General features: G+C 73.8%; 61 protein-coding genes and 3 tRNA genes (1 of these 64 running past the window's edge). 33 read left to right on the top strand and 31 right to left on the bottom strand.

Features of this window, described 5'->3' with window-relative positions:
- The 4 genes from ACI793_RS11780 to ACI793_RS11765 form a co-directional block, all read left to right on the top strand.
- Nucleotides 1-965, top strand: the end of a protein-coding gene (locus ACI793_RS11780; protein ID WP_456606657.1) for a UPF0182 family membrane protein. It extends 1,999 nt beyond the left edge of the window; the window shows 965 of its 2,964 coding nt (coding positions 2,000-2,964); the start codon falls outside the window, past its left edge; it ends in the stop codon at nt 963-965.
- A 73-nt stretch (nt 966-1,038) separates the two neighbouring features.
- Nucleotides 1,039-1,112, top strand: a tRNA-Met gene (locus tag ACI793_RS11775).
- A gap of 147 nt (nt 1,113-1,259) precedes the next feature.
- A complete protein-coding gene (locus ACI793_RS11770) occupies nt 1,260-2,024 on the top strand; it encodes a phytanoyl-CoA dioxygenase family protein (protein WP_456606554.1) in 765 nt (254 codons plus the stop codon).
- Between the two features lie 42 nt (nt 2,025-2,066).
- Nucleotides 2,067-2,948 carry an alpha/beta fold hydrolase gene (locus ACI793_RS11765; protein WP_456606553.1) on the top strand — a complete coding sequence of 294 codons (882 nt, stop codon included), beginning with the start codon at nt 2,067-2,069 and terminating at the stop codon, nt 2,946-2,948.
- Between the two features lie 21 nt (nt 2,949-2,969).
- Here ACI793_RS11765 and ACI793_RS11760 read toward each other — a convergent pair whose 3' ends face one another.
- Nucleotides 2,970-3,434, bottom strand: a complete 465-nt coding sequence (locus tag ACI793_RS11760) for a hypothetical protein (protein WP_456606552.1) — start codon at nt 3,432-3,434, stop codon at nt 2,970-2,972.
- Between the two features lie 153 nt (nt 3,435-3,587).
- Here ACI793_RS11760 and ACI793_RS11755 point away from each other — a divergent pair.
- The 6 genes from ACI793_RS11755 (at nt 3,588) to ACI793_RS11730 (ending at nt 8,194) form a co-directional block, all read left to right on the top strand.
- Nucleotides 3,588-3,664, top strand: a tRNA-Met gene (locus ACI793_RS11755).
- A gap of 212 nt (nt 3,665-3,876) precedes the next feature.
- On the top strand, nt 3,877-5,922 hold the full coding sequence (locus tag ACI793_RS11750) for a DEAD/DEAH box helicase (RefSeq protein ID WP_456606551.1): 2,046 nt from the start codon (nt 3,877-3,879) through the stop codon (nt 5,920-5,922).
- A gap of 127 nt (nt 5,923-6,049) precedes the next feature.
- A complete protein-coding gene (locus ACI793_RS11745; RefSeq protein WP_456606550.1) occupies nt 6,050-7,339 on the top strand; it encodes a cytochrome P450 in 1,290 nt (429 codons plus the stop codon).
- The gene (locus tag ACI793_RS11740) at nt 7,339-7,533 is read left to right on the top strand and encodes a ferredoxin (protein WP_456606549.1); all 195 of its coding nucleotides are present in this window, start codon (nt 7,339-7,341) and stop codon (nt 7,531-7,533) included. Before ACI793_RS11745 ends, ACI793_RS11740 begins: the two co-directional genes overlap by 1 nt.
- Before the next feature lie 33 nt (nt 7,534-7,566).
- A complete protein-coding gene (locus ACI793_RS11735) occupies nt 7,567-7,857 on the top strand; it encodes a GNAT family N-acetyltransferase (protein WP_456606548.1) in 291 nt (96 codons plus the stop codon).
- 28 nt (nt 7,858-7,885) lie between these two features.
- Complete coding sequence (locus ACI793_RS11730) at nt 7,886-8,194, top strand: antibiotic biosynthesis monooxygenase family protein (RefSeq protein ID WP_456606547.1); 309 nt, start codon at nt 7,886-7,888, stop codon at nt 8,192-8,194.
- A 1-nt stretch (nt 8,195) separates the two neighbouring features.
- Here ACI793_RS11730 and ACI793_RS11725 read toward each other — a convergent pair whose 3' ends face one another.
- Nucleotides 8,196-8,465, bottom strand: coding sequence for a helix-turn-helix domain-containing protein (locus ACI793_RS11725; protein WP_456606546.1), 270 nt, complete (start codon nt 8,463-8,465; stop codon nt 8,196-8,198).
- A gap of 53 nt (nt 8,466-8,518) precedes the next feature.
- Here ACI793_RS11725 and map point away from each other — a divergent pair, with 53 nt between their 5' ends.
- On the top strand, nt 8,519-9,289 hold the full coding sequence (map, locus tag ACI793_RS11720) for a type I methionyl aminopeptidase (protein ID WP_456606545.1): 771 nt from the start codon (nt 8,519-8,521) through the stop codon (nt 9,287-9,289).
- Here the strand turns inward: map and ACI793_RS11715 are convergent.
- From ACI793_RS11715 to ACI793_RS11705, 3 genes are read right to left on the bottom strand one after another with little or no spacing between them, the layout of a single operon-like run.
- On the bottom strand, nt 9,273-9,833 hold the full coding sequence (locus ACI793_RS11715; RefSeq protein ID WP_456606544.1) for a GNAT family N-acetyltransferase: 561 nt from the start codon (nt 9,831-9,833) through the stop codon (nt 9,273-9,275). The genes map and ACI793_RS11715 overlap by 17 nt on opposite strands.
- Before the next feature lie 54 nt (nt 9,834-9,887).
- Nucleotides 9,888-11,024 (bottom strand): cystathionine gamma-synthase, encoded by a 1,137-nt coding sequence (locus ACI793_RS11710; RefSeq protein ID WP_456606543.1) that lies wholly within the window; start codon nt 11,022-11,024, stop codon nt 9,888-9,890.
- Nucleotides 11,021-12,415: a cystathionine beta-synthase gene (locus ACI793_RS11705; RefSeq protein WP_456606542.1), complete on the bottom strand. Its 1,395-nt coding sequence runs from the start codon at nt 12,413-12,415 to the stop codon at nt 11,021-11,023. Before ACI793_RS11705 ends, ACI793_RS11710 begins: the two co-directional genes overlap by 4 nt.
- A gap of 93 nt (nt 12,416-12,508) precedes the next feature.
- Between ACI793_RS11705 and ACI793_RS11700 the strand changes: the two genes are divergently transcribed.
- Genes ACI793_RS11700 through ACI793_RS11690 form a run of 3 tightly spaced genes read left to right on the top strand, consistent with a single transcriptional unit; the run spans nt 12,509 to nt 15,719 of the window.
- Complete coding sequence (locus ACI793_RS11700; RefSeq protein WP_456606541.1) at nt 12,509-13,528, top strand: aldo/keto reductase; 1,020 nt, start codon at nt 12,509-12,511, stop codon at nt 13,526-13,528.
- On the top strand, nt 13,525-14,328 hold the full coding sequence (locus ACI793_RS11695) for an alpha/beta fold hydrolase (protein WP_456606540.1): 804 nt from the start codon (nt 13,525-13,527) through the stop codon (nt 14,326-14,328). The genes ACI793_RS11700 and ACI793_RS11695 overlap by 4 nt, the downstream gene beginning before the upstream one ends.
- A complete protein-coding gene (locus tag ACI793_RS11690) occupies nt 14,325-15,719 on the top strand; it encodes an FGGY family carbohydrate kinase (RefSeq protein WP_456606539.1) in 1,395 nt (464 codons plus the stop codon). Before ACI793_RS11695 ends, ACI793_RS11690 begins: the two co-directional genes overlap by 4 nt.
- A 23-nt stretch (nt 15,720-15,742) precedes the next feature.
- On the opposite strand, the gene hisN is transcribed toward ACI793_RS11690, so the two are convergent.
- Nucleotides 15,743-16,513, bottom strand: a complete 771-nt coding sequence (gene hisN / locus ACI793_RS11685; RefSeq protein ID WP_456606538.1) for a histidinol-phosphatase — start codon at nt 16,511-16,513, stop codon at nt 15,743-15,745.
- Between the two features lie 109 nt (nt 16,514-16,622).
- Between hisN and ACI793_RS11680 the strand changes: the two genes are divergently transcribed.
- Entirely contained in the window at nt 16,623-17,159 is a 537-nt protein-coding gene (locus tag ACI793_RS11680; RefSeq protein WP_456606537.1) for a DUF2087 domain-containing protein, read from the top strand.
- Between the two features lie 100 nt (nt 17,160-17,259).
- Nucleotides 17,260-18,009: a hypothetical protein gene (locus ACI793_RS11675; protein WP_456606536.1), complete on the top strand. Its 750-nt coding sequence runs from the start codon at nt 17,260-17,262 to the stop codon at nt 18,007-18,009.
- On the opposite strand, the gene rsgA is transcribed toward ACI793_RS11675, so the two are convergent.
- From rsgA to ACI793_RS11660, 3 genes are read right to left on the bottom strand one after another with little or no spacing between them, the layout of a single operon-like run.
- A complete protein-coding gene (gene rsgA, locus ACI793_RS11670) occupies nt 18,003-18,992 on the bottom strand; it encodes a ribosome small subunit-dependent GTPase A (RefSeq protein ID WP_456606535.1) in 990 nt (329 codons plus the stop codon). The genes ACI793_RS11675 and rsgA overlap by 7 nt on opposite strands.
- Before the next feature lie 26 nt (nt 18,993-19,018).
- The gene (aroA, locus tag ACI793_RS11665) at nt 19,019-20,299 is read right to left on the bottom strand and encodes a 3-phosphoshikimate 1-carboxyvinyltransferase (RefSeq protein WP_456606534.1); all 1,281 of its coding nucleotides are present in this window, start codon (nt 20,297-20,299) and stop codon (nt 19,019-19,021) included.
- 42 nt (nt 20,300-20,341) lie between these two features.
- On the bottom strand, nt 20,342-21,793 hold the full coding sequence (locus ACI793_RS11660; protein ID WP_456606533.1) for an NAD-dependent succinate-semialdehyde dehydrogenase: 1,452 nt from the start codon (nt 21,791-21,793) through the stop codon (nt 20,342-20,344).
- A gap of 133 nt (nt 21,794-21,926) precedes the next feature.
- Between ACI793_RS11660 and ACI793_RS11655 the strand changes: the two genes are divergently transcribed.
- Nucleotides 21,927-22,673, top strand: coding sequence for an SOS response-associated peptidase (locus tag ACI793_RS11655; RefSeq protein WP_456606532.1), 747 nt, complete (start codon nt 21,927-21,929; stop codon nt 22,671-22,673).
- A gap of 1 nt (nt 22,674) precedes the next feature.
- Nucleotides 22,675-24,219: a fused MFS/spermidine synthase gene (locus ACI793_RS11650; protein ID WP_456606531.1), complete on the top strand. Its 1,545-nt coding sequence runs from the start codon at nt 22,675-22,677 to the stop codon at nt 24,217-24,219.
- Between the two features lie 9 nt (nt 24,220-24,228).
- Here the strand turns inward: ACI793_RS11650 and ybaK are convergent, their stop codons facing one another.
- Nucleotides 24,229-24,699: a Cys-tRNA(Pro) deacylase gene (gene ybaK / locus ACI793_RS11645; RefSeq protein WP_456606530.1), complete on the bottom strand. Its 471-nt coding sequence runs from the start codon at nt 24,697-24,699 to the stop codon at nt 24,229-24,231.
- Between the two features lie 193 nt (nt 24,700-24,892).
- Here ybaK and ACI793_RS11640 point away from each other — a divergent pair, with 193 nt between their 5' ends.
- Nucleotides 24,893-25,585 (top strand): sigma-70 family RNA polymerase sigma factor, encoded by a 693-nt coding sequence (locus ACI793_RS11640; RefSeq protein ID WP_456606529.1) that lies wholly within the window; start codon nt 24,893-24,895, stop codon nt 25,583-25,585.
- Nucleotides 25,585-25,914: a mycothiol system anti-sigma-R factor gene (gene rsrA / locus ACI793_RS11635; protein ID WP_456606528.1), complete on the top strand. Its 330-nt coding sequence runs from the start codon at nt 25,585-25,587 to the stop codon at nt 25,912-25,914. Before ACI793_RS11640 ends, rsrA begins: the two co-directional genes overlap by 1 nt.
- Nucleotides 25,915-25,998: 84 nt before the next feature.
- Here rsrA and ACI793_RS11630 read toward each other — a convergent pair whose 3' ends face one another.
- On the bottom strand, nt 25,999-26,073 hold the full coding sequence (locus ACI793_RS11630; RefSeq protein WP_014742531.1) for a 50S ribosomal protein bL37: 75 nt from the start codon (nt 26,071-26,073) through the stop codon (nt 25,999-26,001).
- A 168-nt stretch (nt 26,074-26,241) separates the two neighbouring features.
- On the opposite strand from ACI793_RS11630, the gene ACI793_RS11625 reads away from it, so the two are divergent.
- Nucleotides 26,242-27,297: a biotin carboxylase N-terminal domain-containing protein gene (locus ACI793_RS11625; protein WP_456606527.1), complete on the top strand. Its 1,056-nt coding sequence runs from the start codon at nt 26,242-26,244 to the stop codon at nt 27,295-27,297.
- Between the two features lie 69 nt (nt 27,298-27,366).
- Nucleotides 27,367-27,588, top strand: a complete 222-nt coding sequence (locus ACI793_RS11620; RefSeq protein WP_456606526.1) for a biotin/lipoyl-binding carrier protein — start codon at nt 27,367-27,369, stop codon at nt 27,586-27,588.
- Between the two features lie 19 nt (nt 27,589-27,607).
- Here the strand turns inward: ACI793_RS11620 and ACI793_RS11615 are convergent, their stop codons facing one another.
- Nucleotides 27,608-28,114 (bottom strand): GNAT family N-acetyltransferase, encoded by a 507-nt coding sequence (locus tag ACI793_RS11615; protein ID WP_456606525.1) that lies wholly within the window; start codon nt 28,112-28,114, stop codon nt 27,608-27,610.
- 44 nt (nt 28,115-28,158) lie between these two features.
- On the opposite strand from ACI793_RS11615, the gene ACI793_RS11610 reads away from it, so the two are divergent.
- Nucleotides 28,159-29,640: a sensor histidine kinase gene (locus tag ACI793_RS11610; RefSeq protein ID WP_456606524.1), complete on the top strand. Its 1,482-nt coding sequence runs from the start codon at nt 28,159-28,161 to the stop codon at nt 29,638-29,640.
- Between the two features lie 99 nt (nt 29,641-29,739).
- On the opposite strand, the gene ACI793_RS11605 is transcribed toward ACI793_RS11610, so the two are convergent.
- On the bottom strand, nt 29,740-29,991 hold the full coding sequence (locus tag ACI793_RS11605) for a WhiB family transcriptional regulator (RefSeq protein ID WP_091980873.1): 252 nt from the start codon (nt 29,989-29,991) through the stop codon (nt 29,740-29,742).
- A gap of 301 nt (nt 29,992-30,292) precedes the next feature.
- Nucleotides 30,293-31,315: a diacylglycerol/lipid kinase family protein gene (locus tag ACI793_RS11600; RefSeq protein ID WP_456606523.1), complete on the bottom strand. Its 1,023-nt coding sequence runs from the start codon at nt 31,313-31,315 to the stop codon at nt 30,293-30,295.
- 92 nt (nt 31,316-31,407) lie between these two features.
- On the opposite strand from ACI793_RS11600, the gene ACI793_RS11595 reads away from it, so the two are divergent.
- Nucleotides 31,408-31,872: a hypothetical protein gene (locus ACI793_RS11595; RefSeq protein WP_456606522.1), complete on the top strand. Its 465-nt coding sequence runs from the start codon at nt 31,408-31,410 to the stop codon at nt 31,870-31,872.
- Between the two features lie 6 nt (nt 31,873-31,878).
- Here ACI793_RS11595 and ACI793_RS11590 read toward each other — a convergent pair whose 3' ends face one another.
- From ACI793_RS11590 to sodN, 6 genes are all read right to left on the bottom strand, one after another.
- Nucleotides 31,879-32,661, bottom strand: coding sequence for an HAD-IIA family hydrolase (locus ACI793_RS11590; RefSeq protein ID WP_456606521.1), 783 nt, complete (start codon nt 32,659-32,661; stop codon nt 31,879-31,881).
- A gap of 39 nt (nt 32,662-32,700) precedes the next feature.
- A complete protein-coding gene (locus ACI793_RS11585; RefSeq protein ID WP_456606520.1) occupies nt 32,701-33,186 on the bottom strand; it encodes an N-acetyltransferase family protein in 486 nt (161 codons plus the stop codon).
- Nucleotides 33,187-33,259: 73 nt separating this feature from the next.
- Complete coding sequence (gene pssA / locus ACI793_RS11580; protein WP_456606519.1) at nt 33,260-34,057, bottom strand: CDP-diacylglycerol--serine O-phosphatidyltransferase; 798 nt, start codon at nt 34,055-34,057, stop codon at nt 33,260-33,262.
- Between the two features lie 8 nt (nt 34,058-34,065).
- A complete protein-coding gene (locus tag ACI793_RS11575; RefSeq protein ID WP_456606518.1) occupies nt 34,066-34,743 on the bottom strand; it encodes a phosphatidylserine decarboxylase in 678 nt (225 codons plus the stop codon).
- A 31-nt stretch (nt 34,744-34,774) separates the two neighbouring features.
- Complete coding sequence (locus ACI793_RS11570) at nt 34,775-36,040, bottom strand: PP2C family protein-serine/threonine phosphatase (RefSeq protein WP_456606517.1); 1,266 nt, start codon at nt 36,038-36,040, stop codon at nt 34,775-34,777.
- 105 nt (nt 36,041-36,145) lie between these two features.
- Entirely contained in the window at nt 36,146-36,547 is a 402-nt protein-coding gene (gene sodN, locus ACI793_RS11565) for a superoxide dismutase, Ni (RefSeq protein WP_456606516.1), read from the bottom strand.
- A 50-nt stretch (nt 36,548-36,597) separates the two neighbouring features.
- On the opposite strand from sodN, the gene ACI793_RS11560 reads away from it, so the two are divergent.
- A complete protein-coding gene (locus tag ACI793_RS11560; RefSeq protein WP_456606515.1) occupies nt 36,598-36,969 on the top strand; it encodes a S26 family signal peptidase in 372 nt (123 codons plus the stop codon).
- Between the two features lies 1 nt (nt 36,970).
- Here ACI793_RS11560 and ACI793_RS11555 read toward each other — a convergent pair whose 3' ends face one another.
- Nucleotides 36,971-37,573, bottom strand: a complete 603-nt coding sequence (locus ACI793_RS11555; RefSeq protein ID WP_456606514.1) for a dTDP-4-dehydrorhamnose 3,5-epimerase family protein — start codon at nt 37,571-37,573, stop codon at nt 36,971-36,973.
- A gap of 53 nt (nt 37,574-37,626) precedes the next feature.
- On the opposite strand from ACI793_RS11555, the gene ACI793_RS11550 reads away from it, so the two are divergent.
- Entirely contained in the window at nt 37,627-38,823 is a 1,197-nt protein-coding gene (locus ACI793_RS11550) for an NAD(P)-dependent malic enzyme (protein ID WP_456606513.1), read from the top strand.
- Nucleotides 38,824-38,859: 36 nt separating this feature from the next.
- On the opposite strand, the gene ACI793_RS11545 is transcribed toward ACI793_RS11550, so the two are convergent.
- From ACI793_RS11545 to ACI793_RS11520, 6 genes are all read right to left on the bottom strand, one after another.
- A complete protein-coding gene (locus ACI793_RS11545; RefSeq protein ID WP_456606512.1) occupies nt 38,860-39,051 on the bottom strand; it encodes a hypothetical protein in 192 nt (63 codons plus the stop codon).
- 24 nt (nt 39,052-39,075) lie between these two features.
- Nucleotides 39,076-39,789: a metal-dependent hydrolase gene (locus ACI793_RS11540; protein WP_456606511.1), complete on the bottom strand. Its 714-nt coding sequence runs from the start codon at nt 39,787-39,789 to the stop codon at nt 39,076-39,078.
- 49 nt (nt 39,790-39,838) lie between these two features.
- Nucleotides 39,839-40,024 carry a DUF6104 family protein gene (locus tag ACI793_RS11535; RefSeq protein WP_456606510.1) on the bottom strand — a complete coding sequence of 62 codons (186 nt, stop codon included), beginning with the start codon at nt 40,022-40,024 and terminating at the stop codon, nt 39,839-39,841.
- Nucleotides 40,025-40,090: 66 nt separating this feature from the next.
- Nucleotides 40,091-43,801: a multifunctional oxoglutarate decarboxylase/oxoglutarate dehydrogenase thiamine pyrophosphate-binding subunit/dihydrolipoyllysine-residue succinyltransferase subunit gene (locus ACI793_RS11530; RefSeq protein WP_456606509.1), complete on the bottom strand. Its 3,711-nt coding sequence runs from the start codon at nt 43,799-43,801 to the stop codon at nt 40,091-40,093.
- A 168-nt stretch (nt 43,802-43,969) separates the two neighbouring features.
- A complete protein-coding gene (locus ACI793_RS11525; RefSeq protein ID WP_456606508.1) occupies nt 43,970-44,734 on the bottom strand; it encodes an ABC transporter permease in 765 nt (254 codons plus the stop codon).
- Nucleotides 44,731-45,633, bottom strand: coding sequence for an ATP-binding cassette domain-containing protein (locus tag ACI793_RS11520; RefSeq protein ID WP_456606656.1), 903 nt, complete (start codon nt 45,631-45,633; stop codon nt 44,731-44,733). Before ACI793_RS11520 ends, ACI793_RS11525 begins: the two co-directional genes overlap by 4 nt.
- 306 nt (nt 45,634-45,939) lie before the next feature.
- Between ACI793_RS11520 and ACI793_RS11515 the strand changes: the two genes are divergently transcribed.
- Genes ACI793_RS11515 through ACI793_RS11500 form a run of 4 tightly spaced genes read left to right on the top strand, consistent with a single transcriptional unit; the run spans nt 45,940 to nt 49,945 of the window.
- A complete protein-coding gene (locus ACI793_RS11515; RefSeq protein WP_456606507.1) occupies nt 45,940-46,410 on the top strand; it encodes a universal stress protein in 471 nt (156 codons plus the stop codon).
- A 12-nt stretch (nt 46,411-46,422) separates the two neighbouring features.
- Nucleotides 46,423-47,481, top strand: coding sequence for an adenylate/guanylate cyclase domain-containing protein (locus ACI793_RS11510; RefSeq protein WP_456606506.1), 1,059 nt, complete (start codon nt 46,423-46,425; stop codon nt 47,479-47,481).
- A 34-nt stretch (nt 47,482-47,515) separates the two neighbouring features.
- A complete protein-coding gene (locus ACI793_RS11505) occupies nt 47,516-49,153 on the top strand; it encodes an ABC-F family ATP-binding cassette domain-containing protein (protein ID WP_456606505.1) in 1,638 nt (545 codons plus the stop codon).
- A gap of 21 nt (nt 49,154-49,174) precedes the next feature.
- On the top strand, nt 49,175-49,945 hold the full coding sequence (locus ACI793_RS11500) for an SDR family NAD(P)-dependent oxidoreductase (protein WP_456606504.1): 771 nt from the start codon (nt 49,175-49,177) through the stop codon (nt 49,943-49,945).
- A 55-nt stretch (nt 49,946-50,000) separates the two neighbouring features.
- Here the strand turns inward: ACI793_RS11500 and ACI793_RS11495 are convergent, their stop codons facing one another.
- Nucleotides 50,001-50,891 carry an alpha/beta fold hydrolase gene (locus ACI793_RS11495; RefSeq protein WP_456606503.1) on the bottom strand — a complete coding sequence of 297 codons (891 nt, stop codon included), beginning with the start codon at nt 50,889-50,891 and terminating at the stop codon, nt 50,001-50,003.
- Nucleotides 50,892-51,015: 124 nt separating this feature from the next.
- Between ACI793_RS11495 and ACI793_RS11490 the strand changes: the two genes are divergently transcribed.
- A complete protein-coding gene (locus ACI793_RS11490; RefSeq protein ID WP_456606502.1) occupies nt 51,016-51,423 on the top strand; it encodes a RidA family protein in 408 nt (135 codons plus the stop codon).
- A gap of 37 nt (nt 51,424-51,460) precedes the next feature.
- On the opposite strand, the gene ACI793_RS11485 is transcribed toward ACI793_RS11490, so the two are convergent.
- The 3 genes from ACI793_RS11485 to ACI793_RS11475 all read right to left on the bottom strand — a co-directional run bounded on the left by ACI793_RS11485 (nt 51,461) and on the right by ACI793_RS11475 (nt 53,079).
- Nucleotides 51,461-51,532: transfer RNA gene (locus tag ACI793_RS11485), tRNA-Arg, on the bottom strand.
- Between the two features lie 55 nt (nt 51,533-51,587).
- Entirely contained in the window at nt 51,588-52,205 is a 618-nt protein-coding gene (locus tag ACI793_RS11480) for a DUF305 domain-containing protein (protein WP_456606501.1), read from the bottom strand.
- Between the two features lie 70 nt (nt 52,206-52,275).
- On the bottom strand, nt 52,276-53,079 hold the full coding sequence (locus ACI793_RS11475; protein WP_456606500.1) for a DUF3105 domain-containing protein: 804 nt from the start codon (nt 53,077-53,079) through the stop codon (nt 52,276-52,278).
- Between the two features lie 122 nt (nt 53,080-53,201).
- Between ACI793_RS11475 and argS the strand changes: the two genes are divergently transcribed.
- Both argS and ACI793_RS11465 read left to right on the top strand, forming a co-directional pair.
- Entirely contained in the window at nt 53,202-54,863 is a 1,662-nt protein-coding gene (gene argS / locus ACI793_RS11470; RefSeq protein ID WP_456606499.1) for an arginine--tRNA ligase, read from the top strand.
- On the top strand, nt 54,860-55,463 hold a 604-nt coding region (locus tag ACI793_RS11465; protein ID WP_456606498.1), incomplete at its 3' end, for a diaminopimelate decarboxylase family protein. The genes argS and ACI793_RS11465, both read left to right, overlap by 4 nt.

The following is a 55,463-nucleotide window of genomic DNA, read 5'->3' as shown; positions in this document are numbered from 1 at the left end:
AGACCTACATGAAGGCCTTCCCCGGGGTGGTGCAGCCGCAGAGCGAGGCGTCCGAGGAGTTGGTCAGCCACGTCCGGTACCCCGAGGACCTGTTCAAGGTCCAGCGAGACATCCTCACCCGGTACCACGTGGACGAGCCGATCACCTTCTACGAGGGCAGTGACCGGTGGCAGATCCCCGAGGACCCGACGCAGGACACCCAGCAGAACCAGCCGCCGTACTACATCCTCGCCCAGCGGCCGGGTGATCCCGAGGCCAGCTTCCAGCTGACCAGCGCGCTGAACGCGTTCGAGCGGGACAACCTCTCGGCGTTCGTCTCGGCATCCAGCGCACCGGAGACCTACGGGGACGTCCAGGTGCTGCAGCTGCCCGGCAACACACCGTTCCGGGGTCCGGGCCAGGTGCAGAACTCGTTCACCACGAACAACCAGGTCCGCCCGGACCTGACCCTGTTCGAGAGCGACAACTCGAACGCGGTGTTCGGCAACCTGCTGACCCTGCCCATCGGAGACGCCGGCCTGCTGTACGTCGAGCCCCTCTACGTGGAGGGCGCCGGCGACAGCGGCTTCCCGCTGCTGCAGCGGGTGCTGGTCAACTTCGGTGACCGGATCGGCTACGCGAACACCCTGGCCGAGGCCCTGGACCAGGTCTTCGGTCCGGGTGCCGGCGTGGTCGCCTCCGACGCCGATGCCGTGCCGGACGACGTGACGGAGGACGAGGACGTTCCCGGGGAGGAGACGCCGGCGGATCCGTCGCCGGTCCCGCTCCCGGAGGACGACGAGGGCGGCGAGGCGGCCACCCCGGACACGGAGCAGGCCGTGGACGACATCAACGCGGCGCTGGACCGGCTGCGCCAGGCCCAGCAGGGCGGTTCCTTCGCAGAGCAGGGGCAGGCACTGGAGGACCTCGACGCCGCGGTCCGCGCCTACCAGTCGGCGCAGGCCGAGGGTTCGGGCGGCGGCTGATGCACGGGGGAGGGGAGGCTCTGCGACCGTGCGGAGCCACCCCTCCCGGTGGCTGGTAGGGTTGGGCCACCGACGCGGGGTGGAGCAGCTCGGTAGCTCGCTGGGCTCATAACCCAGAGGTCGCAGGTTCGAATCCTGCCCCCGCTACTCGCACACGCAGGGCCCGGTCACCACGGTGACCGGGCCCTGCGTCGTTCCCGGTCTCGACCTCGTCCCCGCTTCGTGGTTCGCTTCGTTCCGCTTCCGGCTCGTCCGGACGACGTCCACCTGCACCGGACCACCCGGGGAGTCGCAATGGCGCTGACACGCGAGGCCACCGTCGAAGAAGCCGTCGAGGCCGTGGATCGCGACGGGTACGTGCTGATCGAGGGGCTGATGGACCCCGAGTGGGTGTCGGCCGCCAGGGCCGACCTCCAGCGGGTGCTGGCGGAGACGGGCACCGGGCGCAACTCCTTCGAGGGCTTCTCCACCCAGCGGGTCTACGCGCTGTTCGCGAAGACCCGCTTCTTCGACGGACCCGGTACCCATCCGCTCGTCCTCGGGGTCCTGGACCACGTGCTCGGCCACTACCAGTTCAGTGCGCCGGTCGGCATCCAGATCGGCCCGGGCGAGGTTGCGCAGGTCCTGCACCGCGACGACGACGTCTACCCGCTGCCCCGCACCGGCACGGACGTCGTCGTCAACACCATGTGGCCCCTCGACGACTTCACCGTCGAGAACGGCGCGACGCGGTTCGTGCCGGGGAGCCACCGGTGGGAGCCCGGCCGCACCGCCACGGAGGAGGAGACGAGGGCTGCGGTCATGCCCGCCGGGTCGGTCCTGATCTACGTCGGGAACCTCATCCACGGTGGGGGTGCGAACACGACGGACAGGCCGCGGCTCGGCGTCATCCTCGAGTACGCCGCCTCCTGGCTCCGGCCGCAGGAGAACCACGTCCTGGCCGTGCCGCAGGAGATCGTGCGAGAGCTGCCGGAACGGCTCCAGGAGCTGCTCGGCTACAACATCCACCCGCCGTTCCTGGGGTACGTCGACGGGCGGCACCCCCGGCGGTCGCTCTAGACGACCTCGCACCGGCGGGTGCCGGTGACCTAGGTTGGCGTCGTGGCCACCCCCGGAACGGAGATCCAGGTGCAGGCCGGCGGCCTGACGTTCGGCTGCCTGACGGCGGGCCCCGAGGACGGGCCCCTGGCGCTGTGCCTGCACGGGTTCCCCGACACCGCGCACACCTACCGGCACCTGCTGCCCGAGCTGGCCGCCGCCGGCTTCCGGGCGGTGGCCCCGTTCTCCCGGGGGTACGCGCCGACCGGCGTCCCCGACGACGGCAGGTACCAGACCGGTGCCCTGGCCCGGGACGCGAACGCGCTGCACGAGGCCCTGGGCGGTGACGACCGCGCCGTGGTGATCGGCCACGACTGGGGTGCGCAGGCGACGTACGGCGCCGCGGTCGGCGCTCCCGAGCGCTGGCGCAGGGTCGTGGCCATGGCCGTCCCGGTCGGCCCCGCGCTGGCCGGCTCGTTCTTCACCTACGACCAGATCAAGCGGTCCTTCTACATGTACTTCTTCCAGAACCCGCTGGCCGACGTCCTGGTCGCGGCCGACGACCTCGCGTTCGTCGCGCGGCTGTGGGCGGACTGGTCACCCGGGTACGACGCCACCGAGGACCTGGCCTTCGTCCGCACCTCGCTCGGGACGCCGGAGAACCTCGCCGCGGCACTCGGCTACTACCGGGCGCTGTTCGACCCGGCCCGCCAGTCGCCCGAGCTCGCCGCCGAGCAGCAGGCGGTCAGCGGTGTCCCGCCGCAGCCGACCCTCTACCTGCACGGCGCCCAGGACGGCTGCATGGGCGTCGACGTCACCGGGACGGTGCGCGGCGTCCTCGCCCCCGGGTCGGACGTCGGCGTCGTCCAGGACGCCGGACACTTCCTGCACCTCGAGCAGCCCGCCGAGGTGAACCGCCGGATCGTCGACTTCCTGACGCGGTGAGCGGCGTTCGGCGGACCGCCGTCAGACGGGGCTGAGCTCGTCGCTGTGTCGTCGCCTGTTCGGGAACGTCTGCGGTGCGGCCGCCCGGACGGCCGGTTCGGGGCGGAAGGCCGGCGCGAGCCGGTCGTGGACGGCCGGCGGCGTCCGCGCGTGCTCCGGCTTCTGCGGCCGGGAGCGTGCTCCGGCGAGCAGCGCGTGCGGGCGGGTGGCGTCGTCGTCGTCCGCCCCGCCGGGCAGCGCGCGGGCCGGGGCGGCGGGGAAGGTCTCGCAGCGAGGGGGGCGGGCCGGGTCGGGGAGCCGGAGCTCGGCGAGGTCCTTCCAGGTGGAGTGGCGCAGACCGTCGACGACGCAGCGGACGCGGGCCAGCACCCGCCCCTCCTGGGTGGTCCACCCCAGCAGCTCGCCGGAGTACCAGATGCCGCGGTGGTGGATCTCCACGGGCTGCGGGTCGCCGACGAAGAGGCTCACCCCCGAGTTCCCGCTCACGAGGCGGACTGTAGGTGCGGGCTCCGGCCGGGTCGGGAAGGCGCGCGTGCGCCCTGCGGGCTGCGTGACGGGCCAGTCCCACCACTCACTCCGGTGCCTGCCGCAACCCCCGGCGGGGCGGGTTCCGACGCCGTGTAGAGTGGCATCTACCGACGCGGGGTGGAGCAGCTCGGTAGCTCGCTGGGCTCATAACCCAGAGGTCACAGGTTCGAATCCTGTCCCCGCTACCACGTTGGAACGGCCCTCACAGTCGCACTGTGAGGGCCGTTTCCGCATACGCCGGTGTCGGCACCGCCCCGGCGCAGCGCGCGCCCTGCGCACTCGCGGATGCGAGCGCGCCCGGCAGTCTCGAGGAGGAGCAGTGGCTCGACGAGGCCAGCCCCAGACGGGGGCTCGCCGCACCGCACCGCGGAACCAGCGGCGTGCCCGCGGTCCGGAGGACGTGATCTCCGTGCTCGCCCGCGCCGTGCGCGAGGTCGAGGCCGCGGTGCAGCGGGGTGCGGTGACCGCTTCGGTCCGCACGAAGTTCCAGGCCGTCGCCCTGGTGGCGCGGGACGAGCGGGCGCGGGTCCGGGCCGACGAGGAGAGCGGGCCGGCCCACAAGGCCGAACAGCTCAAGCGCCTCGACGGCATCGCCACCATCCTGGCCAAGACCGCGGTGCGCGACTCCGGGCTCCTCGCGCTCCTCGGCGAGGACGCCGTCGTCTCGGGATCGGCCAAGGCGCTCCGGCTGGACATGCTGCGGGCCGCCGGCGTCGAGCCCGCCGTGGAGGAGGCGCCGCCCGAGGAGACCGAGCCGGCCCCGGTCGCTCCCGAGCGCCGCGTCGTCCCCCAGTCGGTGGTCTCCCGGCAGCTGGCCAACCCCTTCCTCGCCCCCGACTTCGAGGCGGCCCGGCAGAACACCCCCCGGCCGCGCCGGCTGGCCGGGTGGGAGCTCCTGGCCCCGCTGCTCAACTCCTTCGAGCGCGCCGGCGGCGGGGCCCCGGCGTGCATGGACCTGCCCTTCCCGACCTCCCGGTTCACGCCGATGGGCTCGGACCTGATGCCGCACCAGGGTCAGCTGGTCGCCGCGGCGGCGGCCGGCCACCGCACGTTCCTGCTCGCCGACGAGCCCGGACTGGGCAAGACGGCCCAGTCCCTGCTCGCCGCCGAGGCGGCCGACGCCTATCCGCTGCTGGTCGTGGTGCCCAACGTGGTGAAGACCAACTGGGCGCGGGAGGCCGGCCGCTGGACGCCGCACCGCAAGGCCACCGTCGTCCAGGGCAACGGCGAGACCGTCGACGGGTTCGCCGACATCGTCGTCGTCAACTACGAGGTGCTCGACCGCCACGTGGGCTGGCTGGGCGAGTTCGGGTTCCGCGGCATGGTCGTCGACGAGGCGCACTTCATCAAGAACAAGACCTCGCAGCGCTCGCAGCACGTGCTGGAGCTCTCCGAGCGCATCCGCGTCCGGTCCCCGCGCCCGCTGCTCATGGCGTTGACCGGCACCCCGCTGATCAACGACATCGACGACTTCCGGGCGATCTGGCAGTTCCTGGGCTGGATCGACGAGGAGAAGCCGCTGGGCGAGCTGATGGAGTGCCTGGAGGACGCCGGTCTGACCCCGGCCGACCCGGGCTTCTACCCCGCGGCCCGGCAGTGCGTGATCGACATGGGCATCGTCCGCCGCCGCAAGGTCGACGTCGCGGCCGACATCCCCGCCCGCCGCATCGCCGACCTCCCCGTCGAGCTCGACGACAAGGCCGGCAGCTCGATCCGCAAGGCCGAGCGCGAGCTCGCCCGCCGACTGGTCAAGCGCTACGAGAGCGCGCTGGCGGCCCGGGAGTCGGCCACCGAGGTCGAGGGCATCGACACCGATCTGGTGCGCAAGGTGGCCGGCTGGGAGCTCAAGGACACCAGCACGAAGACCACCGGCGAGAACGTGTTCGGCATGATGCGGCGCATCGGCCAGGCGAAGGCCTCGCTGGCTGCCGACTACGCGGCCCAGCTCGCCCGCAGCGCCGGCAAGGTCGTGTTCTTCGCCAAGCACGTCGACGTCATGGACGTGGCCGAGGAGTCCTTCGAGCGGCAGGGCATCTCGTACGCGTCGATCCGGGGCGACCAGACCCCGGCCGCGCGGCAGCGCAACATCGACGCCTTCGTCAACGACCCGGACGTCGCGGTCGCGGTGTGCTCGCTGACGGCGGCCGGCGTGGGGCTCAACCTGCAGGTCGCCTCCAACATCGTGCTCGCCGAGCTGAGCTGGACCGACGCGGAGCAGACGCAGGCCATCGACCGGAGTCACCGCATCGGGCAGACCGAGCCGGTGACCGCCTGGCGCATCATCGCCGCGCAGACGATCGACGCCCGGATCGCCGAACTCATCGACAGCAAGGCGGGCCTGGCCGCCCGGGCGCTGGACGGCTCGGACGAGGTGTTCTCCTCCACCGACGTGCAGCTCGAGGCGCTGGTCGCGCTGCTCACGGCCGCGCTCAGCGAGGCGTCGTAGCGACCCGTCGAGGTCGGCGGACCGAAGAGCGCCGACCGGAGATGGGCCCGAGTGTTGTGCGTCACCCCTCCGCTCTCTACCGTCAGCGCTGACCGTTTTGTCTGCGACAGTGAGGCGCCCCGTGTCCGTGAACACTCCTGCCGGCCCCGTCGACTCCCCGGAGTTGGACATCGACGCGATCGACCTCTCCGACCGCGACTTCTGGGCGGAACCGCCGGCGGTGCGGCACGCGGTCTTCGACAAGCTGCGGGCCGAGCGGCCCTTCGCGCACTTCGCCGAGCCGGTGATGGAGGGCATGGAGCCGGGCCCCGGCTACGTGGCCGTGACCCGGCTCGCCGACCTGGACGCCATCAGCTCGCAGCCGGCCGTCTTCTGCTCGGGCAAGGGTGCGGTGTCCATCCAGGACCTTCCGGCCGATCTGAGCGAGTTCTACGGCTCGATGATCAGCATGGACGATCCGCGGCACGCCCGGATCCGGCGGATCGTGGCCAAGACCTTCACGCCGCGGATGCTCGAGCAGGTCATCGACTCCGTGGTCGGCATCGTCGACCAGGTGCTGGTCGAGGCCCGGGCCAAGGCCGAGGCGGGGGACGGCACCATCGACGTCGTCGCCGACATCGCGGCACCCATCCCGCTGCGGATCATCTGCGACATGATGGGCGTCCCCGAGGAGGACCGCCTCCTCGTCCTGAACGCCTCGAACACCATCCTCTCCGGTGGTGACCCCGAGCTGACCGACGAGGAGGACCCGCTCACCGCACTCCTCGAGGCCGGGATGTCGATGGCCGCGCTCATGGAGCGCCTGGCCGCCGAGCGGGTTGCCCATCCCACCGACGACCTGACGACGGCGCTGGTGAACAGCGAGGTCGAGGGCGAGAAGCTCACCCACCAGGAGATCGCCTCGTTCTTCATCCTGCTGCTGGTGGCCGGCAACGAGACGACCCGCACCGCGATCGCGCAGGGCCTGTTCGCGCTGTCGGAGAACCCCGACCAGCGGGAGCGCTGGATGGCCGACCCGTCGCTGGACAAGACCGCCGTCGAGGAGATCGTCCGGTACGTCAGCCCGGTCACCTGGATGCGGCGCACCGCGACCCAGGACGGCGAGGTGAACGGCCACCGGTTCCAGGAGGGCGACAAGTTCCTGCTCTTCTACGCCGCGGCCAACCGCGACCCGGAGGCGTTCGAGGACCCGCACCGGTTCGACATCTCCCGCAACCCGAACAACCACGTCGGCTTCGGCGGGCACGGGCCGCACTTCTGCCTCGGGGCGCACCTGGCCCGCCGGGAGCTCGCCGTGACGTTCCGCCGGCTGTTCGAGATCTGCCCCGACCTGGAGATCACCGGGGAGCCGGCCCGGCTGCGCTCCTCGTTCGTGAACGGCCTCAAGCGGCTGCCGGCCCGGCTCGGTGGTGCGTGATGAGCCGGGTGCAGGTCGACCGGGAGCGCTGCGTCACGTCGGGCGTGTGCGAGTCGCTGGCCCCGGAGGTCTTCGAGATCGACGACGACGGCGTCCTGCAGGTGCGCCGGCCCGAGCCGGACGACGACCAGCTGGACGACGTCCGGGACGCCGTCCAGCAATGTCCCGCGCGGGCCCTCGCGCTGGAGGGATGATCGAAGCGGCCGCTCGCGGGTAGGGCCGTTCCCATGGAACCCACGGTCACGAACGCCCCGGACGCCAGCCGCTACGAGATCCGCGACGGCGACCGGCTGCTCGGTCACGCCGACTACCAGCGGGACGGCGACACATTCGTGTTCACGCACACGGAGGTCGACCCGGACGCCGGGCAGTCCGGTCTCGGCAGCACCCTCGTCCGCGCCGCCCTGGACGACGTGCGCGCCCAGGGCGGGTCCGTCGTCCCGGAGTGCTCCTTCGTGCGCGGCTGGATCGGCAAGCACGACGACTACGCCGACCTGGTCGCGGGCCAGGGGAGCTGAGCCTGCCCGTGGCCGTACGGTCGGCGGTGTGATCCTCGAGCACGCGCTGCTGACCGTCCGGCCGGGCGAGCAGGAGGCCTTCGAGTCGGCCTTCAGGGAGGCGCGGCGGCTGATCGCCGCCGCGCCCGGCTTCCGAGGGCTGCGGCTGTCCCGGTGCCTGGAGCGCGACACCGGCTACCTGCTCCTCGTCGAGTGGGACCGGCTGGAGGACCACACCGACGGGTTCCGCGGCTCGCCGGCCTACCAGGAGTGGAAGGCGCTGCTGCACGGCTTCTACGACCCGTTCCCGGTCGTCGAGCACTTCGCGACCGTGCTGACGGCGGACCCGCCGGCCTGACTCAGGCGGTCAGCGCGGCCCGGTCCGGGGAGTCGCCGAGCTGCTCGACCAGGCCGTCGAGGGGCAGGCCGAGCGCATGGGCCAGCGCGGCCACGGTGAAGAAGGTGGGGGTCGGCACCCGTCCGGACTCGATCTTGCGGAGCACCTCGAGGCTCACCCCGGAGGCCGCCGACACCTCGGCGGCAGCCCGATCGCCACGGGCCTGCCGGAGCAGTGCGCCGAGCCGGCGGCCGCGCTCGCGCTCCTCGGGTGTCAGGGGCGGCCGGACCATGGGCGTGATAGTAATACCGGCCTAGCGTCACCGGAAGCACCGAGGAGAGACCCGTGATCGAGCTGCGCACCCCCGGCGAGCTGGATGCCATGCGTGCGGCCGGCGCCGTGGTCGCCGACATGCACGCCGCCGTCCGTGCGCTGGCCGCACCCGGCGTGCGGCTGACCCAGCTGGACGCCGTCGCCCGTGACGTCCTGTCCGACGCGGGGGCGACCTCGCCTTTCCTCGGGTACGCGCCGCTGTCGACCACCCCGCCCTTCCCGGGCGTGCTGTGCCTGTCGGTCAACGACGTCGCCCTGCACGGCATCCCGACGCCGGAGGTCCTCGACGACGGCGACCTGCTCAGCGTGGACGCCGGCGCCGTGCTCGACGGCTGGGTGGGCGACGCGGCGATGACCTACCCCATCGGCACGCCCCGGCCGGAGGACCTCGAGCTCGTCGCCACCACCGAGCGGGCGCTGGCCGCGGGCATCGCGGCGGCCGTCGTCGGCAACCGGATCGGCGACATCTCCGCCGCCATCGGCGCCGTCGGCCGGGCCGGTGGCTGCGGCATCAACACCGACCAGGGCGGGCACGGGGTCGGGCGCAGCATGCACGAGCCGCCGTCGGTGCCCAATGAGGGCCGCGCCGGACGCGGCGTGAAGCTGCGGGCCGGGCTGGTCATCGCCATCGAGCCGTGGTTCCTCGCCGGGGGAAGCGACGACTACACGGTGGACGCCGATGGCTGGACGCTGCGCAGCGCCGACGGCAGCCGCGCCGCCCACGTCGAGCACACCGTCGCCGTCACCGACGACGGACCCCGCATCCTCACCCTTCCCCGCTGAGCTCCTTCACCATCTCGAGCTCCGGCCCGTTGACGGCCGTGATCTGCACGCCGGTGGCCCGGAAACCGGCCTTCTCGTAGGCCCGGCGGGCCCGCGGGTTCTCCGTGTGCACGAACAGGCGGGCGCGGGGGAGACCCCGCTCGCGCAGCCAGCCGGTGGCCGCCCCGAGCAGCTCGCCCAGCAGACCCCGGCCGCGGTGCTCGGGGGCGAGATAGACGGCCGCGACGTAGCCGGCGGGCTCCTCGATGCGGCGCCCCCCGGCGTCGGTGTCGCCGGCCCGCTCGACCAGCGCGACGACGCTGCCCACCCAGCTGCCGTCCTGGTCGACGGCGACGAACAGTCGTGCCGCCGCGGCAGGCCCGGCGTCGACCGAGGACCCCCGGGTCTGGTCCCGCCAGAACTCGTCGGACCGGGCCGCGGCTTCGGCGTGGGACGTGAGGAACGCGACCGACGCGACGTCATCGGCCAGCGCCGCCAGGCGCAGAGTCCTGGCCTCGCGCCATTCGTGCGCCCGCACGGGCCGGATCGCGTACCGCGTCGTCACGACCCGGATCGTGCCAGCCCGGCGCAGGTGGACGCGCCCGCTTTCTGCCCGGCGTCAGCCGAGCGCCTGCTCCAGGTCGGCCAGGAGGTCGTCGGCGTCCTCGATGCCGACCGACAGCCGGACCAGGTCGCTCGGCACCTCCAGCGGTGAGCCGGCGGCGCTGGCGTGGGTCATCCGGCCCGGGTGCTCGATCAGCGACTCCACGCCCCCCAGCGACTCCGCCAGGGTGAACAGCTCCGTCCGCTCGCACACCCGCAGGGCCGCGTCCTCGCCGTCCCGGAGCCGGAAGGAGACCATCCCGCCGAAGCCGGACATCTGCGACGCGGCGATCTCGTGGCCCGGGTGGTCGGGCAGGCCCGGGTAGAGCACCGCCGACACGTCGCTCCGGGCGGCGAGGAACTCCGCGACCCGGGCGGCGTTGGCGCAGTGCCGGTCCATCCGGACCCCGAGGGTCTTCAGGCTGCGCAGCACCATCCACGAGTCGAACGGGCCCGCGACCGCGCCCATCGCGTTGTGGTTGTAGGCCAGCCGCTCGCCGAGCGCGGTGTCCCGGACCACCAGCGCGCCGCCCACGACGTCGGAGTGACCGCCCAGGTACTTGGTCGTGGAGTGCACGACGACGTCGGCGCCCAGGGTGAGCGGCCGCTGCAGGTAGGGCGAGGCGAAGGTGTTGTCGACGACGAGCAGCGCGCCGGCCTCGTGCGCGATCGCCGCCGTCGCCTCGATGTCGGTGATGTTCAGCAGCGGGTTGCTGGGCGTCTCGCACCAGACCACGCGGGTGGTGGGCCGGATCGCGGCACGGAGCGCGTCGGCGTCGTCCAGGTCGACCGGGGTGTGCTCCAGTCCCCACTCCGACAGCACGCGGGAGATCAGCCGGAAGGTGCCGCCGTAGGCGTCCCCGCCCAGGACGACGTGGTCACCCGACCGGCCGACGGTGCGCAGCAGGGTGTCCTCGGCGGCCAGCCCCGAGGCGAACGCCAGCGCCGTCGTGCCCTCCTCCAGGGCGGCCAGCGCCGCGTGCAGGGTGTCGCGCGTCGGGTTGCCGCTGCGGCTGTACTCGTAGCCGCCGCGCAGCCCCCCGACGCCGTCCTGCTTGTAGGTCGTCGTCAGGTGCAGCGGGGGGATGACCGCGCCGGTCGCCGGGTCGGGGTCCTGGCCCGCGTGGATGGCGCGGGTGTTGAAGCCGGTCATGAGCCGACCGTAGGCGTGAGCCCCGCGAGATGTCCCAGCACGTCCTGGCGGGTGACCACGCCGGCCGGCTTGCCGTCGACGTGCACCAGCAGGGCGTCCGCACCACCGAGCTGGGCGACCGCCGCGCTCACCGCCTCGCCCGATCCCACGATGGGCAGCGGTGGCGACATGTGCTTCTCGACGCGGTCGGCCAGCGACGCCTTGCCGGCGAAGAGGGCGTCCAGCAGCGTCTTCTCGTCGATGGAGCCGACCACCTCGCCGGCGGTGACCGGCGGCTCGGCCCGCACGACGGGCAACTGGCTGACGCCGTACTCGCGGAGGATGTCGATGGCGTCGCGGACGGTCTCGTTCGGGTGCGTGTGCACCAGGGTGGGCGTGCTGCCGCCCTTGGCCTCGAGCAGCTCACCGATGGTCTCGCCGCCGGAGGCCTCGAGGAAGCCGTAGTCGGCCATCCAGGCGTCGTTGAAGATCTTGTTCAGGTACCCGCGCCCGCCGTCGGGCAGGAGCACGACGAGGACGTCGTCCTTCGTCAGCCGCTCGGCCACCCGGAGCGCGGCGACGACGGCCATGCCGCAGGAGCCGCCCACCAGCAGCCCCTCCTCGCGGGCCAGCCGCCGGGTCATCGCGAAGGAGTCGCCGTCGGAGACCGCGACGATCTCGTCGGCGACGTCCTGGTCGTAGGTGGTGGGCCAGAAGTCCTCGCCGACGCCCTCGACGAGGTACGGACGGCCGGTGCCGCCGGAGTACACCGAGCCCTCCGGGTCGGCGCCGATGACCTGCACCCGGCCGCCGGAGGCCTCCTTGAGGTAGCGGCCGACGCCGCTGATCGTGCCGCCGGTGCCCGCACCGGTGACGAAGTGGGTGATCCGGCCCTCGGTCTGCGTCCAGATCTCCGGCCCGGTCGTCTCGTAGTGCGAGCGCGGGTTGTTCGGGTTGGAGTACTGGTCGGGCTTCCACGCGCCGGGCGTCTCGCGGCTGAGCCGGTCGGAGACGGAGTAGTAGGAGCGCGGGTCGGCCGGGTCCACCGCGGTCGGGCAGACGACCACCTCGGCGCCGTAGGCCCGCAGCACGTTGACCTTCTCCTGCCCGACCTTGTCGGGGCAGACGAAGATGCACCGGTAGCCGCGCTGCTGCGCGACGAGCGCGAGGCCGATGCCGGTGTTCCCGCTGGTCGGCTCCACGATGGTGCCGCCGGGCCGGAGCTCGCCGCTGGCCTCCGCGGCGTCGACCATGCGCACCGCGATCCGGTCCTTCACCGAACCGCCGGGGTTGAGGTACTCGACCTTCGCGAGCACCAGCGGCGCATCGGGTCCGAGGTCGCGGGTGACCGAGGACAGCCGCACCAGCGGGGTGTTGCCGACCAGGTCGATGACGGACTCGGCGTACTGCACGGCAGGCCTCCTCGCGGGCCCCGACCACCAGGACCCGTCGGCCACCATCCCACCAGAGGTGACTGCGGAGGGCACCGGGACGAAGATGCGGGCATGACGCTTCCAGCACCCACGCGCACCCTCGGCGGCCTGACCGTCTCCGCGCTCGGCCTCGGCTGCATGGGCATGAGCCAGAGCTACGGCACGGCGGACCGCACGGAGTCCCTCGCGACCATCCACCGTGCCCTCGACCTGGGCGTGACCTTCCTGGACACCTCGGACGTGTACGGCAACGGGCACAACGAGGAGCTCGTCGGCGAGGCGATCGCCGGCCGCCGCGACGAGGTGCAGCTGGCCACCAAGTTCTCCATCTCGCGCGACGAGCGCGGCCGGATGCGCATCGACGGCCGGCCGGAGAACGTGCGGGCCTGCGCCGAGGCCAGCCTGCGGCGTCTCGGCGTCGACGTCATCGACCTCTACTACCAGCACCGCGTCGACGCCAAGGTGCCGATCGAGGACACCGTCGGCGCCATGGCCGAGCTCGTGCAGCAGGGCAAGGTGCGCCACCTCGGGCTGTCCGAGGCGAGCGCCGCCTCGATCCGCCGCGCGGTCGCCGTGCACCCGATCGCGGCGCTGCAGAGCGAGTGGTCGCTGTGGACCCGCGACCTGGAGGGCGGTGCGGGTGGCGAGTCGGTGCTCGGGGTCGCCCGGGAGCACGGCATCGGCATCGTGCCGTTCAGCCCGCTGGGCCGGGGCTTCCTCACCGGCGCGATCACCAGCCCGGACGACTTCGGCGACGACGACTTCCGCAAGAACCAGCCGCGCTTCCAGGGCGAGGCGTTCCAGGCCAACCTGCGCCTGGTCGACGCCGTCCGGGAGATGGCCGCCGAGAAGGGCGCCACGCCCGGTCAGCTCGCCCTGGCCTGGGTGATGGCGCAGGGCGAGGACGTCGTCCCCATCCCGGGCACGAAGCGGCGTAGCTACCTGGAGGAGAACGTGGGCGCCACGGCGGTGCAGCTGACCGCCGACGACCTGGCCCGCCTCGACGCGATCGCGCCTCCGGGGGCGGCCGAAGGCAGCCGGTACCCCGACAGCGGCTACACCTACGGCGACAGCCCGGAGCGCGCCGCGTGAGCGCCGCGCCCGCCGCTCCGGTCACGAGCCGAGTGCGCGGCCGGGACGGCGTCGAGGTGGCGGTGCACCGCTGGGGCGCGCCGGGGGACCGGCCGCCGGTGGTGCTGCAGCACGGCTTCGCCGCCGACAGCCTGCGCAACTGGCAGGACAGCGGCGTCGTGGCGGCGCTGCTGGCCGAGGGGCGCGAGGTGGTCGCCGTCGACGCCCGCGGGCACGGAGCCTCGGACAAGCCGCACGACCCGGCGCGCTACGGCGAGAAGGCCATGGCCGGTGACCTCGCCACGGTCGCCGACGTCCTCGGGCTGGAGCGGTTCGACCTCGCCGGCTACTCGATGGGCGCGATCGTCTCGCTGGTGCTCGCCGGCACCGACCCACGGGTGCGCCGGCTGGTCGTCGGGGGCATCGGCGCGGGCGTGGTGGAGCGGGGCGGGGTGGACACGCGGGCCATCCGGACCACGGCCCTCGTCGCGGCGCTGGAGGCCGACGACCCGGCGTCCATCCCCGACCCGGCCGCCGCCGCCTTCCGCGCCTTCGCCGATCTCACCGGTGCCGACCGGCTGGCCCTGGCCGCGCACGCCCGGGTGGTGCACGCCGAACCGCTGCCGCTGGGGCAGATCGCGGCGCCGACCCTGGTCGTCGTCGGCGACGCCGATCCGCTCGCCGCCCGGCCCCAGGTGCTCGCCGACGCGATCCCCGGCGCCCGCCTGGTGACGGTGCCCGGTGACCACCTGGGCGCGGTGTCCACGCCGGTCTTCGTCGGCGCGCTGGTCGGCTTCCTGGGGGACGACGGGGGGTCGTGACCGGCGGGGTGTTCCTCGGCGCCGACCTCGGTACCAGCGGGCTCAAGGTGGTGGCCCTCGACGACGCCGGCGTCGTCGTGGCCGAGGCGGAACGGGAGTACGCCCACGACCGGCCCGCACCGGACCGGGCCGAGATCGACGTGGGCGTGTGGCGGACGGCCGTCGACGGCGCGGTGGAGGAGCTGGGAGCGGCGCTGGCCGGACGCCCCGTGCTGGCGCTCGGGCTGTCGGGGCAGATGCACGGCGCCGTGCTGGTCGATCCCGCGGGCCGGCCCGTCCGGCCGGCGCTGCTGTGGCCCGACGGCCGTGCCGCCGGCGAGCTGGCGCGCTGGCGGCGGCTGCCGGTCGCCGACCGCGCCGCCCTGGCCAACCCGCTCGTCGCAGGCATGACCGGGCCGATGCTGGCCTGGCTCGCCGCCCACGAACCGGACGCCGTCGCCCGTGCGGCGGCGGTCCTCCTGCCCAAGGACGCCCTCCGGATCGCACTCGTGCCGGGGGCCGAGGTGGCGGTCACCGACCGCAGCGACGCCTCGGCCACCCTGCTGTGGGACGTCGTCGCCGACGGCTGGTCGGCGGCGGCCACCGCGGCGGCGGGCGTGCCGGCGGAGCTGCTCCCTGTCGTGCGCCCGGCCACGGAGGTCGTGGGGATGACGTCGGTGGGCGGCCTCGAGGTGCCGGTGGTGGTCGGCGGCGCGGACACACCGCTGGCCCTGCTCGCGGCCGGGACGACCACGGGGCTGCAGGTGAACCTCGGCACCGGCGCGCAGGTGCTGCAGCCGGGCCGGCCGCCGCGGCCGGTCGCCGACCCGGCCACGCACGGCTACGCCGACGTGTCGGGGAGCTGGTACGCGATGGCGGCGCTGCGGAACGGCGGCTCGGCGTGGGCGTGGGTCCGGGCGGTGCTCGGGCTGAGCTGGGCGGAGCTGGTCGACGCCGCGGCGGGTGCCGCGCCCGGCGCCGGCGGTGTGCTGTTCCGGCCGTTCCTGACCGGCGAGCGCGGCGGGGTCGCCGGACCGCACGACCGCGGGAGCTGGACCGGCCTGAACGGCGGCACGACCCGCGCGGACCTGGCCCGCGCGGCGGTCGAGGGGGTGGGGTTCGCCGTCGCCGCGGCGGCGGGCTCGCTCGGGAGCGGGGACGGTGCGCCCGTCGTCGTCACCGGTGGAGCGGCGCGGGCGCCGGAGGTGCAGCAGGTGCTGGCCGACGTCCTCGACCGTCCCGTCCGGTACCTGCGCCTGCGCAGCGCGTCGGCGATCGGTGCGGCGGTGCTCGCCGCCCGCGGCATCGGTGCCGACGTCGAGCCGGAGCGCCGTCCGGGACCGGTCGTGGAGCCGCGGGCGGATCCCCGGGTGACCGACGCCGCCCGGCGCTGGGCCGACGGCGCAGTCTGACCCCCGGTCCGGGCCCTCCTGGCTCAGTCGGTCGCGGGGCGGAGGTGCCGCAGTGCGGCGTCGTGCAGCGCGCCGTTGGTCGCCAGCGCGCTGCCGCCCGCGGGCCCCGGGGTGCCGGTCAGGTCGGTGAACCGGCCGCCGGCCTCGCGCACGATGACGTCGAGCGCGGCGAGGTCCCACAGCGACACCTCCGGCTCGCAGGCGATGTCGACCGCGCCCTCGGCCAGCAGCACGTAGCTCCAGAAGTCCCCGTACGCGCGGGTGCGCCACACCGAGCGGGTGAGGTCCAGGAAGCCGTCGAGGGCGTCGCGCTCCTCCCAGCCGGACAGGCTCGAGTACGACAGGCTCGCGTCGCCGAGCTCGCGCACCCCGGAGACCGTGCAGCGGACGGCGTTCTCCAGCCGGCGCCCGGTCCACGCGCCGACGTCCTTGGCCGCCCACCAGCGCCGGTTGAGCGCCGGGGCCGACACCAGGCCGACGACGGCCTCGTCGCCGTCCATGAGGGCGATGAGCGTCGCCCACACCGGCACGCCGCGGACGAAGTTCTTCGTCCCGTCGATCGGGTCGAGCACCCACTTGCGCGAGCCGTGCCCGGTGGTGCCGAACTCCTCGCCCATGACGGCGTCACGGGTGCGGGCCCGGCTCAGCGTGATCCGCAGCTGCTCCTCGACGGCCCGGTCGGCGTCGGTCACCGGGGTCAGGTCGGGCTTGGTCTCGACCTGCAGGTCCTGCGCCTTGAACCGCTCCATGCTGATCGAGTCGGCCTGGTCGGCCAGCACGTGTGCCAGCCGCATGTCCTCTGAGAAGCCCCGACCCGACGTCATGGGCACCCAACCTAGTCGGGGTCGGGCCCGCTCCGCCGAACCGCGCCGGGTGGCCAGGCACCTGGATACCGTTCGGGACGTGGACGCAGCGACGATCGCCGGGCTGCTGGCCGACCCCGCGCGGCTGAAGGTCGTCGCCGCCCTGGCGCTGGGCGCCGGCACCCTCGAGGAGGTCGCCGAGGCCGCCGGGCTGCCGCTCAAGGACGTCGCGCTCGCTGCCCGGAGACTGGCCCGCGCCGGCCTGGTGACCCGCGACCGGCACGCCCTCGCGCTGCGCGCCGAGCTGTTCGGAGCCGCCGCGCGTGCCGCCGCGGAGGCGGCGCCGCCGCCCGAACCGCTCTCCGAGGACCCCGCGGAGGACGCCGTCCTGTCCGCGTTCGTCCGCGACGGCCGGCTGACGTCGATCCCCGCGCACCGGACCAAGCGGCTGGTGGTGCTCGACCACCTGGTCCGCGTCTTCGAGCCCGGCGTCCGCTATCCGGAGCGCGAGGTCAACGCGCTGCTGGCCGTCTGGCACCCCGACGTCGCGGCCCTGCGCCGCTACCTCGTCGACGAGGGCCTCCTGTCCCGCGAGGCGGGCGTCTACTGGCGCAGCGGCGGCTACGTCGAGGTGTGAGGGGACCCCTACCGACCTGTCGACACGGGCGCTGGTCGACAGGTCGACCTGTCGCCGAATCGCCTCGACGCCCCCGGGCCGGTCCCCGCACACTCGGCGCGTGCCCACCCCGACCGCCGACTCCTTCGCCGCCCTCGCCCGGTCCTCGCCGTGGCGGTGGACGACCCTGCGCTTCTCGGTGTCCTGGTCCGGCGACAGGTGGGGGACCGGTGCGGTGCGGGCCTGGCTGAGCCGGCCCGACCGGCTGCGGGTCGAGGAACTGGACGGCGCGCTGCTCCAGGTGGTGCGCGACGCTCCGGACGGCGATCGCGCGGTGCCGGTGCTGCGACCCGACGGGCTCGTCGCGTCCCGGCCCGCGCCGTGGGCCTCCGGCACCGACGCCCCGATGTACCAGAACTACCACTGGGTGGCGATGCTGGACCCGGCCGAGCTCGCCGACGGGACCGATCCCGACACCGACGTCCCGGCGCCCGGCGTGGACCTCGGGTCGGTCGCCGAGGTCGAGCACGCCGGCCGCCCGGCGTGGGAGGCGCTCGTGGTGCCGACGCCGGCCTACCAGCCGCGCTGCGGCTGCTGCTCGCTGCTCCGCTCGAGGGACGTGGACGTGGACGAGTACCGGGACCACCCGCAGCACATCCTCGCCGCCTACCCGGATGCGCACCGGGTGCGGCTGGACGTGCAGACCGGGGTCTGCGTGCTGACCGAGGAGCTCGGCGGGCTCACCCCCGGCAAGGGCCACGACGTCGTCATCGAGGCGGTCGACGAGCCGATGGACGACGAGCTGTTCGTCGACCGCCGGCCGCCGCTCCGGCGCCGGTGGGGCTGGTCGCCGGCGCCCGGCGGTCAGTAGCCGGGGCCGACCTGACCGACCGCGCCGAGCAGCACGCGGAGCGCGGCCAGTTGCTCCTGGCGCTCCGGGGGCCCGGCCGCCGCCCACGGGTCCAGCGCGCAGTCGGGGTCCTCGGCGGTGTGCCCGCAGCCGGGCGGGCAGTCGGCCGCCACCTCGGCCATCTCCTCGAACGCGGAGAGGACGTCGGCAGCGGTCACGTGCGCCAGCCCGAACGACCGGATGCCCGGGGTGTCGATGACCGTGCCCCCACCGGGCAGGTCGAAGAGCACCGCCGACGACGACGTGTGCCGGCCCTTGCCGATCTTGCTCACGTCGCCGGTGGCCCGCAGCGCGTCGGGCACGAGCCGGTTGACCAGGGTCGACTTGCCGACCCCGGACTGCCCGACGAAGACGCTCATCCGGTCGCGGATGCGGCTCAGCAGCTCGTCCAGCGGCAGCTCGCGGGACATCGGCACGGCCTCCAGGCGCAGGCCGGCGTACCGGTCCAGCAGCGGCTGGGCGGAGGCGAGGTCGGTCTTGGTCAGGCACAGCAGCGGTTCCAGGCCACCGGCGTACGCCGCCACCAGGCAGCGGTCCAGGAACCCCAGCGCCGGTTCCGGATCGGTGACCGACGTGACGATCACCAGCAGGTCGGCGTTGGCCACGACCACGCGCTCGGTGGGGTCGGTGTCGTCGGCGGTCCGTCGCAGCGACGTCGTGCGCTCCTGGATGGCGACGATGCGCGCCAGGCTGTCGGTGCGGCCGCTGGTGTCGCCGACCACCCGGACGCGGTCGCCGACGACGACGCCGTGCTTGCCCAGCTCCCGGGCGCGCATGGTCGTCACGTCCACCGGGCCCTCGGGCCCCTCCACCCGCACCGTCATCCGGCCGCGGTCGACGGCGATCACGAGCCCGGGGACGGCGTCGTCGTGAGCGGGCCGGATGCGGGTGCGCGGGCGGGAGCCCCGTCGCCCGGGCCGGACGCGGACGTCGTCCTCGTCCATGCGCCGGGCGTCGCGCTGGTGGGCGCTCAGCGGGGCGCTCCGACCGGCTCGCCGAGCAGCCCGGCCCACCGCTCGCGGAAGTCGGGCAGCGTCTTGGTGACCGCCCCGGGGTCGGCCACCTCGACGCCGTCGATCGCCAGCCCGAGCACGGCGGCCGCCATGACCATGCGGTGATCGGCGTAGGAGTCCAGGCGCGCCGGCCGGCGCGGGCCCGGCTCGATCTCCAGACCGTCGGGCAGCTGCCGGACGTGCGCCCCGACGGCGCTCAGCACCTCGTCGAGCGCCTGCAACCGGTCGGTCTCGTGCCCGCGCATGTGCGTGATGCCCGTGAACCGGGACGGGCCGTCGGCCAGTGCGGCCAGTGCGGCCAGCACCGGGACGAGTTCGGTGACCTCGCCGAGGTCGGCGGTCAGCGGCCGGATCGATCCCGTGCCTGTCGCCTGCAGACCCTCGGCAGTACTGGTCACCTCGGCGCCCATCGTCGCCAGCAGCCCGGTCAGCTGGGCGCCGGCCTGGGTGGTCGTTTCTGGCCAGTCGCGCACGGTGACCCGTCCACCGGTGACCAGTGCGGCAGCGAGGAAGGGTGCGGCGTTGGAGAGGTCCGGCTCGACCACGACGTCGCGGGCGGTCACCGGCCCGGGGACGACCTGCCAGCCCCGGTCGGTCGCGGTGACCTGGACACTGTGCTCGCGCAGCGATGCAACGGTCATGTCGACGTGGGGCATCGACGGCACGGCACCGATCAGGGAGAGGTCGATCCCCTCGTCGAACAGGGACGCCCCGAGCAGCAGACCCGACACGATCTGGGACGAGGCGCTGGCATCGACCTCGACCGCGCCGCCGCGGACCCGGCCGGTGCCGTGCACGGTGAACGGGGCCCGGCCGCGCCCACCGTCGTCGATCTGCACACCCGCGACCCGCAGTCCGCCCAGGAGGCCGGCATTGGGGCGCTCCCGCAGTCGCGGGTCACCGTCGACCGTCACCGGGCCGACGGCGAGGGCGGCGACGGGGGGCAGGAAGCGCAGCACCGTGCCCGAGAGCCCGGCGTCGACCGTGGCCGGCCCCCGGAGCGGCGCGGGCGTCACCAGCCAGTCGTCGCCGTCCTCAGCGATCCCCGTACCCAGGGCGCGCAGCCCGGCGGCCATGAGCTCGCTGTCGCGGGCGCGCAGCGGCCGGACCAGACGGCTGGGCCCATCGGCGATCGCGGCCAGGACGAGCTCTCTGGCGGTGATCGACTTGGACCCCGGCAGCGACACGACGGCGTCGACCGGGGCGGGGTGGTGCGGCGCGGACCAGACGTCACTCACGTGATCAGTCTGCCCGTCCACGCCGCACCTGCGTGCACCCGCTCAGCCGGCCTGCGGCTTCTCGGTCTTCTTGACCGGGACCGTGCGCAGCAGCCGCCGGTTGGCGAACTCGAACATGGCCAGCTCGGAGAGCTCGCGGCCGTAGCCCGACCGCTTGATGCCACCGAAGGGCAGCTCGGGCGAGGAGCCGGTCGGCTGGTTGATCCAGACCATGCCCGCCTCGAGCTGCTCGGCCACCGACTTCGCCTGGTCCACGTCGCTGCCCATGACCGTGGCGCCCAGACCGAAGTCGCTGTCGTTGGCCAGGGCGACCGCCTCGGCGGCGTCCTTGACCTTGTAGACGACGGCCGCGGGGCCGAACAGCTCCTCGCGGTAGGCCCGCATCTCCGGCGTGACGTCGGTCAGGATGGTCGCCTCCACGAAGGCGCCCGCGTGGTCGGGACGCTTGCCGCCGGCGACCACGGTGGCGCCCTTGTCGATGGCGTCCTGGATCTGGGCCTGCAGGTCCTGCGCCGCCTTCTCGCTCGACAGCGGTGCCAGCGACGTCGCCGGGTCGGACGGGTCGCCGGGGGCGAAGGTGCCGAACGCCTGCTTGAGGCCCTGGACGAACGGCTCGAAGACGTCCTCGGTCACGATCAGCCGCTTGGACGCCGTGCAGGCCTGCCCCGTGTTGCCCATGCGGCCGGCGGTGGCCGCCTTGACGGTGGCCTCCATGTTCTCGCCGTCCAGGACGATGAACGGGTCGCTGCCACCCAGCTCCAGCACCGACTTCTTGAGGTGCTTGCCGGCGAGCGCGGCGACGGACGAGCCGGCCCGCTCGCTGCCGGTCAGGGTGACGCCCTGGATGCGGGGGTCGGCGATGACCTGCTCGACGTCGGCGATGCGCAGGAAGGTGTTGATGAGCACGCCTGCCGGGGCGCCGGCGTCGGCGAACAGCTGCTCGATGGCCACGGCGCACTGCGGCGTGATCTCCGAGTGCTTGAGGATGACGGTGTTCCCGAGCACCAGGTTCGGGCCGGCGACGCGGACCACCTGGTAGAAGGGGAAGTTCCACGGCTCGATGGCCAGCAGGGCGCCGACCGGCTTGGTCTCGATGACCGCCTCGCCGCCGCCCATCATCGGCTCGATGGACGTGGGCTCGAGGAACTTCGGGCCGTTGCCGGCGTAGTACTTCAGGATCATCGAGCAGAGGAAGAGCTCGCCGACGGCCTCGTCGCGACGCTTGCCCATCTCCGTGGTGATGAGGGCGGCGTAGTCCATGATCCGCTCGTCGAGCAGCTCGGCGGCCTTCTGGACCACGGCCGCGCGCTCCTCGACGGAGCGGTCACGCCACTCCAGGTAGGCGTTGTGCGCCTGCCCGATGATGCCGTCGATCTCCGACGTCTCGGTGAACGGGAACTCCTTCTCCGTCTCCCCGGTGAACGGGTTGACGGTCGCGTAGCGCCGTTCGGCGCTGTCGCTGGCGGTCGTGGGGGCGTTCTGCGTAGCGGTCACGCGGTGATCCTCGTCTCTGGTGGGCTGTTCCGCCTAGGCCTACCCCACGAGTGCCCGGCTGTCACGGGCGGCCGGGTGTCAGCGCACGCACCTAGAGTGCGAACGGTCAGCCGTCCCTGCCCAGGAGGCCCCCATGTGCGGTCGCTACGCCGCCAGCCGCAAGCCCGAGGACCTGGCGCTGGAGTTCGAGGCCGTGCCGGCGGGGGGACAGCCGCCGGTGCCGGCCGACTTCAACGTCGCGCCGACCAAGGACGTGCACGTGGTGCGCTGGAAGAAGGAGCGCGACGCGGAGGGCGCGCTGACCGGGGGCGGGCACCGGGAGCTGCGGCCGGTCCGCTGGGGGCTGGTGCCCTCGTGGGCCAAGGACGCCGCCATCGGCAACCGGATGATCAACGCCCGCGTCGAGTCGCTGACCGAGAAGCCCGCCTTCCGCACCGCGGCGCGCACCCGGCGCTGCCTGGTACCGGCCGACGGGTGGTACGAGTGGGCCAAGCGGCTGGACAGCCCGGGCAAGCAGCCGTACTTCATCACCCCGCAGGACGGCTCGGTCCTCGCGCTCGCGGGGCTCTGGGAGGTGTGGGGCCGGGGCGAGGACCGCCTCTACACCTGCACCGTCGTCACGTCCCCCGCCACCGGCGCGCTGCAGGAGATCCACGACCGCATGCCGCTGGTCCTGCCGCGGGACCGGTGGGCGGCGTGGCTGGACCCCGCCCGCGAGGACGTCGAGGAGCTCGCCGGGCCGACCCCGCCGGAGCTCGTGGAGACCCTCGAACTCCGGCCGGTGAGCACCGCGGTGAACAACGTGGCCAACAACGGCCGGCAGCTCACCGAGCGGGCCGAGACCGTCGCGGAACCGGCCGACCAGCCGGCGCTGTTCTGACGTGGGTGCCACCGCCGCGACCGGCGAGCTCCCCGCGGCGCCTCCGGCCGCGGTCCCGCTGCCGGGCTGGGTCGCCGCCACCGTCACCTTCCTCAGCTCCGGGGCCGTCCTGGTCATGGAGATCGTGGGGCTGCGGCTCATCGCGCCCTACGTCGGTGTCACGCTGCAGACCAGCACCGCCGTCATCGGGTTCGCCCTCGCCGCCATCGCGCTCGGGGCGTGGACGGGCGGCGCCGTCGCGGACCGCATCGATCCCCGCAGGCTGATCGCCCCGCTGATGGTGGCCGGCGGCGCGCTGGTCATCGCCGTCCTCCCGCTCGTGCGCTTCGCGGGCTCCGTCGTGACCGGAGCGGACGCGGGCGCGGTGCTGCTGCTGGCCGCGGTCGCCGTCGTGGTGCCGGCCGCGCTGCTCTCGGCCGTGCCGCCGATGGTGGTCAAGCTGCAGCTGTCGAACCTGGGGGAGACCGGCGCGGTGGTCGGCCGGCTGTCCGGGATCGGCACGCTGGGCGCGATCGCGGCCACCTTCGTCACCGGGTTCCTGCTCATCGCCGTCCTCCCGAGCAGCGTGATCCTGGTGGGCACCGGCGTGGTCACGGTTGCGGCGGGCCTGGCCCTGGGCGTGCTGCTGCGCCGGGGCTCCGCGGGCGGCCAGGGGCGGGTGCCCGTGGCGCTGGTGCTCCTCGCGGTCGTCGGTGCGCTCCTGGCCGCGGTCGCGCCGACCCCGTGCGAGGAGGAGACCGCCTACCACTGCGCACGGGTCGTCGCCGACCCCGAACGGGACTCCGGCCGGGTGCTGATGCTGGACACGCTCCGGCACTCCTACGTCGACCTCGAGGACCCCACGCACCTCGAGTTCGAGTACGTGCGGGCCATCGCCGCCGTCACCGACGCCTCCTTCCCGGCGGGGGAGCCGGTCTCCGCCCTGCACATCGGGGGCGGCGGGCTGACGCTGCCGCGCTACCTGGCGGAGGTGCGGCCCGGCACCGCGAGCCGGGTGGTCGAGGTGGATCCCGGTGTGGTGGCCATCGACCGGGAGCAGCTGGGCCTGGAGACCTCCGACGCGCTGCGTGTCGACGTGGCCGACGGCCGGGTGGGCCTGGCCGAGGAGCCGGCGGGGGAGCGGGACCTCGTCGTCGGGGACGCCTTCGGTGGTCTCTCCGTCCCGTGGCAGCTCACCACCCGGGAGGCCCTGCAGCTGGTCGACCGCTCGCTGACCACCGAAGGCATCTACGCCGTCAACCTCATCGACCACCCGCCGCTGGACTTCGTGCGGGCGGAGCTCGCCACCCTGCGCGAGGTGTTCGACCACGTGGCGCTGCTGGCACGGGTGCCGGTGCTCACGGGTGAGGACGGCGGCAACGTCATCGCGGTCGCCTCCCAGCGGCCGCTGGACACCGAGGGGATCGCCGCCGCCCTGCTCGACCACGACCTCGCCTGGCGCGTCGCCGAGGACGCGGACCTGGACGCCTTCGTCGGCGACGCCCCGGTGCTCACCGACGACCACGCCCCGGTCGACCAGCTGCTCACCCCGTACGGCCGACCCTGACGGGGTGCGTCAGCGCGCGAGGGCCGCGGTCCGGGCGCCGGTGAGCCGGATCAGCTCGTCGGGCGGGAGCTCCACCTGCAGCCCGCGCCGGCCGGCGCTGACCAGCACCGTGGGGAAGTCCAACGCCGACTCGTCGACGACGGTGGGCAGGCGCGTGCGCTGGCCGAACGGGCTGATCCCACCCCGCACGTAGCCCGTCGCCCGCTCGGCGTCGGAGGCCTCGGCCATCACCGCCTTGCGACCTCCCGCGGCCGCGGCCAGCGCCTTGAGGTCGAGTTCGCCGCTGACCGGTACGACGGCCACGGTCATCGCCCCGTCCACCCGCGTGACCAGCGTCTTGAGCAACCGCCGGGGGTCGGCACCGAGCGCGGCCGCGGCGGCCTCGCCGTAACCGGCGCCTGCGGAGCCGGGGTCGTAGGGGCGCAGTGTGTGCGGCACGGACGCCTGCTCCAGTGCCCGGATCGCGGGGGTCGCTGCCATGCACGGAGCCTAGGGCGGCCGGCGCGGCGGGAATCGGCGTGCGCCCCGTCCGGTTGCACCGGCCGTGAGCAGCACCGTCTCCAGCACCCGCCCGCGGGTCGCGCGCCGGCGGCCCCCAGGCCGTCCGGATGCCGCGCGGCTAGGATCGATCGACGTGGCGCCCCGGATCAGGGGTGCCCAGAGAGGACGGTCGGTGCCCGAGGAGCCCACGATCGACGACCCTGGTCAGACGCCCGTCGGTGCCCCGGTGGAGGTTCCCGAGGCACGCGAGGGCGGTAGCCGCACGGAGGTCGCCGAGACCCGTGCCGAGCGGGATGCCCGCTTCGAGCGCGACGCCCTGCCCTACCTCGACCAGCTCTACCCGGCCGCACTGCGGATGACCCGCAACCCGGCCGACGCCGAGGACCTGGTCCAGGAGACGTTCGTCAAGGCGTACTCGGCCTTCCACCAGTTCGCCGAGGGCACCAACCTCAAGGCGTGGCTGTACCGGATCCTGACGAACACCTACATCAACAGCTACCGCAAGAAGCAGCGGCAGCCGCAGCAGTACCCCACCGACGAGATCCAGGACTGGCAGCTCTACGCCGCCGAGGAGCACAGCTCCAGCGGGCTGCGCTCGGCCGAGATCGAGGCGCTGGACCACCTGCCGGACTCCGACATCAAGGAGGCCCTGCAGCAGCTGCCCGAGGACTTCCGGCTGGCGGTGTACCTCGCCGACGTCGAGGGCTTCGCCTACAAGGAGATCGCCGAGATCATGGGCACGCCCATCGGCACGGTGATGTCCCGGCTGCACCGCGGACGCCGCGGGCTGCAGAAGCTGCTGGCCGACTACGCCCGCGAGCGCGGTTTCGTCCGCGCCGGAGCCGGTGAGGAGGCGAGCTCCTGATGGCCGACGACGCCCCTCAGCGTGACGAGCCGATCGAGATCAACTCCTGCGACGACGTGCTGACCCACGTGTTCGAGTTCCTCGACCACGAGACCAGCGACGCACGTCGGGGCGTGATCGCCGAGCACCTCGAGGACTGTTCCTCGTGCCTGCGCGAGTTCGGCATCGAGCAGGAGTTCAAGGCGCTGGTCCGGCGCCGGTGCGGCGGGGACGTGCCGCCGCCGTCGCTGCGCGAGCGGATCAAGATGCAGCTGACCAGCGTCTCCTTCGAGGAGGACGGCACGCAGGTCACCGTCGAGCGGATCACCGTCGAGCGCTCCGGCGACTGAGCCGGCAGGACGGCGAAGGCCCCGTTCCCGCAGCAGCGGGGACGGGGCCTTCGTGCGTTCGCAGCCCTCGACGAGAGCATGTGCTCAAGCGTTGGGGCGCTTGCCGTGGTTGGCGCCGCTCTTCTTGCGAGCGCGACGCTTGCGTCCACGCTTGGACATCGCTGCCCTCCTCTCTCTGCCGGTGGGCCGCCGTGACCCGGTGGTTCGCGGACCCGGACGACGGCGCACGTATCGTGCGCGGCGGCGCCGGACCAGCCAAGCTGACAGCGCCAGCCTCTCACGGGGCAGCGGCGGGCATGCGCCCGGCGGGGGAACGCAGGAGGAGCCGTGGCACAGGTGGGGATCCAGAGCGTGCTGGTGGCCGGGCGAGGGCCCGCCGCCTGCGGCGTGATCGCCTCGTGCGGGCGGCTCGGTGTCAAGGCCGTGGCCGTGCACTCCGAGACCGAGCGCTCGGCGCGGCACGTGCGGATGGCCGACGAGGCCGTCCTGCTCGGCGCGGCTCCCGCCGCGGAGTCCTACCTGGCCGTCGACCGCATCGTCGAGGCCGCGCGCCGCAGCGGCGTCTCCGCGGTGCTGCCCGTCCCGCCCGCGCTGGCCGGCAACGTCCGGCTGGCCGCCGCCGTCCGCGAGGCCGGCCTGCTGTGGGTCGGCCCGGACCCGGACGTGCTGGAGCGGCTCGGGGGCGACGGCGCCGAGCCGGCCAGCGAGCGCGGGCTGCTGGCCTGGGTGACCGACGACGGGCTGCGCTTCCTCACGCCCGTCGTGCGCGACCGTGCCGCCGGCATCGCGCGGGTCTCCTGGACCCCCGACGTCCCGGCGCCGGTGCCCGCCGCTGCCGGCCGGCTCGCCGAAGTGGGCTGGCGCGGCCTGGTGACGGTGGGCATCGCGCCCGACGGCGAACTGGCCGAGGTGGCCGCCGGCTTCTCCCTGGACATCGCCGTCCTCGAGCGCGCACACGGCGTGGATGCCGTGGAACTGGCCCTGCACAGCGCGGCGCCGCCGCGCGGCGAGGCCCACGACCCCACCTCTGCGCCGTGGCGCCCGGCCGTGGCCGTGCAGCTGCGCGCCACCCTCCCGCCGGGGGAGGCGGGGCGGATCACCGGTCGGCTGCCCGGCACGGGGCGCCCCCAGCCGCGACCCGGTCCGGACGTCGACCTGGTCGCCGTGGGTGGGTACGAGCCGGGCGATCGGCTGGACGGCTGGTACGACGCGCTGCTGGCCATGGTCAGCGCCGGCGCCCCCGACACCGCCTCGGCCGCGCGCGCCGCGAGCGAGGTGCTGTCCGGGCTGCCCGAGGTCGGGGTGCCGCACGACGGCCCGGAGGTCTGCGGCGTGCTGCGACGGCTCGCCGACGCCGACGCCGATGCCGTGCCGGGCGCCTGAGCCCGGGCGCCGTGCCAGGATGACGGCAGGCGCCGTGATCTCGGCGCGGCGGTGCGCGAAGGAGGTCCGGTGGCGGTCGAGGAGATCCACGCCGAGATGGTCTCCAGCGTGTGGAAGGTGCTGGTGACGCCCGGCGCGGAGGTCGCCGCCGGGGACACCCTGGTCATCCTCGAGTCGATGAAGATGGAGATCCCCGTCCTCACCGAGCTGTCCGGCGTCGTCCAGGCGCTGCACGTCGTCGAGGGCGAGGTGCTCCAGGAGGGCGACCTCATCGCGACCGTCGCGAGCTAGGCGCGCCCGGGCGCTCGCGTCAGAGGTCGAGGGTGTAGACGAGCAGGTCGATGCCGGGGACCGGTGACCAGTCGCGCTCGGGTAGCCGCGTGAAGCCCAGCCGCTCGTAGAGCCGGTGCGCCGCGGTCATCGCCGTGCTGGTGGACAGCACCATGCGCCGCTTGCCGGCTGCGCGGGCACGTCGCAGGCACTCGGTCATCAGGAACGCCCCGATGCCCTGCCCCTGCGCAGCCGGGTCGACGACCAGCATGCGGACGGCGGCCTCGTCGGCGGACTCCGTGACCTCGCCGAAGTCGCCGTCGAGGACGAGGGCCACGCTGCCGACCAGCCGGTCGGCCTGGTCGCGGACGACGAGCAGCTCGGCCAGCCCGGCCCGTCGCGCCACGTCGGCCAGCTCCACGCCGTAGTCGGGGCCGGCCAGCCCGCCGCCGACGTAGACGGAGACGGTCAGCTCGGCGATGGCCGCGTGATCCGCGGCGGTGGCGCGCTCGATGCGGACGGCGGGCGGGGCGGGGACGTCGACCACGTGGAGCAGCCTAGGCACCCGGGATCTCTAGGCTCGGTCGCACCATGAACAGCCTCTCCGAGCGCCTCACCCGTGGATCGGCCTCCGAACCCGCCCAGGTCGACCACTGCCGCCGCCTGGTCGCCGACTGGCAGCTGCTGGCCGACCTCTCCTTCGCCGACCTGACGCTGTGGGTGCCGTTGGCCGAGGGGGCCTGGTGGTGCGTCGCCCAGGTGCGCCCGCTCACCGCCCCGACCAGCCGCCCCGAGGACCTGGTCGGCGTCGAGGTCGCGGGTGCCGGCGCCCAGCCCTTCCAGGCGGCCTACCGCGAGGGGCGCCCCGTGACCGACGGCACCCCCGACCGGTCCGGGGCCCCGCCCCGCCGCCGCGAGGTGATCCCGGTCCGCCACGACGGCGTGGTCGTGGCAGTGCTCGCCCGGGACACCAACCTGGCGGTGACCCGCGCCCCGTCCACGCTGGAGCTGACCTACCTCGACATCGCCGCCGATCTCTGCCTCATGGTCTCGGCGGGGACCTTCCCGCCGGAGAAGCTGCAGGACGCCGAGATGACCCCGCGGGTGGGCGACGGGCTGCTCCGGCTCGACCGCCAGGGCCGCGCCGTCTACGCCAGCCCGAACGCCCTGTCGGCCTATCGGCGGATCGGCGTGGCCGGCGACGTCGTCGGCTGCGACCTGGCCGAGGTGACCCGTGCGGCGGCGCGCGAGCGCGTGGCCGGGGAGGAGGCCGGCGCCGGCATCGCGGCCGCCGTCGCGGGGCGGTTCCCCGACCCGATGGACGTCGAGGCCGCCGCCGCCACGATGTTCGTGCGGGCCCTGCCCCTGCGCGCTCCCGGCGGCGAGCCCGGCGCGCTCGTGCTGGTCCGGGACGTCACCGACGTGCGCCGCCGCGATCGGGCGCTGCTGAGCAAGGACGCGACGATCCGCGAGATCCACCACCGCGTGAAGAACAACCTGCAGACCGTCGCTGCGCTGCTGCGGCTGCAGGCCCGGCGCATGACCGAGCCGGCCGCGCGTGCCGCCCTGGAGGAGTCGGTGCGCCGGGTCGCCTCCATCGCGGTGGTCCACGAGACGCTGGCCGGCAGCCGGGAGGACGTCGTCGACGTCGACCAGGTGCTCGACCAGGTGATGCCGATGCTGGGGGACCTCACGTCCGTGGGCCCGGCCGCGCGCACCCGGCGCACCGGCTCGTTCGGCGAGCTGCCGGCGGCCGCGGCGACGCCCCTCGTCCTCGCCGTCACCGAACTGCTGCACAACGCCGCCGAGCACGCCTTTCCCGAGGGCGAGCCCGGGGTCATCGAACTGGTTGCCGAGCGGACCGGTGACGACCTGGTCGTGCGGGTCCGCGACGACGGCCAGGGGCTGCCGGAGGAGTTCGACCCCGCTGCCGGTCAGGGCCTGGGGTTGCAGATCGTGCGGACGCTCGTGGTGAGCGAACTGGGCGGCACCCTGGACATGGGGCTGCCACCGGGGGAGCGCGGCACCGAGGTCGTGCTCACCCTCCCGGGCGCCGGGCTCCCGCGCCGTTAGCCGAACCGCCCGGACGAACGCCGAGGCCGGTCCGGGAAGATCCCGGACCGGCCTCGTGGCGATCGGTCGGGCCGCCGTGCGGCCCGGAGTGCTCCCCGGTCAGGCGGTGCGGACCCGGGTGCGGGCCTGGCGACGCTTGAGGGCGCGCCGCTCGTCCTCGGACAACCCGCCCCAGACGCCGGAGTCCTGACCCGAGCTGAGGGCCCAGTCCAGGCACGACTGCACCACGGGACAGCGCTGGCACACGGCCTTGGCCTGGTCGATCTGGACGACTGCGGGGCCGGCTGTCCCGATCGGGAAGAACAGCTCGGGGTCTTCGTCCCGGCAGAGCGCGCGGTGGCGCCAGTCCATGGCTGTGTTCTCCTCGGTGTCGTCTACGGCTGCTACGTCAGTCGCTGAACCCGGTCCGGCATGCCGGACCGACGCGGCCGGGCGGACACCGGAAGTCCCAGCGCCTTGTCGGCAGCGACTGCCTGCCTTGTTACCGGCAGGTTGCGTTCTGGATGCGATGCTTTCACGCGACCGTCGCCTGTCAAGCGAAACCAGCTCGACGCGGACCCCCGCGTGAGCAAGCTCACCACGGCCGTGCTAGGCCCGCCACTCGGCAGGGCGAGGCTGCTTGCGCTCGCCGCCGATACCTGCGTGGCCGGCGTCAGGAGACGACGCGCAGGGCGTCCGGCACGGAGCGCAGGCGCAGCGCCGTCGCCGTGCCGAGGTGGTCGCCGTCGACCTGCCAGCCCTGCGGCCGGCCCGCGGTCAGCGACAGCTCCGGCAGGTCGTGCCGCCGGTGCAGGCCGCGGCCCCGGAGCTGCGGCCGGGGGGACAGTGCCTGGCGCAGGGTGCGCAGCATGCCGACGGGGTTGGTGCGGCCCAGGGCGAAGACGTCGAGACCGGTGTCGAACGAGGCCTCGGGCGAGGGGTTGACCGGCCGCGCGCCCAGGTAGGTCCACGGGCTGACGTTGGAGATCAGGCAGAGGAACAGGTCCTCGACCGGGGCCTCACCGGGGACCTGCAGGGTCATGGCCGGCCGGCGCCGCTCGCGGCCCAGGAGGAAGGCGTTGGTCGCCTCCCGGACGTACAGCGCCCCGGTGGAGCGGCGACCCCGGGACCGCTGCGCCTCCACCCGCGCGATGACCTCGGCGTCGAACCCGAGGCCGGCGGCGAAGACGAACCAGCGGGGCGTCGTCCACTCCGGCTGCTGCGCCGCGTCGACCTCGGCGGCGCGGGCCGCGGCGTCCGGGTCCCCACCGGCGAGCGGGGCCGTGCTGGTGCCCGCGGCGCTCGCCGTGCCCAGCGACACCGTCCGGGTCCGGCCGGCCCGGATGGAGGCGAGGATCTCGGCGGTGGCCTCGACCGGGTCCCGCGACCGGCCGAGCGCGCGGGAGAACACGTTGGTCGAACCCCCGGGCACGACGGCGAGCATGGGCAGATCGGGGCGGGGGCCCTTCCCCAGCAGCCCGTTGACCACCTCGTTGACGGTGCCGTCGCCCCCGAGCGTGACCACCAGGTCCAGCCCGTCGGCAGCGGCGCAGGCGCCCAGTTCCCGACCGTGCCCGCGGTGCGCGGTCTCGGCGACGTCGACCTTCAGTTCGCTGGCCAGGGCGCCGACGAGGACGTCGCGCATCTTGGCGGTGGTGCTGGTCGCCGCCGGGTTGACCACCACGAGCGCGCGCATGGAGTCCAGGCTAACGGCGCGCCGTTCCCGGGCGTGGGAGGTGCGCCCGACGGTGACGCCGGCCGGGGCGGGACCCGCGTAATCTCGCCGTCGTGCCCGAGCAGACGCCGCGCCGGCTGGCCGACCGCCTCTTCGGCGCGGTCAGCGCCGCACCCGAGCCGCGGCCGCGGCAGCCGCGCCCCGAGGCGCCCTCGGCGGTGCGCCAGGCCGCCGTCCTCGTCGCCGTGGAATCGGCCTGCCTGGTCGCACTGGCCGCGGTGCTGCTGTGGCTGACCCTCACCGGGGACCCCGAGAGCGTGTCCCGTGCCCTGGCCGAGGTCGTCCTCGCCGGGCTGGTGGCGGGGCTGCTGGGGGCGGCCGCGGCCGGGCTGCGCCGCCTCGCGGGCTGGGCGAGGGGACCGGTGATCGCCCTGCAGATCCTCGTCGCCGCGTCCGGCTTCGTCGCGGCCTTCCAGGCCGGTCGTCCTGAGATCGGCGTCCCGCTCCTGGCCGTGTCCGCGGCCGTGCTCTACCTGCTGCTGACCCCCGAGGCGCGGCTCGCCTACCTGGACCGCTGAGGAGCCTCAGACGAGGTCGATGACGTCGGCGATCGAGTCGAGGATCCGTCCGGGGCGGAACGGGAACCGGGCCACGTCGGCCGCTGCGGTGGAGCCGGAGAGCACGAGGATCGTGTCCAGCCCGGCTTCGATGCCGGCGACGACGTCGGTGTCCATGCGGTCGCCCACCATCATCGTGGACTCCGAGTGCGCCTCGATCCGGTTCATCGCGCTGCGGAACATCATCGGGTTGGGCTTGCCCACGAAGTAGGGCTCGGCGCCCGTCGCGCGGGTGATCATCGCCGCGACCGAACCGGTGGCCGGCAGCGGGCCCTCCGGCGAGGGGCCGGTCACGTCCGGGTTGGTGGCGATGAACCGGGCACCGCGGCCGACCAGGCGGATCGCGCGGGTGATGGCCTCGAAGGAGTAGGTGCGGGTCTCGCCGAGCACCACGTAGTCCGGGTCGGTGTCGGTCATGACGTACCCGACCTCGTGCAGCGCGGTGGTCAGGCCGGCCTCGCCGATCACGTAGGCGGAGCCACCCGGGAGCTGGGTGTGCAGGAAGTCGGCGGTGGCCAGCGCGGAGGTCCAGAGCGACTCCTCCGGCACGTGGAGCCCGGTGCGGGCCAGCCGCGCGGCCAGGTCGCGGGGGGTGAAGATCGAGTTGTTGGTGAGCACGAGGAAGCGGCGGCCGCGGTCGACCAGCCGCTCGAGGAACTCGGCCGCTCCGGGGAGTGCCTTCTCCTCGTGCACGAGGACGCCGTCCATGTCGGTCAGCCAGCACTCCGCCGGGAGGCGCTCGGTGGTCACGGCGGCCACGCTAGTGCCCGGAGGCGACCGGGACCGGCCCTACCGCCGGCGGGCGTCGGCGAAGGTGGCGAGTGCGTCGTCGGTGAGCCGGAAGACGGTCCACTCGTCCATCGGGACGGCGCCCGCGGCGCGGTAGAAGTCGATCGACGGGGTGTTCCAGTCCAGCACCGACCACTCCAGCCGCGAGTAGCCCCGCTCCACGCAGACCGCGGCCAGCGTCCGGAGCAGTTCCCGGCCCAGCCCCCGCCCGCGGTGCCCGGGCTGCACGTAGAGGTCCTCCAGGTAGATGCCGTGGGTGCCCCGCCAGGTGGAGAAGTTGAGGAACCACAGCGCCACGCCCACGACGTGCCCGTCCGCGTCGGTGGCGACGTGGCCGAACAGGGCGGGGGAGTCGCCGAACAGGCACGCGGAGAGCTGCTCCTCGGTGAGACGCACCTCGGACAGGGCGCGCTCGTAGTCGGCCAGCTCCCGCACCAGACCCACCACCGCCGGGACGTCGTCCGGACGGATCGGCCGCACGCTCACGTGCCCTCCTCGCTGGCGCTCGTCGTTCCCGTGCGCGCCGCTGCTCTGTCCTCGCGTGACCTCGCGAGCTCGGTCACGAGAGCGCCTCCTTGACCGAGGACGGCACGAAGCGCGCCAGCGGGGTCAGCACCGGCACGAGCACCGGCGCGAACAGGTAGCCGTAGGCCAGCACGATGGCGGTGACGACCGGCGCCACCGCGACGGCGACGACGAGCACCGCGGCCACGGCCACCGGGCCGTAGGGCTTGCCGCTGCGCGGGCTGACCAGCGAGCGGAACGAGCGGTAGCGGACGTTGCTCACCATCAGCAGCGCCGGGACCGCCATGACGAGCAGCACCCACAGCCGGTCGCGGCCCTGCATCTGGTCGCCGAACGCGAACACCGACGCCAGCACCACGCCGGCCGCGCCGGGGCTGGGCATGCCGGTGAAGTACCGCTTGTCGGCGGTCGGGTCGATGGTGACGTTGAAGCGGGCGAGCCGGATGGCGGCGCACGCCACCCACAGGAAGCAGGCCACCCAGCCCAGCACGTCCCATTCGTCGCGGCCCTCGGAGAAGAGGGTGAAGGCCACGAGCGAGGGCGCGAGCCCGAAGGAGACGAGGTCGGCGAGGGAGTCGAACTGCAGCCCGAAGGGGGTCACGGCGCCGACCTTGCGGGCCACGGCGCCGTCGACGATGTCGAAGAGCACCGACAGCCCGATGAGTATCGCGGCCAGCCCGTGCTCGCCGCGGATCGACACCAGGATCGCGCCGAAGCCGCACCCCATGTTGGCCAGCGTGAACAGGCTGGGCAGGGTCGCCAGCGCGCGCCGTCGGGAGCCGCGGACGGAGCCCCGGACGAACTCGACGGTGGCCGTGCGGCGCGTGGGCACCGGGGGCCTCAGCGGGTCGCGGGCCAGCGGGCGATGACGGTCTCGCCGCCCCGCACGCGCTGTCCCTTCGTCACGGTGAGCTCGCACTCGAGCGGCACGAAGACGTCCATCCGGGAGCCGAACTTCATCAGGCCCATCCGTTCGCCGGTCTCGAGGCGCTGGCCGACGCCGGTGCGGGTCACGATCCGGCGGGCCAGGACGCCGACGATCTGCCGGAAGACGACGGTGCGGGTGGCGGGGCCGTCGGAGTTCCGGAGCCACAGCTCGCTGCGCTCGTTGCGGTGGGCCGACTCCCGCCGGTAGGCGGCCAGGAAGCTGCCCGGGCGGTACGAGCTCTCGACGACCTCACCGCGGTACGGGGACCGGTTCACGTGCACGTCGACGACGGACAGGAAGACGCTCACCTGCTGCCAGTCGCCATCGGGGGCCACGCCCTCCTGCGGCTCGCCGGCGACCATGACGACGCCGTCGGCGGGGGAGACGACCTCGTCGGGGTCGGGCGCGATCCGGTCGCAGCGCCGGTCGGGATCGCGGAAGAAGAGGGCCATGTAGGCCGACAGCGCCAGGAGAGGCCAGCCGGCCCGGCCCAGGCCGCGGCGTCCGGTCACCCGGCCGGCGACGGACAGCACGGCAGCCGGAACCAGGGGTCCGGTGAGGAAAGGCCACCCGGCCCGGTCGATGCGCATCGTGACTGAACCGTACCGGCCGGGCCTCGGATCAGGCCGGGCGTGCGGTGGTGCCCGGAGCGGAGGCCCGTTCCGGGTCGGCGCCGTGCTCGGTGGTGCGCTCCCGGGGCGGACCGCCGTACCAGTCGAGGCAGACCATGGTGGCGTCGTCGCGCAGGTCGTTCCCGGTCGCCCGCAGCACCGCGGCGCCGAGCTCGTGGACCACCTCGCGCGGGTGCAGGTCGGCGCTGTCGGCCAAGGCCGCGGCGACGTCGAGGGCGGCGGCGTCGCGCTCCAGCATGCCGTCGGTGAGGAAGACGATCCGGTCGCCCGGTTCCAGCGGGAACGGCTGCACCTCGAAGGTCTTGCCGGGGAGGACGCCGAACGGTGCCTCGACCTGGAGCGCGATCTCCTCGACCTTCCCGTCGCGCAGGCGCAGCGGGAGGGTGTGGCCGGCGTTGACGATGTGCGCGGTGGCCGAGTGCAGCTCGACGCGCAGCAGCTGGCCGGTGACGAACTGGCCGACGGCGGCGTTCTCGGCCAGGGAGTCGTTGGCGTAGGCGGCCTGCTCGGCCAGGCCCATGCCCCGGCGGCGCCCGTTGCGCAGGCTGCCCACCAGCAGCGTCGCCAGGAGCGCGGCCTCCACCTGGTGGCCGACGGCGTCGGTGATCGAGATCTGCAGGCAGTCGCGGTCGAGGGAGTAGTCGAAGGTGTCGCCGCCGACGGAGCTGGCCGGCTCCAGCCAGCCGGCGAGGGTGAACTGCCCGGCCTCGCAGGTGTAGGACGCCGGCAGCAGCCGGCGCTGGATCTCCGCGGCGAGGGCGAAGGGCGTGGAGCGCTGTCCCCACTCGAACACGTCGGTGTGCCGGCGGGCGGCGATCACCACGTAGGCCAGGGCGTGCGCGGCGCTGCTGATGTCGGCGATCTCGCCATCGGTGGGGTACCGGGGGAGCTCCAGCTCCAGCAGCCCGATGGCGTCGCCGCGGTCGGTGACCGGGACGAGTACCCGCGCGCCGTCCTGCAGTGCCTCGACGGCGGGACGCTGGGTGCGCAGCACCTGCTCGTACCGCGTGCCGGGCAACGGCAGCGTCTCGGCCTGCTCGATGCCGTGGCTGCGGGCGCCGGTGACCGGGTCGGTCGACGTCAGCCGGACGACGGCCCGGCCGCTGAAGTCGGCGATGAGCAAACTCACCGTCCGGGCGTGGACCATCTCGCCGAGCGCTGCGGCGACGGCGTCCACGGCGTCGATCGGGGCCGCGGCCTCCACCTTCTCCAGGAGTGCGCCGACGTCGATCACGTAGTCCTCCGAGCCGCGCATGGGCAGACCCTAGGCGCACGCGCGACCGCGCCGAGGGGGGAGGACGACAGCCGACTGCCGGGCCACCCACGAGGGGCGACCCGGCAGTCGGGAGCAGGCCTGAGGTCAGGCTGCCTTGGTCTCCCAGAAGATCTTGTCGATCTCGGCGATGTAGTCGAGCAGCTTCTGGCCCTCGGCGGGGTCCATGCTGCCCTTGCCGCCGGCGGCGCCGGCCTGCTTGGTGGCCTTGTTGAACAGCTCGTGCAGGTGCGGGTACTTCTCGAAGTGCGGGGGCTTGAAGTAGTCGGTCCAGAGCACCCACAGGTGGTGCTTGACCAGGTCGGCGCGCTGCTCCTTGATGAGCACGCAGCGCATCTTGAAGACCTCGTCGTCGCTGCCCTGGAACTTCTCCTGGATGGCCTTGACGGACTCCGCCTCGATGCGGGCCTGAGCGGGGTCGTACACGCCGCAGGGGAGGTCGCAGTGCGCGGTGGCCTCCACGGCGGAGAACAGTCGGGTGAGACGCATGGAGGTGCCTCCGTAAGTCGTGGACAGGTGCATCTGCGACCCTACCCGCGGTGGGCGACGTCGACAGTGCGGGTGACCAGCGGATACCGCCCTTGGGCAGCGCGTGGGCGCTCGCCCGGGTGCGCGGGCCCTCCATGTCGCCCACGGTGGCGTCGGGGGACCGGCTGCTGGTCCGCCGGGTCCGCGACGCGGCGTCGGTGCGGGACGGCGACGTCGTGCTCGCCCGATTCCCCGCCCGGCCGGAGCTGCTCGTCGTGAAGCGGGTGCGCCGGGCCGTCCCGGGCGGGCACTGGGTGCACGGCGACAACCCCTTCGTCGCCGACGACAGCCGGGCGTTCGGGCCCGCCGTCGTGGTGGGCCGCGTCGTCGGCAGGCTGTGGCCGCGACCGGGGCCGCTCCCGCCCGCGCCGGCCGCCGGGTGAGTCAGCGGCCGCGCAGCTGGGCGTACCGGGCGACGCTCTCCGCATAGGTGGGCAGCAGCCCCCGCTCCTGCGCCTCGGCCAGCGTGGGCGCCTCGCGGTCCTTGGCGGACAGCTCGAGCTCGACGTCGGCCGGCCAGGGCAGGTCCAGCGCCGGGTCCAGCGGGTGGACACCGAACTCGCGGGCGGGGTCGTAGCCGCTGGAGACCAGGTAGGTGACCGAGCTGGCCTCGGCCAGCGAGACGAACGCGTGGCCCAGCCCCTCGGCGAGGTACACGGCCCGCGGCTGCTCGCTGTCCAGCAGCACGCTGTCGTGCACGCCGAAGGTGGGCGAGCCGACCCGCACGTCGACGACGACGTCGAGCACCCGGCCGACCGGGCAGTAGACGTACTTGGCCTGACCCGGAGGGACCAGGGCGAAGTGCACGCCACGGAGGGCGCCGCGCGCGGAGACGCTGTGGTTGGCCTGGGCGAGGGTCAACGGGTGTCCCACTGACTGGGACAGCACGTCGGCGCGGTACCACTCCGTGAAACGGCCCCGCGTGTCGCCGTGCGGCACGAGGTCGACGACGTAGCTGTCGGGCACGGCCAGTTCGCGGATCTCCACGGGGGCACGGTAGCGGCAGGAGCGCCCACGGCCCCGGTTACGCTCTTGCATCCATGAGCGGGATTCGGCGCGCGCAGGACGAGGACCAGACCGACCGCTTCGCCGACGATCCGGCGTTCGCGGTGCACGAGGGCGGGAAGCTCTCGGTGGTACCCACGCGCCGGATCGAGTCGATCGCCGACCTGTCGCTCACCTACACCCCCGGCGTCGCGCGGGTGTCCAGCGCCATCGCGGCCGAGCCGGCCCTGGCGCGCCGGTTCACCTGGGCCCCGCGGGTGGTGGCCGTCGTCTCCGACGGCACGGCCGTCCTCGGCCTGGGCGACATCGGGCCGGCCGCGGCCCTGCCGGTGATGGAGGGCAAGGCGTGCCTGTTCTCCGAGTTCGCCGGTCTCGACGCCGTGCCGATCGTGCTGGCGACGACGGACGTGGACGAGATCGTGGACACGGTCGCGGCGATCGCCCCGTCCTTCGGGGGCATCAACCTCGAGGACATCAGCGCGCCCCGCTGCTTCGAGATCGAGGCGCGGCTGCGCGAGCGGCTGTCCATCCCGGTCATGCACGACGACCAGCACGGGACGGCGATCGTCGTGCTCGCCGCGCTGCGCAACGCCGCCCGGGTGACCGGCCGGACCCTCGCGGACCTGCGGGTGGTGGTCTCCGGCGCCGGTGCGGCCGGGGTGGCGTGCACGAAGATCCTGCTGGAGGCGGGCGTCGGGGAGCTCGCGGTGGCCGACTCGCGCGGGCTGCTGCACGCCGGCCGTGGCGACCTCTCCTCGAGCAAGCAGTGGCTGGTCGACAACACCAACCCGTCCGGTCACGCCGGGACGATGGCCGACGCCCTCGCCGGCGCGGACGTCTACCTGGGGCTCTCGGGCGGCACGGTGCCGGAGTCGTCGATCGCGGCCATGGCCGAGGACTGCATCGTCTTCTCGCTGGCCAACCCCATCCCCGAGGTGGACCCGCAGATGGCGGCCCGGCACGCCGCCGTCGTCGCCACCGGACGCAGCGACCTGGCCAACCAGATCAACAACGTCCTTGCCTTCCCGGGTGTGTTCCGCGGCGCCATCGACGCCGGGGCCACGAGCATCACCGAGGAGATGAAGCTGGCGGCCGCCGAGGCGATCGCCGGCGTCGTCGGGGACGACCTGCATCCGGACTACATCGTGCCGAGCCCGCTGGACCGGCGGGTGGCCGCCGCTGTCGCCGACGCCGTCGCCGCCTGTGCCCGGGAGCAGCACGTCACGGTCTGACGTCCGCGGTCGGGTGGCCCTCCGTGGGACGGCGACTCACCAGCCGCTGCCGGGCGAGCCGCCACCGAACGTCCACGCGCGGGTGACGGGTGACTCGTTGGCGGCGGTGCCCGAGGAGGGTGGCTGGTGCGGCGCCCCGGGCCGGTTCCGCCGCTGACGACGGCCGGCGAGCAGTCCGAGGACCAGCAGCAGCACGGCGGCGCCGGCCGCCCACAGCAGTAGTTCCATGTCGCTCTCCTCGGTGTCGTGGTCTCAGCCGGAGCTGACGAAGCGGTCGACGATGGGGTCGAAGGTGTCACGGACGTCGGTGTTGATCCAGGTGAAGGCGACGGTGGCGACGAGGAACAGCGGCACCAGGACCGACTTCTCCACGGTGGCCCCGGTGCGCAGCGGCAGGAACACCAGCCTGCCGCGGTTGGCCAGCCACAGCAGGGGAGTCGGTACGCCGGCCGTGGTGATCGCGTCGCCGACGATGTGGGTGAGCACGCCGGCGGCCACCGCCCAGGGGAGCCAGGCGGGCTGCGGGCTGTGCTCGAGGAGCTGCCAGGCCCCGACCCAGGACAGCGCCAGGTTGCCCAGGACGGTGTTCTCCGTCCGGCCCGGGATGACGAAGTGCAGCGCCCTCAGGGCCAGCCCGATGGCCAGCGCCATGAGCAGCAGGCTCGACCAGTACGTGTCGGCGGCGAGCACGGCCAGCCCGCCGAAGGCCGCCGGGGCGAGGAGGGCGTCGTGGGTGCCCCAGCGGTGCCCGCCGGCCAGCCGGCCCACCGCGCCGGAGGGCACGTCGGTCACCGGCCCCCACATGTCCGAGACGGTCGAGCCACGCTGGTCGAGATCGGGCAGCATCGCGAACCCGCCGACGGCGGCCACCCAGGAGATCTGCGCGACCGCGCCGTGGACGGGGGCCCAGGGGAGGGTCGCGGCCCCGACCGCGAGACCGGAGAGCGCATGCGAGTGACCGAGCATTCACCCAGCGTGCGCCCCCGACCGAAGGCGACGGCGGAGGCGCGCGGTTTCAGTCCTCTTCGTCCGGGTCAGCGCCGCCGCGGGCCAGCCAGGTGGCCAGCCGCTCGACGGGCACCTCGAAGTCGGGGTGCTGGTCGACGAATACCTGCAGCTGGTCGGCGAGCCAGGCGAGGGTCACCTGTTTCTCGCCACGCCGCTCGGCGAGCTCCTCCAGGCCGCGATCGGTGAAGTACATGCCGCAGAACCTACGACGCCCGGTCCCCGAGCGGATCGGGGACCGGGCGTCGACGGCGGACCGGGCTCAGTCCGCGAACGCCTCGGCGACGAGCTGGCGCTGCTCGACGTCGTGCACCTTGGCCGAGCCGACGGCGGGGCTGGCCGACGCGCGACGGCTGACGCGACGGAAGGACCGGCCCTGCGGCAGGTGCTCGGGGAGGTTGACGGCCATGAACTGCCAGGCGCCCATGTTCGCCGGCTCCTCCTGCACCCACACCACGTCGGTGGCGTTCGGGTACTGCTCCAGTGCGTCGGCGATCTGCTGGGCGGGCAGCGGGTAGAGCTGCTCGACCCGGACGACGGCGACGTCGGCGGTGCCCTCGGACTCGCGCTGCGCCATGAGGTCGTAGGCGACCTTGCCGCTGCACAGCAGCACCCGGCGCACGGCGGAGCCGTCCAGCGGCGTACCGCCCACGCCCGGGTCGGGGAGGACCGACCGGAAGGCGTCGTCGGTGAAGTCCGAGACCGGGCTGACCGCCACCTTGGCCCGCAGCAGCGACTTGGGCGTGAAGACGACCAGCGGCCGGTGTACGTCCGAGAGCGCCTGGCGGCGGAGCAGGTGGAAGTAGTTGCCGGGCGTCGTGCAGTTGGCGACGGTCATGTTGTTCTCCGCCGACAGCTGCAGGAACCGCTCGATGCGGCCGCTGGAGTGGTCGGGCCCCTGGCCCTCCATCCCGTGCGGCAGCAGCAGGACGACGCCGGAGCGCTGGCCCCACTTGGCCTCGCCGGAGCTGATGAACTCGTCGATGACCATCTGGGCGCCGTCGACGAAGTCACCGAACTGCGCCTCCCAGAGCACCAGGGCCTTGGGGTTGGCGACGGAGTAGCCGTACTCGAAGCCCACGGCCGCGTACTCGCTCAGCAGCGAGTCGTACACGAAGAACTTCGCCTGGTCGTCGGTGAGGTTGGCCAGCGGCGTGTACTCCTCGCCGTTCTCCCGGTCGATGAGCACCGAGTGCCGCTGCACGAAGGTGCCGCGCCGCGAGTCCTGCCCGGCCAGCCGGACGGGGACGCCCTGCATGAGCAGGGACCCGAACGCCAGCAGCTCGCCCATCGCCCAGTCGATGCCGCCCTCGGTCACCATCGCGGCGCGCCGCTCGAGCATCTTCTTGAGCTTCGGGTGCGGGGTGAAGTCGGTCGGGAAGGAGACGTGCGCGTCGCCGATGGTCTTGAGCACCTCGGGGGTGATCGCCGTCGTGAGCTGCGACTCCTCCGCGGTGCGCGGGTCCATGACCGGCTCGGGCTTCGAGGAGTCCTTGGCGTCGTGCGTCTCGGCGAACGCCCGCTCCAGCTGGCCGCGGTAGTCCTTGAGGGCCTCCTCGGCGTCCTCGAGGGTGATGTCGCCACGACCCACCAGCGCCTCGGTGTAGAGCTTCCGGACCGAGCGCTTGCGGTCGATGATGTCGTACATCAGCGGCTGGGTCATCGACGGGTCGTCGCCCTCGTTGTGCCCGCGGCGGCGGTAGCAGACGAGGTCGACGACGACGTCCTTCCGGAAGGCCTGCCGGTACTCGACGGCCAGCCGGGCCACCCGCACGCACGCCTCGGGGTCGTCGCCGTTCACGTGGAAGATCGGCGCGTTGACCATGCGCGCGACATCGGTCGAGTAGAGCGTCGAGCGGGCAGAGGCGGGGCTCGTGGTGAAGCCCACCTGGTTGTTGATGACCACGTGCACCGTGCCGCCGGTGCGGTAGCCCCGCAGCTGGGAGAGGTTCAGCGTCTCCTGGATGACGCCCTGGCCGGCGAAGGCGGAGTCGCCGTGCAGCAGCACCGGCAGGACCGTGTAGCCCTGCTCGCCCTTGTCGATCATGTCCTGCTTGGCGCGGACGATGCCCTCGAGGACGGGGTTGACCGTCTCGAGGTGGGAGGGGTTGCTGGCCAGCGAGACGGCGATCTCGTCGTCGGTCCGGAACGGGTTGCGGAAGGTGCCCTCGGCGCCGAGGTGGTACTTCACGTCACCGGAGCCCTGGACCGTGCCGGGGTCGATGTTGCCCTCGAACTCGCCGAAGATCTTCGCGTAGCTCTTGCCGAGCACGTTGGCCAGCACGTTGAGCCGGCCGCGGTGTGCCATGGCGATGGCGACCTCGTCGAGACCGTGCTCGGTGCCGGCGATCAGCACCTCGTCGAGGATCGGGATGACCGACTCGCCGCCCTCGAGGCTGAACCGCTTCTGCCCGACGTACTTGGTCTGCAGGAAGGTCTCGAACGCCTCAGCGGCGTTGAGCCGGCCGAGGATGTGCTTCTGCTTCTCGCGCTCGGGCTGCTCGTGGGCCACCTCGATGCGCTTCTGCAGCCACTCGCGCTCCTCGGGGTCGGTGATGTGCATGTACTCCACGCCGACGGTGCGGCAGTAGGAGTTGCGCAGGACGCCGAGGATGTCGCGCAGCGGCATCATCCGCTCCCCGGCGAAGCCGCCGACCGGGAACGTCCGGTCGAGGTCCCAGAGGGTCAGCCCGTGCTCGCGGATGTCGAGGTCGGGGTGCGTGCGGACCTTGAACTCGAGCGGGTCGGTGTCGGCCATGAGGTGGCCGTTGCGCCGGTAGGCCTCGATGACCTCGATGACGCGCGCTTCCTTGTCGATCTGCCCCTCGTGGCTGACCCGGACGTCGGGCATCCAGCGCACCGGCTCGTACGGGATCCGCAGCGAGCGGAAGACCTCGTCGTAGAAGCCGTCCTCGCCGAGGAGCAGTCCGTGCAGGGTGCGCAGGAAGTCGCCGGACTCCGCCCCCTGGATGACGCGGTGGTCGTAGGTGGAGGTGAGCGTGATGATCTTCGAGATGCCCATCTCGGTGAGCGCCTCGGGGCTCATCCCCTGGAACTCGGCCGGGTACTCCATGGCGCCGACGCCGATGATCGCGCCCTGGCCGGCGGTCAGCCGCGGCACCGAGTGATTGGTGCCGATCGTGCCCGGGTTGGTCAGGCTGATCGTGGTGCCGGAGAAGTCCTCCATGGTCAGCTTGTTGTTCCGCGCCCGGCGGATGATGTCCTCGTAGGCCGCCCAGAACTGGGCGAAGTCCATCTCCTCGGCGGCCTTGATCGAGGCGACGACCAGCGACCGCGAGCCGTCGGGCTTCGGCAGGTCGATGGCCAGACCGAAGTTGACGTGCTCCGGCTGGACGTGCACCGGCTTGCCGTCGACCTCCGCGAACGCGCTGTTCATGTTCGGGAAGGCGTCGAGCGCGCGCACCAGCGCGTAACCGATGAGGTGGGTGAAGGAGATCTTCCCGCCCCGGGCGCGCTTGAGGTGGTTGTTGATCACGATGCGGTTGTCGGCCAGCAGCTTGGCCGGCACCGCACGCACGCTCGTCGCCGTCGGCACGGTGAGCGAGGCGTTCATGTTCTTGACGACGGCCGCGGCGGCGCCGCGCAGCGGCGACTGCTTGGCGCCCTCGGCCGGGGCCGGGGTCGCCGGCTTCGGTGCGGAGGCGGTCGGCTGCTTGCTGGCGCGTTCTGCGGTGCGGTCGACCACGGTTTCCTCGGACTGCGACTCGACGCGCGCCGGGCGCGCGGAGGTGGACGGGGCGGCGGGAGCCGGGGCCTTGGCCGGCGCGGCCGGGGCCTGCGTCGGCGCCGCGGCGGGTGCGGGTGCGCTGTCGCGGCCGCCGCCCTCGAGCGGGCTGCCGGGCCGGTAGTCGGCGAAGAACTCGTGCCAGGCCTGGTCCACGCTGGACGGATCGGCCTGGTACTGCTGGTACATCTCCTCGACCAGCCACTCGTTGGTGCCGAAGCCCGTCACCGGGGACTGGGAGGAGGGCCGGGTTGAGTTCTCGCTTGACACGGGGTGAGGTGCCTTCTTCGTCTCTGGGCTGCGTCGTCAGGGCATCGCTGGCTGAGGGGGCAGTCTACGCCCGTCGGCCGTGCCGGACCCGGCGCGGGAGGAGCCGCGTCGCGGGTCCGGCCCCGGTCAGACGACGTCGCGCCGGACCGCCAGCAGGGTCCCCAGGAGCGCGGCGAGCAGGCCGTACGCCAGGAGGAGCAGGCCGCCCTGCCAGGCCGCGAGGAGCCCCGGGGTCTCGAAGTCGCTGGTGACCGCCTGCACGGCACCGCCGGGCAGCCACTTGTAGACGTCGCGGATCGCGCCCACGGCGGACACGATCCCCTCGACGACGAACAGGTACACCAGCGACCCGACGATGGCGCCCACCTGGTTGCGCAGCAGCGCCCCGACCCCCACGCCGATGATCGTGAACAGGACGAGCACCACGAAGGACATGGCCAGGGTGGTGAGGTTGTCCCCGCTCAGGGACGGGGCGTCGCCCCGCGCACCCGCGTAGATCATCACGACGAGCACGTTCACGGCCAGGACGACCAGGGCGAACGGCACGGCGACCAGGGCGTAGGCGACCACCTTGGCGAGGATCACGTGGCTGCGCCGAGGGGTGGTCAGGAAGGTCGGTGTGGCGGTCCGGTGCCGGTACTCCTGGGTCATGCCGATGATCCCCAGGATCAGCAGCAGGACGTAGGCCTGCGCCCCGACCGAGAACGCGAGCTCCTCGTACTCCGGGTTGCCGACCGGGGGGATGCCCGGCCCGCCGTCGGTCTCGGCGCCCGCCAGCGCCGTGAACAGGACGGCGAAACCGGCCACCATCGCGCAGGCGCCCAGGAGCAGACCCAGCCACACCTTGGTCGTGAAGAGCTTGGTCCACTCGGCGCGGACGAGGGCGATCATCGGGTTGCTCCCTGGGCGACCGGAGCGCCGGCCGTCGGAGCGGCGAACTGCTCCTGGCCGGCGGTGAGCTGGAAGTAGATCTCCTCGAGCCCGCTGGTGTGCGGCCGCAGCTCGTGCAGCTCCACACCCGCGGCGAAGGCCCGGGAGCCGATCTCGGCGGCCGAGCGGCCGGTGACGGTGAGCGCGCCGTCGCCGCCCTGCACCACCTGGGCGCCCTCGCCCCGCAGCACCTCGGCCAGCCGCTGGGCCTCGGGGCTGCGCACGACCACCGTCCCGGCGTTGGCGGCACCGGCGCGGAGGTCGGCGATGGATCCCTCGCGGACCAGGCGGCCGGCGCCCACGATCACGACGCGGTCGGCGGTCTGCTCGACCTCGGAGAGCAGATGGCTGGAGACCAGGACCGTGCGTCCCTGGTCGTGCGCCAGGTGCCGGAGGAAGCCGCGCAGCCACTGGATGCCCTCGGGGTCCAGCCCGTTGGCCGGCTCGTCGAGGATCAGCACCCCGGGGTCGCCCAGCAACGCGGTGGCCAGCGCCAGCCGCTGCCGCATCCCGAGGGAGTAGCCGCCCGCGCGGCGTCCGCCGGCGTCGGACAGGCCGACCTGGCGCAGCACCTCGTCGGCGCGCTCGACCGGCAGCCCGGCCGCGCGGCAGTACACCCGCAGGTGGTTGCGCCCGGACCGGGCCGGGTGGAAGGCGGTCTCCAGCACCGCTCCGACCGTGCGCGTCGGGTCGGGCAGCGCCGCGTAGGGGACGCCGTCGAAGGTCGCCGTCCCGGTGTCGGGACGGATGAGCCCGAGCACCATGCGGAGGGTGGTGGTCTTGCCGGCGCCGTTGGGCCCGAGGAAGCCGGTGACCGAACCCGGCTCGACGGTGAACCCCAGGTCGCTCACCGCCCGCACGGCCCCGAAGGACTTGGTCAGGCCGCGTACCTCGACCCGCACGGGGCCGGTCGCCGCCGTCGTTGCGCTGGAAATGGGGTACTCCTCGTCGTCGGCCGCTACCCGGGCATCCAATCGCACCCGGCCCCCCAGGCGGGAGTCCCGTCGCCGGGTCGGCGCGTCCCCGGGGCCGGTCGGGCAGCGGGACCGGGACGCGGGACGGGGTACGTCGGCGCTGGTCGGGCGCGCGCCGCGTCGTCCTCCCGCCCGGCCCGTCGAGTGGATCTCCGGGTGTCCCCGCGCACCCGGTCCCCTAGAGTTCGCGCCGTGAGCGACAGCGCGAACGCCTACCGCACGGTCGTCGTCGGCACCGACGGGTCGGAGTCCTCCCTGCGGGCCGTGGCCAGGGCCGGGTCCATCGCCGGCGCGTGCGGGGCCACCCTGGTCGTCGCCTGCGCCTACCTGCCCACCGAGACCGACGACCGGGAGCTCTCCCGCGCGCAGGACGTCCTGGGCGACGAGGCGTACCAGGTCGTGGGTTCGCACCCCGCCGAGGACACCGTCCGCACCGCCGCCGAGCGGGCCGCCGCGGCCGGCGCCCGCAGCGTGCGCACCGTCGCGGTCCAGGGCTCGCCGGTCGAGGCGCTGCTGGACGTCGTCCGCCGCGAGGACGCGGACCTGCTCGTGGTCGGCAACCGGGGCCTGAACGGCATCAAGGGCCGGTTGCTCGGCTCGGTGCCGGCCGACGCCACCCGCCGCTCGACGTGCGACGTGCTCGTCGTCCACACCACCGGCTGAGCCCGGGCTCGCATGGACGACCCCGGGCCCCTTCCGGGCTCCGACGCCCGGGACGCGCTGGAGCGGCTGCTGCTCGACGGCCCGCGCCGGTACACCCGCCTGCAGATCGCCGAGATGGCCGGCATGCCGCCGTCCCGGACGCAGCGGCTGTGGCGCGCGCTCGGCTTCCCCGATGCCGCGGATGACGCGGTGGCCTTCACCGACGCCGACGTGCAGGCGCTGCACGTGCTGTCGACGCTGATCGACTCCGGTTTCGTGGGTCCCGACACCGAGGCCTCGATCGCCCGGGCCATGGGGCAGTCGCTGTCCCGGCTGGCCGACTGGCAGACCGACATGCTCGCCGACGCCCTGGCCCGCGGTGCGCGGACCGGCGCCGAGCCGGGGGAGCGCGCCGCCGCCACGGCCGAGGAGGCGGTGGCGGCGGCCGAGGAACTGCTGCCGCGGTTGCGGGAGGTGCAGGACTACGTCTGGCGGCGCCACCTCGCGGCCAACGCCGAGCGGCTGCTGGCCGTGACCGGAGGCGGCGACCGACGGGAGCTCGCGGTCGGGTTCGTCGACCTCGTCGGCTACACCTCGCGCAGCCGCGGCATGGGCGGGCAGGAGCTCGGGGAGATGATCGAGGACTTCGAGAGCACCGCCGCGGAGGTCATCGCCCGCCACCACGGCCGGGTGGTCAAGACCGTCGGTGACGGGGTGCTGTTCACCGCGGCGACCGCGGCCGACGCGGTGGAGATCGGTCTCCTGCTGCCCCTGGTCTGGGACACCGAGGAGCGACCGCCGCTCCGGGTCGGGGCCGCGTACGGGCGCGTGCTCACGCGGCTGGGCGACATCTACTCGCCGGTGGTGAACCTGGCGGCCCGGCTCACCTCCCTCGCCCGCCCCGGGACCCTGCTGGTCGACCGCGACCTCGCCGACCGGATCCGGGGACTGCCCGGGTACAAGGTCCGGCCGCTGCGGCGGGTGTCGGTGCGGGGGTACGACCACCTGCAGCCGTGGCTGGTCCGCCGGCGCGCGGAGGACGACGCCCCGGACGAGAGCGGCTACGGCGAGGACGCGTTCGACCAGGAGTGACGGGGGCCGCGGCGGCGGATGGGACGCTGGGCCGGTGAGTGCCACCCTCGTCGCGCGCGGCCTGGCCGCCGGTCACGGCGCCCGCGTGCTGTTCGCCGACCTCGATCTCGTCGTCGCTCCCGGAAACGTGGTCGGGCTGGTCGGCGTGAACGGCGCAGGGAAGTCCACGCTGCTGCGCACGCTCGCGGGCGAGATCCCGGCCGAGGCCGGCAGCATCGCGGTCAGCCCGCCGTCGGCGACGCTGGGCTACCTCCCACAGGAGCACGAGCGGCACCCGGGGGAGAACGTGCTGGGCGCGCTCGCCCGGCGGACCGGCGTCGCGGCCGCGCAGGCGGCGCTCGACGACGCGACCGAGCGGCTGACCGCCGGCGAGGACGGCGCCGACGACGCCTACGGCGAGGCGCTGGAGCGCTGGCTGGCCCTCGGTGGCGCCGACCTCGAGGAGCGCGCGGCGGAGGTGGTCGCCGACGTCGCGCCGGGCGTGGCCCTCGACGCCCTCATGACCGGCCTGTCGGGTGGGCAGGCCGCCCGCGTCGGCCTGGCCTCGCTGCTGCTGTCCCGCTACGACCTGCTGCTCCTCGACGAGCCCACCAACGACCTCGACCTGGCGGGTCTGGACCAGCTGGAGCGGTTCGTGGCCGGCTCGCGGGCGGGCATCGTGGTGGTCAGCCACGACCGCGAGTTCCTCTCCCGCACGGTCACCCGTGTCGTGGAGCTGGACCTGGCCCAGCAGCTGGTCCGCGTGGTCGACGGCGGCTACGAGGCGTACCTGACCGAGCGCGAGGTCGCCCGGCGGCACGCGCGCGAGGAGTACGACGAGTTCGCCGACACCAAGGCCGGGCTCGAGGCCCGCGCGCGGATGCAGCGCAACTGGATGGCCAAGGGCGTCCGCGACTCGATCAAGAAGTCCAAGGACGGCGACAAGCACATCAAGGCGGCCAACCGCGCCTCCTCGGAGAAGCAGGCGGCCAAGGCCAAGCAGACCCAGCGGATGATCGAGCGGCTCGATGTCGTGGAGGAGCCCCGCAAGGAGTGGGAGCTGCGGATGGAGATCGCCGCGGCACCCCGTGCCGGGGCGGTCGTCGCGACGCTGCGCGGCGCCGTCGTCCGCCGCGGGGACTTCGTGCTCGGCCCGCTGGACCTGCAGGTCGACTGGGGCGACCGCGTGGCGATCACCGGGGCGAACGGGTCGGGGAAGTCCACGCTGCTCGCGGCGCTGCTGGGCCGGGTGCCGCTGGACGAGGGGACGGCGTCGCTGGGCCCGGCGGTGCGGATCGGTGAGATCGACCAGGCCCGCGGGCTCTTCTTCGGCCAGCAACGGCTGCTGGACGCGTTCGGTGCCGAGGTGCCCGACTGGCCGACGTCGGAGGTGCGCACGCTGCTGGCGAAGTTCGGGCTGACCGCCGAACACGTGCTGCGGCCGGCCGAGACGCTGTCGCCGGGGGAGCGGACCCGTGCGGCGCTGGCGCTGCTGCAGGCGCGCGGCGTGAACGTGCTGGTGCTCGACGAGCCGACCAACCACCTCGACCTGCCCGCCATCGAGCAGCTGGAGCGGGCCCTGGCCGAGTACGCGGGCACCCTCCTCCTCGTCACCCACGACCGCCGGATGCTCGACGCGGTCCACACCACCCGTCGCCTGGAGGTCTCCGGTGGACGGGTCGTCGAGGTCTGAGCGCTGGGCTAGGTTCGGGCGGTGAGCGAGCGGACGATCCTGGACATGTTCCGCCTCGACGGCCGCGTCGCGGTCGTCACGGGGGCCTCCTCAGGCCTCGGGGCGGTGTTCGCCCGGGCCCTGGCCGAAGCCGGCGCCGACGTCGTCCTCGGGGCGCGGCGCACCGACCGGCTGGCCGAGACGCAGGCGGCGGTGGAGGCGACGGGACGCCGCGCGCTCGCCGTGCGCACCGACGTCGCCCTCCCGGAGGACTGCACCGCGCTCGTCGAGGCCGCCATGGCCGAGTTCGGGCGGGTCGACGTCCTGGTCAACAACGCCGGGGTCGGGACGGCCTACCCGGCGACCCGGGAGACCCCCGAGCAGTTCCGCCAGGTGATCGACGTCAACCTCAACGGCTGCTACTGGATGGCGCAGGCCTGCGGGCGGGTCATGCAGCCGGGCAGCTCGATCGTCAACATCTCGAGCATGCTCGGCCTGACCACGGCCGGCCTGCCGCAGGCCGCCTACGCCGCCAGCAAGGCGGGCCTCATCGGCCTCACCCGCGACCTCGCCCAGCAGTGGACCGGGCGCAAGGGCATCCGGGTCAACGCCCTCGCCCCCGGGTTCTTCGCCTCGGAGATGACCGACGCCTATCCCGAGGAGTACCTCGACTCCCAGATGCCCCGCATCCTGGTAGGGCGCAAGGGGCACCCCGAGGAGCTGGCGGCCGCGCTGATCTTCCTGGTGAGCGACGCCGGCGGCTACGTCACCGGCACCACCATCCCGGTCGAGGGCGGGATGCTCACCAGCTGATCCGCCGGCGTCCCGCCGTGCGTCGGGTCCTCGGCGGGATCTGCCTGGTTGTCCGTCAGCCGTCGGCGCGCCGGATGTGCGTGGTGATCCGCTCGGTGAGCTGCGGCCACAGGTCGCGGGGCAGGTCGTGGCCCATGCCGTCGATGATCACCAGCTCTGCGCCGGGGACGGCGGCCGCGGTGGCGCGACCCCCGGCGACGTTCACCAGGGCGTCGTCGGACCCGTGGATGACCAGGGTCGGAGCCGTCACCTGCCCGAGGTCGGCGGTCCGGTCCGGGGTCGTGACGATGGCGGCCATCTGGCGGGCCACCCCTGCCGGGTCGTGCGCCCGGTCGAAGGAGAGGCCGGCCCGGGCGCTCACCGCCGCCTCGTCGAGCGGGAACCCGGGGGAGCCGATCACCCGGTAGGTCTCCAGCTGCCGCTGGATCGCGCTCTCCCGGTCGGTGGCCGGCCGGGCGTAGAGCACCGCCGTGGCCTCGTCGGTCGGGCCGGGCAGCGAGCGGTCCCCGGTCGTGGACATGATCGAGGTGAGGCTGCGGACGCGCTCCGGGTACCGGATGGTGACCAGCTGGGCGATCATCCCGCCCATCGACACCCCGACGAGGTGCACGCGGTCCAGGTCCAGGGCGTCGAGCAGGCCGACGGCGTCGGCCGCCATGTCCGCCAGCCCGTAGCGGACGCTGGAGCGGTCGCCCCGGCCGATCGCGCCCAGGTCCGGGACGCCGGCGTCGTGCAGGTGCGTGGACAGGCCGATGTCGCGGTTGTCGAAGCGCACGACGAACAGGCCCTGCGCGGCCAGTCCGGCGCAGAACTCGTCCGCCCAGCCGATCATCTGCGTGGCGAGCCCGCTGACCAGCAGGACGGGGGTGTCCGAGGGGTCGCCGAAGGTCTCGTAGGCCAGTTCGATGTCGCCGACGGTGGCCGTCGCGATGCCGCTGCTCTCCATGCCGGCGGACGTTAGTGCAGGCGCACGAGACGCCCGTCACTGCCCCGGCGGCCACGAACTGTCGGTCCCGGGTGCTCGGATGCGGGCGCCGTCGCCCCGGCGGTGCCGACATCGAGGAGGAACCGTGCCCGTCGAGCTGATCAATCCCGAGGGCCTGCCCCGGCCCGAGCACTACGTCCAGGTCGCCGTCGCCACCGGCAGCCGCACCGTCTACCTCTCCGGGCAGGTGGCCCGCGACGCGGACGGCAACCCGGTGGGTCCCGGTGACCTCGCCGCGCAGGTGGCGCAGGCCTACTCGAACGTCGCCACCGCACTGGCCGCCGTGGGCGGCACCTTCGACGACGTCGCGAAGCTGACCGTCCACGTCGTCGACTGGGCGCCGGAGAAGCTGGCCGCCCTGGGGGCGGGCGTGGCGCAGGCGGCGGAGCGGCTGGGTGTCGACCCGCGCAAGCCGATCACGCTGCTGGGTGTGGCCGGGCTGGGCGAGCCGGACCTGCTCGTGGAGGTCGAGGCGGTCGCCGTGCTGGCGTGACGGCCGGGCCGGTGCGGAACCGGCGGAAAACGAAGAGTGCCCCCGGCAGGATTCGAACCTGCGCCCCTGCCTCCGGAGGGCAGTGCTCTATCCCCTGAGCTACGGGGGCTCGTCTCGTTCGGCAGAACCGTATCAGCCCCGGGGGGCCGGACGGCCGGAGGGCCTCAGGGGGCCGGGAGGGGTGTGCCGCCGCGCGCCGTGAGCATGTCGGTCATGGTGTCGACCTCGAAGCTCTGGGACGCCTCGATGCTCTCCGCGAGGTTCTGCACGGCGTCGACGTCGGCGTGCTCGGCGGCGTACTGCGCCATGCCGAAACCGCCCTGGTGGTGACGGATCATGAGCCGCAGGAACTCCACGTCGAAGGCGTTGCCCGAGAGGCTGCGCAGGTCGGCCAGCTCCGCCTCGGTCGCCATCCCGGGCATGAGCGCACCGCTGCCCGTCGCCGCCATGTCGTGCCCTGTGTGGGCGGCGTCCTCCATCCAGGACATCGTCTCGCCGCCCGTGGGGGACAGGCCCCACAGTGCCAGCCAGCCCTGCATGCGGCCCGCCTGGTTGGTCTGCGTCGCCGAGATGTCGACCGCCAGCGACTCGACCTCCGGGTCGTCGCTGCGCTCGGCGACCAGGTTGGCCATCTCGACCCCCTGCAGGTGGTGCACGGACATGTCGCGGGCGAACCCGGCGTCGACCGAGTCCGCGGTGGGGGTCACCGGGATGCGGTCGACGGCGAGCGCCACCGCGACGGCCAGCCCGCCGCCGATGAGCATGAGCCCGACGGCGATCACGGCCAGCAGCGCCGTTCGCAGCGGCGAGCGGGATCCCTGAGCGGGCTCGGTCGGTCGGGAGGTGGTCGCGTCAGCCGTCCGACTCGCCCCCCTCGGTCGCGGAGCCGTCGACGGGGGCGTCGCCCTCGCCGGACGTCGTGGTGTCGGGGGTGTCGGCCACGAGCGGGTTCGCGAGGAAGTCGGGCCGCTCGCAGGTGGCACCGGGCTCGGGGAACTCCCCGGCCTTGAAGGTCAGCAGGTCGGCGAACTGCTCCAGCCGCTCGTCGTCCGCGCTGTCGACCTTCAGCTGCTTGCCCCAGGACTGGATGCTGATCGGGGAGTCCAGGCCCTCGTAGGGCGACATCATCCGGCCGTTCACGCCCTCGACCAGCTGGGCGAGTGTGTCGATCTCGGCGTCGGTCACCTCGTCCGGGTTGTAGGTGACCCAGACCCCGCCGTGCTCGAGGCTGTGCACCGCGTTCTCGTGCCGGATGTCGACCTCGTAGACGGTTCCGGTGCAATCGGCCCAGACGTTGTCGTGCTCACCGCCGACCGGCGGGGACTCCGAGTAGTCGACCGAGGTGACGACGTGGTTGCCGCCCTCGTAGTCGTAGGTCTCGACGCCGGCGATCTCGTCCACCGCCTCGACCTTGTTGGCGTTCGCCTCGTTGACCTGGACCACGGCGTAGGAGATGACGGCCGCGGCGAAGACGACGACGGCCAGCGCACCCGCGATGAGGCCCCACGGACGCTTCTGCGCGTTGGCCACCACCGTCGTCGGCGGGCGGGTGCGGCCGCCCTTGCCGCCTGCACGGGCGCGGTTGGGGTTGCCGCCTCCGGACCGGGTGGCGCCGCCGCTGGGGCGGGCGTCGTCGGGCTTACGGTCCTTGGCCAAGGCCACTCCTCGGATGCGGGATGCACGGTGCGGCGGCGAGTCTAGGTTGCGAACCTGGACGTTCCCTGCATCCGCCGGGCGGGGGCGCCGAGGCGCCGGGGCCCGGTCAGTACGCTCGTGCGGTGACACCGGAGCAGCTGCAGGCCGTCGTCCGTACCGCCGTGGGCGCGGTCGTCGACCGCGGCGCGCTGCCCGTGGAGGTCCCCGCCGAGGTCGTCGTCGAGCGGCCGAAGAACCCCGCGCACGGCGACTACGCCACGAACATCGCCCTCCGGCTGGCCAAGCCCGCCGGCCGCCCGCCCCGCGAGGTGGCCGAGCTGCTCGCCGAGGAGCTGCGCGCGCACGAGGGAATCGCGTCGGTCGACGTCGCCGGTCCCGGGTTCCTCAACATCACGCTGGCCAAGGGTGCGCTCGGCACCATCGCCGTGCGGGCCGTCACGGCGGGGCCGGCCTACGGCCGCACCGATGCGTTCGCCGGCCAGAAGCTCAACCTGGAGTTCGTCTCGTCGAACCCGACGGGTCCGGTCCACATCGGCGGCACCCGCTGGGCGGCGGTGGGTGACGCGCTGGGGCGGTTGCTCGAGGTCAGCGGTGCCAGCGTCACCCGGGAGTTCTACCTCAACGACGCCGGGGCGCAGATCGACCGGTTCGCCAAGAGCCTGCAGGCCGCCGCGCTGGGCCAGCCTGTGCCGGAGGACGGGTACGCCGGGAGCTACATAGGGGAGATCGCCCAACAGGTCGTGGCCCGCGAACCGGGACTGCTCGACCGGCCCGCAGACGAGCAGCTGCCGGTGTTCCGCGGTCGCGGCGTGGAGCTGATGGTCGCGGAGATCCGCAGCTCGTTGGTGGCTCTGGGCGTCGACTTCGACGTCTTCTTCTCCGAGTCGAGCCTGCACGAGTCCGGCGCCCTGGAGAAGGCGGTGGCCCGGCTGCGCGAGCAGGGGCACGTCTTCGAGCGTGACGGCGCCGTCTGGCTCCGCACGACGGACTTCGGCGACGACAAGGACCGGGTCCTGATCCGGGCCGACGGCGAGCCGACCTACTTCGCCGCCGACTGCGCCTACTACCTGGACAAGCGGGCGCGTGGCTTCGACCGTGTCCTGATCATGCTGGCCTCGGACCACTCGGGGTACGTGGGCCGCTACAAGGCACTGGTCGCGGCGACCGGCGACGACCCCGACGCCCATCTCGAGATCCTCATCGGCCAGCTGGTCAACCTGGTCAGGGACGGCGAGCCCGTGCGGATGAGCAAGCGTGCGGGCAACGTCGTCGCCCTCGACGACCTCGTCGAGGCGATCGGGGTCGACGCCACCAGGTACGCCCTGGCCCGGGCGTCCGTGGACCAGCAGATCGACGTGGACGTCGAGCAGTGGACGCGGAAGACCAACGACAACCCGGTCTTCTACGTCCAGTACGCGCACGCCCGCATCTCCTCGCTGCTGCGCAACGCCGCCGACCTGGGGGTCCCGCTCGGGCAGGCCGACGACGTCGACGTCGCGGCGCTGGACCACCCGCGGGAGAGCGATCTGCTGCGCGCCGTCGGCGAGTTCCCGCGGGTGCTCGCCTCCGCCGCCGAGTTGCGCGCCCCGCACCGGGTCGCCCGCTACCTCGAGGAGCTGGCCGGCACCTATCACCGCTTCTACGACTCGTGCCGCGTACTGCCCCGCGGCGACGAGGAGGTCACCTCGCTGACCACCGCCCGGCTGTGGCTGTGCGCCGCGACGGCGACCGTCCTGCGCAACGGTCTCGACGTGCTCGGCGTCAGCGCTCCGGAGCGGATGTGAGGGCGCACCCGGCGGGTCCGCTGCACGGGAACATCCAGCAGCCGACCGGCGCCGGCGCGCCACCGGCCGAGCTGGGCGCCCTGGACCCGCAGGTCTGGCCGAGGTCGGCCACCCGGGTCGACGGCGAGCTGCACCTGGCCGGCCGCGCCGTCACCGACCTCGCCCGCGAGCACGGCACGCCGTTGTTCGTCCTGGACGAGGCCGACTTCCGGAGCCGCGCCGCGGACTTCGCGACCGCGTTCGAGGGCGCCGACGTGCACTACGCCTCCAAGGCCTTCCTCTGCGGTCAGGTGGCCCGGTGGATCGCCGAGGACGGCCTGCACCTGGACGCCTGCAGCGGCAACGAGCTGGCCCTGGCGCTGGCCGCCGGCTTCCCGGCCGAGCGGATCGCGCTGCACGGCAACAACAAGTCCCTCGTGGAGCTGCAGCTGGCCGTCGACTCGGGGATCGGGCACGTCGTGCTCGACTCCTTCGACGAGATCGACCGGCTCGTCCCGCTGGCCGCCGCCCGGGGGGGGGGGGGGGGGGGGGGGGGGGGGGGGGGGGGGCGGGGGCGGGGGGGGGGGGGGGGGGGGGGCGCGGCGGGGGGCGGCGGGGGGC

The organism is Blastococcus sp. SYSU DS0617 (assembly GCF_054051075.1).
This window is presented reverse-complemented; position numbering and strand designations above follow the sequence as displayed.

What these genes read in the sequence shown, in the direction of transcription:
- ACI793_RS11570 (WP_456606517.1), bottom strand. Translation starts at nt 36,040, where the DNA reads ATGCGCGGCTCGGAGGACTACGTGATCGACGTCGGCGCACTCCTGGAG.
- ACI793_RS11525 (WP_456606508.1), bottom strand. Translation starts at nt 44,734, where the DNA reads ATGATCGCCCTCGTCCGCGCCGAGTGGACCAAGCTCTTCACGACCAAG.
- ACI793_RS11535 (WP_456606510.1), bottom strand. Translation starts at nt 40,024, where the DNA reads ATGTACTTCACCGATCGCGGCCTGGAGGAGCTCGCCGAGCGGCGTGGC.
- ACI793_RS11740 (WP_456606549.1), top strand. Translation starts at nt 7,339, where the DNA reads ATGAGCCGGGTGCAGGTCGACCGGGAGCGCTGCGTCACGTCGGGCGTG.
- ACI793_RS11700 (WP_456606541.1), top strand. Translation starts at nt 12,509, where the DNA reads ATGACGCTTCCAGCACCCACGCGCACCCTCGGCGGCCTGACCGTCTCC.
- hisN (WP_456606538.1), bottom strand. Translation starts at nt 16,513, where the DNA reads ATGCGGCTGGCACACGTGCTGGCCGACCAGGCCGACTCGATCAGCATG.
- ACI793_RS11495 (WP_456606503.1), bottom strand. Translation starts at nt 50,891, where the DNA reads ATGGAGAGCAGCGGCATCGCGACGGCCACCGTCGGCGACATCGAACTG.
- ACI793_RS11605 (WP_091980873.1), bottom strand. Translation starts at nt 29,991, where the DNA reads ATGGACTGGCGCCACCGCGCGCTCTGCCGGGACGAAGACCCCGAGCTG.
- ACI793_RS11600 (WP_456606523.1), bottom strand. Translation starts at nt 31,315, where the DNA reads ATGCGCGCGCTCGTGGTGGTCAACCCGGCGGCGACCAGCACCACCGCC.
- ACI793_RS11770 (WP_456606554.1), top strand. Translation starts at nt 1,260, where the DNA reads ATGGCGCTGACACGCGAGGCCACCGTCGAAGAAGCCGTCGAGGCCGTG.
- ybaK (WP_456606530.1), bottom strand. Translation starts at nt 24,699, where the DNA reads ATGGCAGCGACCCCCGCGATCCGGGCACTGGAGCAGGCGTCCGTGCCG.
- sodN (WP_456606516.1), bottom strand. Translation starts at nt 36,547, where the DNA reads ATGCGTCTCACCCGACTGTTCTCCGCCGTGGAGGCCACCGCGCACTGC.
- ACI793_RS11540 (WP_456606511.1), bottom strand. Translation starts at nt 39,789, where the DNA reads ATGCTCGGTCACTCGCATGCGCTCTCCGGTCTCGCGGTCGGGGCCGCG.
- ACI793_RS11575 (WP_456606518.1), bottom strand. Translation starts at nt 34,743, where the DNA reads ATGCGCATCGACCGGGCCGGGTGGCCTTTCCTCACCGGACCCCTGGTT.
- ACI793_RS11710 (WP_456606543.1), bottom strand. Translation starts at nt 11,024, where the DNA reads ATGACCGGCTTCAACACCCGCGCCATCCACGCGGGCCAGGACCCCGAC.
- rsgA (WP_456606535.1), bottom strand. Translation starts at nt 18,992, where the DNA reads ATGGACGAGGACGACGTCCGCGTCCGGCCCGGGCGACGGGGCTCCCGC.
- ACI793_RS11655 (WP_456606532.1), top strand. Translation starts at nt 21,927, where the DNA reads ATGTGCGGTCGCTACGCCGCCAGCCGCAAGCCCGAGGACCTGGCGCTG.
- ACI793_RS11510 (WP_456606506.1), top strand. Translation starts at nt 46,423, where the DNA reads ATGGACGACCCCGGGCCCCTTCCGGGCTCCGACGCCCGGGACGCGCTG.
- rsrA (WP_456606528.1), top strand. Translation starts at nt 25,585, where the DNA reads ATGGCCGACGACGCCCCTCAGCGTGACGAGCCGATCGAGATCAACTCC.
- ACI793_RS11545 (WP_456606512.1), bottom strand. Translation starts at nt 39,051, where the DNA reads ATGGAACTACTGCTGTGGGCGGCCGGCGCCGCCGTGCTGCTGCTGGTC.
- ACI793_RS11610 (WP_456606524.1), top strand. Translation starts at nt 28,159, where the DNA reads ATGAACAGCCTCTCCGAGCGCCTCACCCGTGGATCGGCCTCCGAACCC.
- ACI793_RS11725 (WP_456606546.1), bottom strand. Translation starts at nt 8,465, where the DNA reads ATGGTCCGGCCGCCCCTGACACCCGAGGAGCGCGAGCGCGGCCGCCGG.
- ACI793_RS11550 (WP_456606513.1), top strand. Translation starts at nt 37,627, where the DNA reads ATGAGCGGGATTCGGCGCGCGCAGGACGAGGACCAGACCGACCGCTTC.
- ACI793_RS11735 (WP_456606548.1), top strand. Translation starts at nt 7,567, where the DNA reads ATGGAACCCACGGTCACGAACGCCCCGGACGCCAGCCGCTACGAGATC.